This window comes from Mycobacterium szulgai, assembly GCF_002116635.1.
GTDB classification, from domain to species: Bacteria; Actinomycetota; Actinomycetes; order Mycobacteriales; family Mycobacteriaceae; genus Mycobacterium; species Mycobacterium szulgai.
On record NZ_LQPW01000005.1, the window covers coordinates 114094 to 171764 of the forward strand.

Sequence of the window (57671 nt, forward strand, 5' to 3'; positions counted from 1 at the left end):
CCATCGCGGCCCGCAACCGGGCACCGGTCTCCCGGCGCATCCGACTCAGATCCGGAGTTTCCGGAATCGCCTGCGCAAACGTCGTCACAGTCCCAGGAATTCGGTGATGTTGCCGCTGACGATCCGGGCTGCGTTATCCGGCCCGACGGCGTTGACCACCGCGGCCAGGGACTTTTCGGAGTAGCCGTAGGTGCTTTCGTTGTGCGGGTAGTCCGACGACCACATGACCTTGCCGATCCCGATCCGGTCAATCAGCTCCAGACCCAGCGGGTCGACCATGAAGGAGGCGCTCATGTGCTTGTCCCAGTAGTACCGGACGTCGTGCTGCAGCGGCCGGTTGAACATGTGCTGATACGACGCCACCAGGTGCTCGGCATCCTGCAACGCCCAAGGAACCCAGGCGATTCCGCCCTCGAACCAGCCGATGCGCAGGGCTGGGTGCTGATCGAGGATGCCGCCGAAGATGTACTTGGAGAACGTTTCCCGGAATCCGTCGATGTTGATCATCATGCCGACGACCACGCTGTTGAATTCGCACGGGCTCTTGGGCGGGGTCTCGCCGATGTGGTGGGTGACCGGAACACCGGAGGCTTCGATCTCGTCCCACACCGCACTCATGGAAGTGCTGGCGTAGTCGATCGGATTACCCTCGTCATCCTTACCGGGGTTGAGCGGCATCAGGAACGTCCTAAGCTGCAACGCCTTCAGCTCTTCGAGCGTCCGTCGGGTTCCTTCCGGATCCCACCAGTTGATCAGTCCGGCGCCGTAGAAGTGACCGTTGGAGCGTTCCTGGAGTTCGGCGATGTATTCGTTGTAGATGCGGAACGCGAGTTCGCGAAGCTTCTTGTCCGGGTAGTGAAATAGCGCCAGCACTGCGTTGGGGAATGCGAGTTCCTTTTCGACGCCATCGTCGTGCAGCTCCTGGATGCGGGCCTCGATGTTGGTGCTGGCGGCGCCGGGCAAGTCGTCGTATTGCATGAGCACCGCGCTGAAGTCGCCGGGCAAAAACGATTGCCCCTTGCGCCCCACTTGGTAGGCGCCGTCCTCGTACCAGATGCGTGGCGCCTTCTCCTTGAGGTCATCGGGAAAGCGTTCGTAGAAGATATCGGCGGCCAGGGAGATGTGGTTGTCCGCGGAGAAGACGACCGTCCCTTCGGGCAAACCGACGTCGCTGCCGTCGGCGTGACCGCGGCGATCCTTCGGTGCGCCAAAGCCTTCGGGCGGGTAGAGCGAAACGGTCGGCGTCGACATGACGGCCCCTCCATTCGGATCGGCGTTTTCGAAGGTAGTCACCAGGTGACCGGCAGCTCGTACACTCCGTACGCGAGCCGGTCGTGCTTGAACGGGATGTCGGCGACCGGCACGGCCAGGGCCAACGTGGGTACGCGGCGCAAAAGCGTGCGGTAGACGATCTGCAGCTCGGCGCGGGCCAATTGCTGGCCCACACATTGGTGCCTGCCGTAGCCGAATGCGACGTTGCGGTCAGCCCCCGAGCGATGCAGGTAGAGCCGGTCGGGTTCGGTGAAGGCATTCGGATCCCAGTTGGCCGGCGCCAGGTCGATGATGATGCCATCGCCGGCGCAGATGGTTTCGCCGGCGATGTGGATATCTTCGAGCGCCACGCGACGCTGGCCGTTCTGGATGATGCTGAGGTAGCGCAGCAATTCTTCGACGGCGTTGGCGACGATCTTGGGGTCTTCGGCCTCGCGTAGGACAGCGGCCTGGTCCGGATTTTCCAGCAGCGCAAGCACTCCCAGGCCGATCATGTTGGCGGTGGTCTCGTGCCCGGCGATCAGCAGGCCGGTACTGAGTTGCGCGGCCTCCTTGACGCTGAGCTCGCCGGCCTTGACTCGCTCGGCCAGATCGGAGACGGCATCTTCTGATGGCGCCGCCATCTTGGCCTCGACCAGCTGGGCCAGGTATTTGTGCAGGCTTATCGCGCCTTTGACGGTGTCCTCACCGGTGGCGTAGCGCGCCAGCCCCACGTTGGCGTGCTGCTGGAACATCGCGGCGTCCTGGTAGGGCACCCCCAACAGTTCGCTGATCACCAGCGACGGCACCGGCAGCGCCAGTGCGGTGACGATGTCGGCCGGCTGCGGTCCGGCCAGCATCGCGTCGATGTGGTCGTCGGTGATCTCTTGGATGGTCGGGCGCAGGCCCTCAACTCGCTTGAAGGTGAACGGTTTTGACAACATGCGGCGGAATCGGGTGTGCTCTTCACCGTCCGCGGTGAAGACCGAACGTGGGCGCTTGTGCACCGTGGACAACATGCCCGCGTTCCAGTGTGGAAACCCCGGTGTCCGGTCGTCCACGCTGACCCGGGAATCGGAGAACAGTTCGCGGCATTCCTCGTAGCCGGTGATGAGCCACGGCGTGCTGCCGTCCCAAATCCGAACTCGGCTGAGCGGCTTGGCTGCTGCCAGCGCCATGACGTCCGGCGGTGGGGCGAACGGGCAGCCTGCCGCCCGGGCCATCGGGTACTCCGGGATGTCGGTTGTGGTCGTTGCCAATGTGTCGGACACGCCTCACTCCTCGATCTGGATCGCCATCGCCGGACACAGGGCGGCAGCCCTGCGGGCGCCGTCGGCATGTTCGGCGGGCGGGTGGTCGTTGAGCAGTACCACGACGCCGTCCTCGTCGCGCTGGTCGAAGATTTCCGGAGCGTTCATGACGCAGTTGCCCGATGATGCGCAGATATCCTGGTTAACAGTCACTTTCATCTTCGCGAGTCCATTCACTCCTGTGGGGTCACCGGCGCCAGCCACAGGCCCACGATCGCGTCGATGAGGCCGGTCGCCGCGGCCTGCCACGAACGCCGGGGCACCGACGTGCCCGCCGCGAGCGCGCGCTCAAGGTCAGCGCAGGTATGCATTAACAGGTTGCGCGCCATGATGTTTCGCTCGAAACGGACATCGATCGGCAGATCGGGCAGGCAGCTGTTGATGCCGTCGATGACCTGAACCAACGACGGGGAGCTGAGCGCATCTTTGACGATGATGTTCTGGTAGGCGGGATCGGTCATTGCCTGCGCGGCAAAACGCGCATACCAGGTGGGGTTGCCGAGTGCGGCCAAATGGTCGGTGAGCGGCCGCACCAGGCAGGCCACCCAATCCCGCATCTGCGCCGATTCGGGCAGCGCGGCCACCATTTGCTCGCGCAGCTCTTCGACGGGGCCGCGATGCTTCTGCTCGATCGCGCGGACCAGGTCGGCCTTGGTACCGAAGTGATAGCCGACCGCGGCGTTGTTGCCCTGGCCTGCGGCCTCGCTGACCTGTCTGTTGGACACCGCGAACACGCCGTGCTCGGCGAATAGCCGCTCGGCGGCCACCAGGATTGCCTCCTGGGTGGAATTGGCCCGCTCGCTGCGCACCGCCCGACCAAGTGTGGTCATTACGCCAGTCAACCGCGCGCTAGCGTATTAAGTCAAGCGATTGATTTAATAGCGTCGCCGCCGAGCGTCACGCCACAGTCACGCTCGGCGCCGAACGCGACTGCAGCATCACTTTCGGCGGCCCTCCCGCGGCTGGAAGCGTGCCGTCATCGGACCGACGACACGTTGATACCCCGCAGGGAAAGCTCGCACGAGCAACTCGATGGCCCTGGCGTCCGGGCCGACCACCACGCGTGCCTTCTTCTTGCGCACCGCCTTGAGGATGATCCGCGCTGCGCTCTCGGGGCTGGTGATGGCGACCTTGTTGAACGATCGGATCCCGAATTCCATGTCCACGCCTTCGGCGTGCCCGGCATTGCGTGCGATCGCGGTCTTGACGTAGCCCGGATGCACGACCGTGACAGCGACGGGGTGACCGGCAATGGCCATCTCCTGGCGAAGCGCCTCGGTGAATCCGCGGACCGCGAATTTGGCCGAGTTGTAAGCGGCTTGCCCCGGCACGCCTAACAACCCGAACATGCTCGACATATTGACGACGTGCCCGTCGCCCGAAGCGATCAGATGCGGCAGAAACGCCTTCGTCCCGTTCACCACCCCCCAGAAGTCGACGTCCATCACCTTCTCGATGTCCTTGAAGCCGCTGACTTCGATGTCGCCGAGAAAAGCGATGCCGGCGATGTTGTAGATCTGGTTGACCGTCCCGAAGTGCCCGTTGACGGTGTCGGCGTAGGCGAGGAACGCCGCACGCTCGGCGACGTCGAGCCGATCCGACCGGACCTGCGCGCCGATGCTCGCGACAAGTTCCTCCGTCTGGCCTAGCCCGTCGGCGTCGACATCACTGATCGCCAGCCGCGCACCCGAGCGGGCCAGTTCCACCGCGAGAGCCCGGCCGATGCCCGAACCGGCGCCGGTGACCGCGGCCACCTTTCCACTGAATCCCTTCATGGCGTCAGTATCAGCCCTGTTGCTTGCGGGACCGAATCACCTTGCCAGCGACCGTCCCCCCGTCCACCGGCAGCACCGTTCCGGTGACGTAACGCGACCGGTCGTTGGCGAAATACAACGCCGCCTCGGCGATGTCGTCGGGGGTGCCCTCGCGCTTTAGTGGGCGGTCATCGCGCATCGTCTGACGAATCTTGGCCTCGAACCGCTTGAGCTCCTCGGGGTTCATGTTCTCCGCCGACTTCGACACCAGCGGGGTTGGGATGTTGCCCGGCGCGATGGCGTTCACCCGAATCTCGTAGTGCGCCAACTCAATTGCCGCGCATTTGGTGAACTGGATGACGGCGGCTTTCGATGCTCGGTAGGTCATCACGCCGCCGCCGGCCTGGATGCCGCCGATCGAGCTCACATTGATGATCGATCCTCCGCCGTTGGCGGCCATGTGTCGGGCGGCATCCCGCGTGCCCGCCATCACGCCCAGCACGTTGACCGCCATGACGCGGTGGAAGTCGGCCAGATCGTCGTTGAGGAATCGGTTGTGCATGGTTCCCGAGATCCCGGCGTTGTTCACCATGACGTGCAAGCCTCCGAACTGTGCGACGGCAGCTTCGACCAGCGCCCCGACCTGTTCGGGGTCGGAGACATCGGCGCGCCGGAACATCGCGTTGGGCCCCAGCGCAGCGGCCAGGCCCGCACCGTGGTCTTGCTCGACGTCGGCGACCATCACCCGAGCGCCCTCGGCAACGAAGCGCTCCACGATGCCGCGTCCGATCCCGGACGCCCCGCCGGTGACCACGGCAACCTTGCCGGCCATTTCGTTGACCACATGACGAGTTAATCGGCGATGACCTCATTAAGTCAAGCAGTTGATTTAAGACGCTTCAGGATGAAATGGGTAAGGTCAAAACACAATCGTGACCGACACAGATCGAGCATTGCCCTTGCGGGGTCGGCGCGCGGAATGCGCGGCCCTGCAACGGTTGACGTCGTTGGCCCGCTCCGGCCAGAGCCAGGTGCTCGTCCTGCGCGGCGAGGCCGGCATCGGCAAGACCGCGCTCCTTGACTTCGTGTTCGAGAACGCATCGGGTTTCCAAAAAGCGCGGGTCGCGGGTGTCGAGTCCGAGATGGAGCTCGCCTTCGCTGGGTTGCATCAGCTCTGCGCGCCGTTGCTGGACTGCAGTGATGCGCTACCGGCTCCGCAGCGCGACGCGCTGGACGTCGCGTTCGGTCGCAAAGCCGGATTGCCGCCGGATCGATTTCTGGTCGGCCTGGCCGTCCTGACTTTGATCGGCGCCGCGACCGAACGCCGGCCGCTGATTTTCGTAGTCGACGACGCGCAGTGGATCGACCGCGTCTCGGCCGAAACACTCGCTTTCGTAGCGCGACGGCTGATCGCCGAGCCCGTCGCCATCATCTTCGCAGTGCGCGACGGCTTCCAAAACGGGCGGGCCGATGAGCTCGCCGGCCTGTCGGAGCTGACCATCGCCGGCCTGGCCGCCGGCGACGCGCGCGCCTTGCTGGACTCGGTCGTGCTGGGCCGACTCGACAACCAGGTGCGTGACCGCATCGTCGCCGAAACGCGGGGAAATCCGTTGGCCCTGCTGGAATTGCCGAAAGGCCTTACCGTCGAGGAGCTGGCGGGAGGCTTCGGGCCACCGGATGCGCGACCCCTGGCCGGGCAGATCGAGCAGACCTTCCTGCGCCGGATCCAAACGCTGCCCAGCCACACCCAGCAGCTGTTGCTCACCGCCGCCGCGGAGCCGGTCGGTGATGCCGCGCTGCTGATGCGTGCGGCCGAAAATCTGGGAATCTCACCCGATGCCGCGTCGGGTGCCGAAGCCGCGGGACTGATTGACGTCGGAACCCGGGTTCGGTTCCGGCATCCCCTGGTGCGTTCGGCGGCATACCGCGCCGCGGACCTCATGCAACGCCGGCGTGCCCATCGTGCGCTTGCCGAGGCCACCGACTCCGAGTCCGATCCCGACCGGCGTGCCTGGCACCTCGCCATCGCGGCAGCGGCGCCCGACGAGTCGGTAGCCCGCCAACTCGAGCACTCGGCCGAACGCGCGCAAGCCCGAGGCGGTGTGGCCGCGGCGGCCGCCTTCCTGGAGCGCGCGACTCAGCTGACCGCGGACCCGGTTCGCCGCGGCGCCCGGGCACTGGCCGCCGCCCAGGCCAAGCGCGACGCAGCGGCCTTCGACGCCGCCGATGACCTGTTGACTACTGCGGAATCCGCGACGCTCGACGAGTTGCAGCGGGCCACGGTTGCGCAATTGCGTGCGCAGATCGCCTTCGCCCGCAGCCGCAGCGGTGACGCGGACGCACCGACGGTCTCCGACTCTGCCGCCGGATTGCTCGATGCCGCCAAAAAGCTTGAGGCACTTGATGATGAGCAATCGCGTGAAACATATCTGGCTGCCGTCGGGGCGGCGCTGTTCGGCGGCCGGTTGTGCCCGCACGGTGGCATCACCATGACGGCGACGGCCGCCCGTTCGGCACCGCCAGGGCCAAAACCCGCCCGGCCGGTCGATTTGCTGCTCGACGGCATCACGCTGCGGGTTACCGACGGCCACGCGGCCAGTATGTCGGCCCTGCGCCAGGCGCTGAGCCTGATCCAGGCGCAGGCCGAGCACAGCGCCGGCGACATCATGGGCTGGTTCTGGCAGGCCTTTCCCATCGTGCAGGAGTCCGCGGCCCATGAACTGTGGGACGACGACGTCTGGCATCGACTTGCCACCCACGCGGTGCGGCTGGCACGCGATGCGGGCGCGCTTGCCGTGCTCCCGCTTGCTTTGGTCTACCGCGCCGGCGTGCACGCGCAGGCGGGCGAATTTTCCGCGGCGTCGGCTTTGATCGAGGAGGCCAACGCCATCACGGCCGCGACCGGTTACGCACCGCTGAAATACCACTCGGTGCTGTTGGCAGCGTTGCGCGGGGTCGAGACGGAGGCCATGAGCCTGATCCAAACCGCGATTGCCGACGGGGTCGCCAGGGGCGAGGGCCGAATAATCGGATTGACGGGTTACGCCAAGGCCGTGCTGTACAACGGCCTGGGCCGCTACGACGACGCCTTCAACGCTGCCCGGCAGGCATGCGAAGACGAGGACTTGGGCCTGTTCGGCTGGAGCCTTATCGAACTGATCGAAGCCGGCGTTCGAAGCGGTGATCCGCAGGTCGCGCGCGATGCGCTCGGCCAGCTCGAAGAGCGGGCGCGCAGTAGCGGAACCGATTGGGCGGCAGGCGTTTTGGCTCGTTCTCGAGCCTTGTTGGCCGACGACCGGGTAGCCGAACGCGACTACCTCGAGGCCATCGACAAGCTCGGGCGGACCCGGATCGTCGTCCACCTCGCTCGCGCACGCCTGCTCTACGGAGAATGGCTGCGCCGCTGCAATCGCCGCGTCGACGCCCGCGAACAGTTGCACACCGCCCATGAGATGTTCGCGCGCATGGGTGCCGAGGCCTTCGCCGAGCGCGCCCGGCGCGAGCTGCTGGTCACCGGCCAGAAGGTGAGCAAGCGCTCGATGGTGTCGGCAGGCGAGCTGACGGCCCAGGAGGCGCAGATCGCCAAGCTGGCCGGCGAAGGACTGACCAACCCCGAGATCGCTGCGCAGTTGTTCATCAGCACCCACACCGTGGAGTGGCACCTGCGGAAGGTGTTCGCGAAGCTGGGCATAAAGTCACGTCGGCAACTGCGTGGCGTGGCCATCGACTGAGTACACGGCTCCCCCATTGCGGCGGCACGGCACCACCAGCTTTGTTGGAAATGGCGCTAGAATTGGCCGGCTTTGGCGCAACAACCTGCCATTTTCTGCTAGGGGGGTCTAGTGAGTGACGGGAAATTCGACCTCGACGGCCACTGTTTGTCCCAAGAACATCCGTGGAGCATCCTGGATCTCTCCTTACCAAACGCTCAGCTCGCGGGCGTCTTCGCGGGCTTTCTGATCCTCGCGATAACCACTCTGTTGACCATGTCGGCAGCTCCTGGGCTCAAGAAGGGCACCCGCATAACACAATCGATCGTCTTGTTGGGTTTGGGCGTGGTTGTGCTTGGACAGGGTGCGTACTTTTTTGGGTCTATTGCGGCGACCAAACCTCCGGAAACCAGTCAGCCTCCGGCGCCCACAAATGCAGTAGGTAATTCCGTGATAGTCCTCGCACCCGAGAACCCGCAGGTTGCCGGACAAGCCCAACTGGCTACTCAACGGATTTGCGAAAGGGCCTGGGTACAGTTCATGCCGGCGGCGGGAATGCTCGCATTGGGCGCTGTACTACTTGTCGCTGGACTCGCCTGGATGATTGCCTGGCATCGAATGGCAGCCCCGCTTGTATCCGACGATAACGACTTGGTAGGCCACGCGAATGTTGCCATCGCATTTGTTCTCTGGGGAGCGATGGCCTTTCTCATATTCGATGTGTGGTACTTCGTTGAAGAAATGCATCAAGAGCTACACGCTTTGAATCAAGACTCGGCGGCGAATTTTGAGAAGTGGTCAGCTACCGTGGTTGGGTTTATTCTTTGCGCAATTTCCACATGGATACTCGTCCAAAAGCGCAACAGCCTCATTGGGCATAACGACGATCTCCATAAAGAGCCTAATTCCGTGTACGCAGTCGCAGTCTGGACAGCGCCCTATCTCTTCCTGAATCTGCTGTTGACACTATGGGCAACGGCGTCGGGTATGCGCTCACACCCGTTGTTCGAGCTGTGGGCAGGCATAAGTCTCGCCGTCTTCGGCCCCGGGATACTGTTCGTGTTGCTGGCGTTCGCGATGCCCGGCACAAATGGCCCGTGGCCTCGACGCGTGCTCACCCTAGGGGGTTTAGCCCTCGGCATTGCGTTCTTGGTACGCAGCTCCATATTCATTTTCCAGTTGGGCCACCGGCTGGGCGCTGAGGAGGGGCAATGTCGGCTCACTGAGTGATCGGAGCCCGACCCATCCCTAGTGCCGCGACGAGACTACGGACTTTCAAGGGTTCGCAGGACCGGCCCCGTGGCCGATGCTGGAAAGGCCAGTTCATCGCGCAACCATGGGGAAGGCTTGGTCATGAAGGTATTAGTCGTCGGCGGCAGTGGGCTCATCGGATCGCAGGTTGTCGCCATGCTCACCGATTTGGGGCACGAGGCCATCCCGGCGTCGCCACGTTCGGGGGTCAACACCGTGACGGGGGAAGGTGTTGCCGACGCCCTCGGCGGAGTCGACACGGTGGTGGATGTGTCCAACTCGCCCTCCTGGGCCGACGACGACGTGCTGAACTTCTTCACCACCTCGACGCGCAACCTGCTGGAAGCCGAACGAGCCGCGGGGGTGCGCCACCACGTCGCGCTCTCGATCGTGGGCGCCGACCGCGCGGCCGAAAGTGGCTACATGCGGGCCAAGGTGGCGCAGGAAAAGCTGATCGAGGAATCCGGTGCGCCGTATTCGATTGTCCGCGCAACGCAGTTCTTCGAATTTGTCGACGGCATCGCGGATTCACTGACCGAGGGCGACACGGTTCGTGCGCCGCACGGCGCATTCCAGCCCATTGCCGCTGCGGACGTAGCTGCCGGCGTCACCCGGGCTGCAACCGGACAACCGGTCAACGGCGTGATCAATATCGCCGGCCCGGAAAAACTCGGTATGGACGACTTCATCCGGAACCGGTTCAGCACGACCGGCGATTCGCGCCAAGTGGTGACCGACCCGACGGCCCGCTACTACGGCGCGGTGCTCGACGAGCGCAGCATCGTTCCCGTCGACGGTGAAGACGTCACGATTTTCCAGACCCGCTTCAGCGACTGGGCCGCGTCCCACCTATCCGGTGCTGCCCGGTAGGAACCGCCATGGAGTTGCTCGACCACACCGCTGTGGTCACCGGCGGAACGGCGGGCATTGGACTCGAGTCTGCGCGTCTGCTGGCAAGCGAAGGAGCCACGGTCATCATCACGGGCCGAAGCCAATCCCGCGGCCGGGAAGCCGCCGATGCCATCGGAGCCAAGGCTCGGTTCGTCCAGGCCGATATGGCCGATGCGGAATCGGTGAATTCGCTTGTGCAGCAGTGCGGTGAGGTCGATATCATCGTCAACAATGCGGCCAGCTTTCCCTCCGCATTGACCATTGACCAGGACATGGCCGTCTTCGAAGCGATGTTCGACACCAACGTTCGCGGCCCTTACTTTCTGGTCGCCGGCCTGGTCCCGGGGATGGTACGGCGGCGGCGCGGCAGCATCGTCAACATCACCACCATGGCCGCGTTCAAAGGGATTCCAGGTGCATCCGGGTACAGCGCCTCCAAAGCCGCTTTGGAGTCGCTGACCCGTACCTGGGCGGCCGAGTTCGGGTCGAGCAACGTGCGGGTGAACAGTGTCGCGCCGGGTCCGACCCGCACGCCGGGCGTCGCCGCCGAATGGGGCGACACCAACGAGGAACTCGGCAAGGCGCTCCCGCTGGCCCGCACCGCCTATGCGGCCGAGATCGCCGAGGCCGTGCTTTTCCTCAGCTCACCTCGCGCCAGCTTCATCACCGGGTCGACCCTGCATGTCGACGGTGGCGGCGCAGCTATCTGAGAATCACTGTTAGGCAATCGATCTCAGTACACCGAATGCGGCGGCGCCCCAACTGGGCGGCACCACCAACCGCCCGACCACCACACCGCCGCCCCACGCCGCCGAGACTCTTGTCCGCGGATCTCGCGAGCCGGTCATCGCGGCCGACGTCCCCGACGAAGTCATGCTCGCCGGGGAACTTATCGCCGCCGTGAACGGCCCTATCGCCGACACGAAGGGCCGCAATCGAAGCAGGCTTGTCATCGCCGCGGTCGCCGACGCCGGCTGCACGGGGTTGCCGAGACTTCGTAGCGCCTGGGGAATGCCAGACATCGCTTGGGCCAAGGCATCCAGCGTATCCGCGTCCGCGTCCACCCCCGTCGACTCGGGAATGCTTGCGCATGGCATCGGCGGCAGCAACGGGTCCAGCATCGACGCGGACGCCGAGGCGCCCGCGTAGCGATACATCGCGGAAGCATCCTGCGCCCACATCTCGCCGTACTCGGCTTCCATGGCGGTGATGGCCGGCGTATCGTGGCCGACCACATTGCCTTTGATCAAAGACGCCAGCCGAGCACGGTTCTCGTCGATAACCGGCGGCGGTACGGTGGCGGCGAGCGCGTTCTCGAACGCGCTGGCGGCGGCCCTGGCCTGACCGGCGATCGCCTCAGCCTGTTCTGCTGTCCCGGTCAACCAGCCGATAAAGGGAGCGGTGGCGGCGACCATCGCGTCCGAAGCCGGCCCCTGCCACCCGTCATCGGTCAGTGCCGACAACGCCGAATTATAAGATGCAGCAGTCGAATACAGGTCGTCGGCTAATTTGTCCCAAGCTGAGGCAGCGACCACCATCGGCTCAGAGCCGGCGCCCGAGTACATCCTGGCGGAATTGACCTCCGGTGGTAATTCCCCGAAATCCATTTGGTCTCACCTCCGGCTGGCCGCCTCAATTCAATCGCGTTGGCGCTCTTCATAACTATGCGGTGCACGCCGCCGGGCTATTGTGACGAGAGTCGGCCGAAATCGTTATCAAGCCGTTGAGTAACCGATGCAACCCGGCCACGGTGGCCAGACCCACCAAAACCAATCCGCCCCAGACGAGTTCGTCCGCGTTGAGGCGGTGTGCCGCAGACATCAGCGATCCCACCGCCAGATTGCCGACCAGAATTCCGACCCCCACGATGGTGCTGTAAAACCCATAGTGGGTCCCCACCAGCCGGTCACCGGCGAGCGCGACCACCGTGCGCATTTCAAAGGGGAACAGCGCCGCAGAGGCGATGGCGAGCAAGCTCGCCGACAGCAACAACGCCACCACCCCGGCCCACGCGCCCAACCGCTGGCCGTCCGGGAATACCAACAGTGGCACGAACGCTGCCGCCAGAATCATCGCCCCGGCCACCAGGCTGCGCCCGGTTCCCAAGCGCGCGGCCAACCACCGGGTGATGCGCAGCTGCCCGGCGATGGCGACCAGGCCCGATATCGCGAACATCACCGCCACCAACTGGGATTGATGGCCTGGCACCAACGCGGCCGCCTGCATGGGTAGGGCGAGATATACCTGGAACGACAACACATACGCACCGGTCATGACAACCGCGAACCAGAGGAATGGCCGGTTACGTACTACCGTCCGCCAATCCTGAAGTATCGAGGTCTTCTCGCCAGCGAACTCGGCCGTGTGCTGCGGGAGTGCCAGCAGCTGCGCCACCGTCAGCACCGCGAACACCGCCGCCGCACCCAGCACCGTCATCCGAAAATCGAACGCCAACAACACCAGTCCCACCAGCGGCCCGAGCAAGATTCCAGACTGGTAGAAGATGTTGAACATCGCGAACGCCTCGACTTTGCGCTCCCCGGAGTCGGCCGCAACGTAGGCGCGCACGGCGGGATTGAAGAGGGCACCCGCGAAACCCGTTGCCGCCGAGGCGATCAGCAGACTGGGCAACGACTGTGCGACGGCCAGTAAGGCGAATCCGCCGGTACGGATCAGGCAGCCCGCCACGATCAGCGGCTTATAGCCGAACCGATCGGCCAGGGTGCCTCCGGCGAAGAACATGCCCTGCTGGGCGAAATTGCGGACGCCCAGCACCAGACCCACCGCCCATGCCGCCAGGCCCAGTGGGCCGGCCAGATAGTCGGCCAGGTACGGCATCAGCATGTAGAAGCCGATGTTGATGCCGAACTGGTTGATCATGAGCACCCGGCTGGCCCGGTTGAAGCTGCGGAATTCGGCAACCACGCCCATCACGCCACCGCCTTGGCCGGGTTGACCACCGTGGTCGTCCGAGTCCACCGGGTAACCACCGCGGCTGAGGGCGAGGCGATCTCGTCGGGTTCGCCGGGCGGCGGTCCGGCGAGCAATTCGTGCTCATTGCAGTACTCGTCGTTGTAGATGGTGTCGAAGTAGCGCTGCGGTCCGTCGGGGAAGATCGCGGCAATGGTCGTGTCGGACGTGGAGGTGCGCGCGACCCATCCGGCGACCAGAGCGACGGCGCCGACGCTCCATCCGCCGCTGGCATAGTGGGTGGCCGCCATGTTACGGGCCGCCCAGACGGCCTCGGCGGGTGCGACCCAGTGCACCTCGTTGAACGCGCCGTAGTCCACGTTGTCGGGATAAATGCTCGAGCCCAGCCCGCGCATCAGCCTGCTTGTCGCGGGTTGGCCGAAGATGGTCGACCCGATCGTGTCCACGCCGATCAGCCGCAGCCGCGGGTTTGCCTCCCGCAGCACCCGGGCCACGCCGGCCGAATGTCCACCGGTGCCCACCGAGCACACCAGGACATCGATGTGCCCGAGCTGCTCCACCAGCTCCAGCGCCAGGCCCCGGTAGGCGTCGACGTTGTCCGGATTGGCGTATTGGTTGGGGTTCCAGGCGGCGGGGTCGGCGGCCATGAGCGCAGCGACCCGATCCTTGCGGGCCTGTTGCCAGCCGCCTACCGGGTGCGGTTCGGTGACCATATCGACGCGGGCGCCGTATGCGGTCAGCATCCGCGCGATGATGGGTTCCAGGCCCGGGTCGGTGACCAGGGTGACCGGATGCCGGTATACGTTACCGGCCAGAGCAAGACCCAATCCCAAAGTGCCGCTGGTTGATTCGATGATGGCACTGCCGGGGCGCAGGTCCCCGCGGGCGCGGGCCCGTTCCACCATGTGCAGCGCGGGACGGTCTTTCATCCCGCCGGGGTTGAATCCTTCGAGCTTGGCCCAGAATCCGCTGTCGGCCGTGCCGACCGGGCTCGACTCGCCAGAGACCCAGAGCACCGGGGTGTTGCCGACCATGGTGCCCGGTTGCCGGTTGCGTCCAGGGGTGAGGTGATAGCCCTCAGGTGCAAGGCGGATTCGGTCACGGGCCGGCCGCGGCCGCACCGAGGTGACGTGGGAACGGTTGGGGATGAGGATGCGTGGGTTGTTCATGTTTGTCGTCGCTTCTGCATCGGGGCGCGCGAGGATGCGCGGCAGGTTGATGTCGGTCAGCGGTCACCAGCGGTGGTGAATGGCCACCAGGGCTTGGCGCTGACCGGTCAGCGACGTGCCAGGCAGAACCGAGTCAACAACTCTCGGCCGGTAAGAATGGACGACAGCGCCGCGGGCGGGCCCCGCCCGGCCGGCACGATAAGGTGGGCGAACACCGAGCTGGCCGTCGCAGTCACAACGGCGCCGGCCGACTCGGTTTCGGCGGCCGGGCGCGGCAATGCCGCGGTCGCGAACTGCTTGGGGCAAGATGGGTTGTCCGTCAGGTGCGCATGGTTGGTATTGACCGCAAACTCCTTGCCCACCGATGTCACCAGGGGGTGAGCCGAGTGCGTCGCGTGTCGGTGAATCTGCGGAAGCCAGCACTGAGCGGCTACGACGGCGACCACCCAAGCCAGCGCAACCGCGACCATCGCGGCTCGTGTCCACATCCGACGGCTTGCCATGGCGGCTACTTTATACCCCCTAGGGGTACCCTGTAAAGGTGGACTTGCGCTTGCGCGATGCCCGATGTCCTAGCAGGGTACAAAGCGCGGGGCCGAATCAATTACAACGAGGAGCGGTTAATGCCGGTACTGCCAACGAGTGGTAACCCCTTCGGCGGAGTACAGCTCAGCAGGCGCGGCTTTATCGGCGCAGGTATCGCCGGCGGTTTCGCGCTGGCGGCGTGCAGTCGAAACAAAACCCCGTCAGCGGCCGCACGAATGGCCGCTGCCATCGACGCCGCCGAGGAGGCCCGGCCGCACAGTGGCCGGACGGTGACCGCTCATTTGACCCCGCAGCAGGCAGCGGTCGATCTAGGCGGCCTGATCGTCCACACCTTGGCCTACGGCGACGCGATCCCGGGGCCCCTGATCCGCGCGACCGTCGGCGACGAGCTTGTCGTGTCGGTGAGCAATCGGCTCGACCATCCAACGTCGGTACATTGGCACGGCATTGCCCTGCGCAACGACATGGACGGCGCCGAACCAGCCACCCCCAACATCGGGGCCGGTCAAGACTTCACCTACCGATTCTCCGTGCCGGACGCGGGCACTTACTGGGCTCATCCGCACACCGGGCTGGATGCCGACATGGGGCTCTATCTCCCGGTCATCGTTGACGACCCGACGGAGCCAGGCCATTACGACGCCGAATGGATTGTCATCCTTGACGATTGGACCGATGGCGTCGGCAAGAGCCCGCAACAGTGGTACGACGAGCTGACCTCCCCCAACAAGCCGACCGCCGAAAGCATGCCGCCGACGAGCACGACCACCACGACTTCCACTTCGCCTTCGACCTCGCCAACTTCGACCTCGACATCGCCGACTTCGACCTCGCCGACTTCGACTTCGACCTCGCCGACTTCCACGACGGGCATGCCGGGGATGCCGGGGATGCCCGGCGGTGGTGTCGGCAACAGCGACTTGCTCGGCGGCGACGCAGGCGACATCGCGTATCCGTACTACCTGGTCAACGGCCGGATTCCGGCCGCCCCCACCACATTTAACGCCAAGCCGGGACAGCGAATCCGCATCCGCTTCATCAACAGCGGGTCCGACACGGCGTTTCGAGTCGCACTGGCCGGGCACACCATGACGGTCACCCACACCGACGGTTATCCGGTCATCCCCACCCCTGTCGACGCACTACTGATCGGCATGGCCGAGCGCTATGACGTCGTCGTGACCGCCGCCGACGGCGTCTTTCCATTGGTCGCGGCCGCCGAGGGCAAGAACGCCGTTGCCCGAGCACTGCTTTCGACCGGATCCGGCAGCGCGCCCGATCCGCAGTTCCGGCCGAATGAACTCAACAAGCGAGTGGGGACCGTCGAAACCTTCATCGCCGCAACATCGGTCAATCTGGGCCGCCCCGAGCCCAACCTCGACCTGCCGGTAGTGCTGGGCGGCACCATGGCGAAGTACGACTGGACCATCAACGGCGAGCCCTACAGCAGCACCAAACCATTACACATACGGGAGGGCCAGCGCCCCACCCTGACGTTCGACAACACCACGATGATGTACCACCCAATTCACTTGCACGGTCACACCTATCAGGTGATCAAGTCCGACGGGACACTCGGCCCCCGCAAGGACACCGTCATCGTGCTCCCCAAGCAGAAGGTCCAGGTTGTCCTGTTTGCCGACAACCCCGGCACCTGGGTTATGCACTGCCACAACACATATCACCAGGATGCCGGCATGATGACCCGGCTCGACTACACGATGTGACGGCAGAAGAAGTCCAGCAGTAGCTCGTTGACTACGCCGGCCTGCTCGATCTGCGGGCAATGCCCGGCGCCTTCGACCACCACCGAGCGCCCGCCGGGTATTTGGGCGGCGAGTTCCGCGGCCCAGCCACCGGGCAGCAACTTGTCGTTGCCGCCCTCGATGATCAACGCCGGAACACCAATTCGCTCATAGGGCCGTGCATTCGACGCAATGGCCGTCGGCGCCGCATTGGGACGCCGAAAACGCGCGGCCGCCACCGCTTCCCACGCTCCGGGCGCGACGCTCGACTCGTAGCGCCGCCGCACATAGTCCTCGTCGGCCGGATAGCCGGCGTCGTAGAACAGCGCCTCGACGATGCGGCGCATGGCCGGCAAGCTCGCGTCGTACTCCTGCAGCGCCGCAAAGTGCCTATTCTGCAGTATCTCTCCTCCGCCGCAAATAATCGCCATGCTGCGGATCGGCAACAGCGGCGCTTCCGATGTCGCATCGGTGAGCAAGTTGATGGCGCCCATCGAGTTACCGACGAAATGTGCTCGGCCGATGCCAAGAAGCTGACACAAGCGGGCGACATGGCGAATGCGCATCGCTCTGCTATTGACGAAGTCGATAACCTTCGCGCTCTGCCCGAATCCGAGCTGATCCGGCGCCACCACCCGGTATTGCGTTGCAAGCGAGACGATGTTGCGTTCCCAGCCCAATTCGGCGCTGGCTCCGAACTCCCCACCGTGCAGCAAGACCACCGGATCGCCGTCGCCGGCTTCCAGATAACTGGTGTGCAGGCCGTCGACCTCGACGGTGCTGCGCTGCACTCCGATCACTTGATTGCGATCGGATTCACCGGAGAGCCAACGCCGCCGACGACCCGCAAAGGCGGTGCGATGAGCTGGAATTCGTAGACGCCGTCGGCGGCGCAGTCGACCGCCAGCGCGGTGAGGTCCCAGTATTCGCCGAGCATCAGTCCCATGTCCCGCAGGCACAACAAGTGGAAAGGCAAGAAGAGACCCTCTATTCCCGAGACCGGATCTTCGACTTGCAGGTTGTCGGCGGCGATGGCGGCAATCTCGTGATCGTGCAGCCACCGGGCGCATCGCCAGTCCAGACCGGCATAGGGTTCGGTTTTGTTACCGGTCATGAGAAACCTTGCCCACCAACCGGTTCGGATCAACACGATGTCACCGCGCTCCAGCGTCACTCGCTGCGCGCGAACCACGTCGTCGAGTTCTTCGGGAGTGATCGGGTTTCCGTGTTCGAGGAACACCTCCGCGCCGCGATGGCGCACCAGGTCCAGCAGCACCCCACGCGAGGTGATGCCCTTGCTGTCGACCTTGTCGATGCCACAGTGGAAGGCGCCCAGGCTGGTCACCGAACCCGCCGGGAAGCCGTTGTAGAGCTTGTCCTCGTAGTAAACGTGCGAAAACGCGTCCCACTGGGTGGCGGCCTGCAACGGCATGATGATCATGTCGTCGTTGAAGCGGAAGGGATTGTCCACCAGGTAGTTGCCCATCTGGTCCGCGGTCGGGTTCTGCGTCCAACCAGGCCCGTACCGGGCCAGGGTTTCGGCGTCCCCGCCGTCGATGGTCATCACATGGATCGGGTTGTGCCGGAAGCCGAAGGTGCCCTGCGGTCCTGAGGAGCCGAACTCCACACCAAGCGGGAAGACCTTGCCGTGGCGGACCAACGAGGCGGCTTGGCGGACCTTCTCGGCAGTGATGAAGTTGAGGGTGCCCAGCTCGTCGTCCTCGCCCCACCGGCCCCAGTTGCTGACATCGCGTGCGGCCTTGCGAAAGTCGGTCATGCTGGCCACGGACCCACTCCTTACTATTCTGCCGGCAGGTCACGGGCTATCGCCGCGCCCACATTCCCGCCATCGACCCACACGACTTGACCCGAAATATAACTGGCAGCGCGGCTATTCAGAAACAACAGGACGGCGGCCTGCTCGGCGGGATCCGATACCCGGCCCAGCGGCTTGGCGATGTCGTCGAGGAACTCAGGTCCGTACGCGGTGCGCAACTGGTCGAGGATCGGTGTTTGGGTGACGCCAGGTCCGGTGCAGTTGATCCGGATGCCGCGCGCCCCGAGACCGGTGACGCTGCGCATGGTGTAGAGAATGATTGCCTCCTTGGACAATTGGTAGCCGGTACCCAGCGCATCGGGATTGGCGGCACACCACTGAATGCCCTCCTGCATGGTGGCAGTGTTCAGCAGCGGAGCGACCTGCCGCAGGTGTTCGCGATACCCCGATGCCGCAAGCGACGACACGCTCACGATGGCCGAGCCGGCGCGCATCTGTGGAACCAGCGCCTCGGTGAGGTGGCGCAGGCCCAGGAAGTTGATCGTGACGATCAGGGGCGGGTCGCCGATGCCCGACGAGACACCGGCGACATTGAACAGGGCATCGATTGGCCCGCCGATCGACGCGACGGCGTGGTCGATCGACGCGGGGTCGGCCAGGTCGACTTCGCGAAAATCATTGAGCGCGAAAGCGGGTCGGCACTTATCCAGGCCGACGACGTCAGCACCGAGTTCGGTGAGCTGCCGCACCAAGTGCGCGCCGATGCCTGAGGCGCATCCGGTCACCACGGCACGGCGGCCGTCGTAGCGCCACAGCTCGTCCAACGGTTAGCCGCGCTCAGCTGTCATTTGCCTTGCTGCTCCTGCTCCTTGAGACGCTGTGCCGCCTGCACGCGGCCCTCATTGATCTCGGCCATGGCTTCGGGGATCTCGCTGGCGGTGAACTTACCGCCGCGACCGGTCGGCAGGCCACCGAAGGAGTAGTTTTCGTCGAATGGCGCGATGGTCGACTCCGGCCGGCGAGCTTCTACCTTCTCGATGACGGGAGCCAGGCGTGCGGCCTTATCGGCCACCGCCTTCGCGTCGCGCTCAATGAATTCGGGCAGCACCTCTTTGCCCATCAGCTCGATGGATTCCATGGTGCCTTCATGGCTGCGCGGGTTGAGCAGCAGAATGATCTCGTCGACGCCGCTCTCCTCGTAGCCGCGCAGGAATTCGCGCACGGTGGCCGGGGAACCGATCGCGCCGCGGCCCGGACCGTAGGCCAAGGTCGGATCCTTTTCCACCTCTTCCAGATACCGGTCCCACACTCCGGTGCGCCCCGGCGTGTGCACGCCTGTCATGTAGTAGTGCATGATTCCGAACGAGAAGAAGCCGCCGCCCTGCCCGAGCCGCTGCAGCGCCTGCTCGTCGGTCTTGGCGACCATCATCGACAGGTCACCACCAATGGCCAGGATGTTCGGGTTGATCGCCGGTGTGACCGGGACGCCGTTCTCCTCGAACTCCTTGTAGTAGCCATTGACCCGCTCGGTCAGCGGTCCCGGGCCGGTATAGGCGAAACTTAGTGCGCCGATTGCCTTTTGGGCGGCCATCTGCACGCTGGCCGGCCGCGTGCAGGCGACCCACACCGGGGGGTGCGGCTTCTGCAGCGGCTTGGGAATGACATTGCGGGCGGGCATCTGGATGTGCTCGCCTTTGAATCCGGTGAACGGTTCCTCGATCATGCAACGGATCGCGACCTCGAGGGCTTCCTCCCATTGCGCGCGCTTGTCGGCCGGGTCGATATTGAATCCGCCGAGTTCGCCGACGGACGAGGACTCCCCGGTGCCGAATTCGACACGGCCATTGGATATCAGGTCCAGGGTGGCGATCCGTTCGGCCACTCGAGCGGGGTGGTTGACCGCCGGCGGGAGATGCATGATGCCGAAGCCCAGCCGGATGTTCTTGGTGCGCTGGCTGGCCGCGGCCAAGAACATCTCCGGCGCGGTCGAGTGACAGTACTCCTCGAGAAAGTGGTGCTCGGTGAGCCAAACGGTGGAAAAGCCCGCCTTGTCGGCGGCTTCTACCTCGTCGAGGCAATCCTGCAGCAACTGGCGCTCGTCGTCGGGGGCCCAGGGCCGTGGCAACGCGAACTCGTAGAACAGTGAAATCTTCATCCATTTACCTCCTATGAGCATTAAAGGTGCGCGTCGCCGCATGTTTGGCTGCGACAAAGCCGAACGTCATAGCCGGCCCGATGGTGGCGCCGGCACCGGCGTAGCTGCGGCCCATTACGGGTGCGCTGGTGTTCCCCACCGCATAAAGCCCGCGCACCACGGTGTCGTCGGGCCGCAATACCCGGGCGTATTCGTCGGTGCATAGACCCCCGGAGGTGCCCAGGTCGCCGAGCACGATGCGGAACGCGTAGTACGGCGGGTCGCCCAGCGGATACAGGTTGGGGTTGGGCAGGGTCGGGTCGCCGTAATAGTTGTCATAGATGCTGTCGCCGCGGTTGAAGTCGTCGTCGTGGCCCTTGCGCGCCAGCTCATTGAAACGCTTTGCGGTCTTTTGCAATTGGTCTGCCGGTACACCGATCCCGTTGGCGAGCTCGTCCCAGTTCGATGCGGCCTTGACCACGCCGGAGTCCAGCCAGGCCGGCGGTACCTTGTGGCCGGTGGGCACCGGCGCCCCGGGGATCTTCGGGATCGGCAGGTGGCCGCCGACCACGTAGCGGTTGAAGGAGCGGTGATCGGTGATGAGCCAGCACGGGATGTGGGTGACCCCGGACTTCTGGCCTTCGATCATGGCGTGGCCGAAATCCATGTACGGCGCGGCCTCGTTGATGAAACGCTTACCCTCGCCGTTGACGATGAACTGGGCGGGCATCATTCGTTCGTTGAGCATGAATTGCATTCGGCCGTCCGGCCATTGGATGGCCGGAAACCACCACGCCTCGTCCAGCAGCTCGGCGGCGGCGCCTACGCGCTGGCCCGCTCTGATGCCGTCGCCCATCGCCGCGGGATTCCCGAAACTCCAGTCTTGGTCGACGAGAGGTTGGTGCTCCTTGCGCCAAGCCAGGTCATGGTCGAAACCGCCGGAGGCCAGAATCACCCCGCGCCGTGCCCCGATCCGCTGCGTGGTCCCGTTTCGGTACACCAATGCGCCGGTGACCGATCCATCGGCGTCGGTAAGCAGCTCTGTCATGGGCGAATTCAGCCACAGCGGGATTCCCCGGTCCTTCATCGCCAGGCGCAGCCGCGCCACCAGCGACTGCCCGATCGCCGCGACGCGCTCGCCGAAAACGCTGGCACGTACCATCCGGGAAACCAATTTCAGTAGCACACCCTTGCCCGCCCACGACTGGCGGATCCGGTAGAAGGACCGGAGTTCCTTGGGGCCCAACCATATTCCCTTAGGCGCCAGCGCCAGCGGCTTGAGCAGGTTGTGTTCGTCGGCGCCCAGCTTGCGCAGGTCAATGGGCGGTACGTTGATCGTGCTGCCCAGCTCGGAACCGCCCGGCAGTTCCGGATAGTAGTCGGCGTAGCCCGGCTTCCACACGAATTCCAGCCAGGGGCTGACCTTTTCCAGAAACTCCAGCATTTGCGGGGCCGACTCAACGTATTGCCGAATTCGCTGTTCACTGACCAGTCCGTCGGTGATCCGGCTCAGGTAACTCACCACGCCCTCGGGATCGGGGACATAGCCCGCTCGGCGCTGCGCGGGGGCGCCCGGCACCCAGATGCCGCCACCCGATAGGGCGGTCGAACCGCCGAAATGACTGGACTTTTCCACCACCAGCACGTCGAGTCCGGTTGCTGCGGCGGTCAGTGCAGCCGTCATACCGCCACCGCCGGAGCCGACCACCAGCACGTCCACCAGATGATCGAATTCGCCGAGAAGTTCAGCACTCATGCGACCGCCGCCGCCGTTCTGATCGCGAACCCGGCGATCAGTTCCGCGGCCTGCTTGTAGTAGCGCACGATGGTTCGATAGTGGCCAGCCGTGGCCAGGGCCGCGAAAGCGGCGACCCACGTCCTGATTTCATGCGCGGAGGTGCCACCCTCATGGACGACGAACGAGTTGGACCAATTGTCCAGGTCGGCGAGGTGTCCGCCGTCGACGACCTCCAGGAAGTGCTGATCCCAGGGCGGGTTGAGCGGTTGCAGGTCGCTGTCGCCTCCGGCGAAGTTCCGGGCAGCATCGATCACGGCCGTCTGCCGGGCTTGGCGCTGCTCGGTGGTCATCGGTTGACCGTGGACGATCCGGTCCAGTACCGCCGGACCCGCCGTGTCCAGCGTGGGAACGGGAGGGCTGTGCGATAGTCCCCCGGACCCCAGTAGCAGCACCCGCTTGTCCAGGGTTGCCAGGAACTCGCCGACCGCGGTGCCCAGTGCCCGGCACCGATGCAACGGTCCCAGCGGAACGGCGATCGCGTTGATGAAGATCGGGATCACCGGGATTGCCGTGGCCGTACCGAACAACTTTTCCAGCGGCTGCACCGTGCCGTGATCGACATCCATGCTCGCCGACACCGCGATGTCAACACCCGCCGCGAGCACGGCCTTCGCGCACTCCGCGGCAAGCTCCTCGGGTACGACGAGTGGGCCCGCGTGAGTACCGTAGTCGCCAACTCCATTGGCGCACAGTCCGATACAGTACGGTGGCATTACCTTGTAGAAGAACCCGTTGTAGTGATCCGGCGCGAAGACGACGACCAGCTCGGGGTCGTATGCACTGACGAACTCGCGGGCCTGGCCTATCGCGGTGTCCACGTCGTCAAGCAGATCCTGTGGCGGCCCCGGTAGATTCAGCAGTGGGCTGTGCGACATACAGCAAAGAGCCAGTGGCACGGTCAGGTTCACCTCCTCCGGGGGTAAGTGTGAGCGCATCGACCAGCGATGCGCTCAGCTCCGGAGCGAGCTGAGCGATACAAGCGCCGGCGATGCAGCGATCCGGGCGCAGGAACAACACCGATTCCTTGTGGGCGTCGAACCATGCCTTGAGCTGACCCGTGCGATCCCCCACTATCAGGGCATCGGGATCGTCATGCCCGGTCCAGTGCATTCCGACCAGCGGCCGGACGGTTACCAGCTTTGCGCCCAACGACTTCCAGCCCTCGAAAGCGACCTCGCCGAGGATCTTGCGCGGGTTGTTGTTCCAGCACAACACCGCGAACCAATCGCCGAGCACGTCGTCGAGCAGGACGTCCTGCTGTGTGCGGGTATCAATCCGGGGCTGGATGAACAAGGTGCCGACCGGCGATTCCGGGTCACGGGGGTCGGTGTGCACCACCGCTCCGCGCTCGTAACGCGGCATCGGCTTGAACCGCATCTCGAGCACATACCGCTTGAGCGACGGGACAATTGAGGCAGAGCGCACCAGCAGATCCCGGGCCGCGGTCACCCGGCGGTTGGTGGGCGAAATCACCCGGCCCACCATGGTGGACAGATCGATCATCGCCCGGGCATGCTTGCGGCGCTCCACATCGTAGGTGTCCAGCAACGCGTCACCGGCCCGGCCGGTCACCACAGCCGCCAGCTTCCAGCCCAGGTTCGCCGCGTCCCGGATGCCGCTGTTGTAGCCCTGGCCCTGCCACACCGGCATCAGATGTGCGGCGTCGCCGGCCAGCAGCAGCCGCCCGCTGCGGAACGCGCCGGCGATCCGCGAGTGGTGGGTGTAGATCCGACGCCGGATCACGTCGACCCGGTCCGGGTGAGGCACCAGCCGCGCCAGCATGCGCTCCAGGAATGCCGGATCCTGCGCCTGCTCGTCGGTCTCGTCGGCGTGAATCATGAACTCGAACCGGCGAATTCCGTGTGCGATCGAGATCGACGCATAGGGACGTTCCGGGTCTGCACCGACCTCGCTATTGGGATGGCCTAGCGGATCATCGGCGATGTCGACGACGAGCCACCGGGTAGACGACGTCGTCCCATCGAACGACACGCCCATCATCCGGCGCGTCGTGCTGCGGCCACCGTCGCAACCCACGACGTAGCGGGCGCGTACCGTAGCGGCCTCGCCGTCGCCAGCGAGTTCGACGGTCACCGCGTCGGTATCTTGCTCGCACGACGTCATCGGGCGGCTCCACCACACCTGGACATGCTCGAATCTGTCCAGACCAGCCAGCAATTCGGCATCGACCAGCGGCTGCACGAAGCCATTGCGCCTCGGCCAGCCGAAACGTGCGTCAGGCGGGGCCATTTCGGCCAGCACACGGCGTTTGGCGTCGACGAACCGCAGAATCTGGTTGGGCACGGTGTGCGGCAGCACGCGCTCGACCAGCCCGATCGACTGAAAGGTGCGCAATGCCTCGTCGTCCAGCCCCACGCCGCGCGGGTAGTCGATGAGCGTCGCGCGTTCGTCGACAACCAGAGTCCGAACCCCTTGCCGGCCAAGGATATTGGCCAGGGTCAACCCGACCGGACCCGCGCCGACCACCAGCACATCGACGGCGGCCATCAACGCCCCAGCAGGAAGTCGAGGTGCAGGCGGTTGAAGGTCTTGGCGTCCTCATACTGGGGCCAGTGACCGCAGCCCGTCATCACCTCGAAGCGCGCGCCGGGGATCATCGACGCGATGCGGCGGCCCTCGGGCACGTCGGCGGTGGGGTCATGACTGGTCCATAGCACCAGTGTGGGGGCGGTGATGGCGCCGTATTCCGCTGGCCCCAACAGGTTTCGGGCCCGGATCGCCGGGTCCTGCAGTGCCATGATGTCGCGCATCGCCGCGACGAATCCCGGCTGGCGATAGATCCGTTGCCGGCTGGCCACCAGATCGTCGTAGTCCTTCGACTTGTCGGCCATCAGCCACTTGATCCGCGCCTGCACGGTTTCCCAAGTGGGCTCCTCGGCGGCCGCCATCGACAGCGTGATGATCCGCCGCATCACCGCCGGGTCGGCCTGGGATCCGCCGGCGGTGTTCAGGACGAGCCGGTCGATCACGTCCGGGTGGTCCACCGCGGCGCGCGCGGCCACCCAGCCCCCCAGCGACTCGCCGGACAGGCTGATCCGCCCCACCCCGATGGCGCGCACCACCGCCATCAAGTGTTCGACGTAGTGGTGGATTTCCAGCGGATGGCCCGGCTTGTCCGTGTAGCCGTGGCCCAGCATGTCGATCGACCAGGTCCAGAAATGCTCAGCGTGCGCGGCGAGGTTGCGAACATACGCCTCGGCGTGGCCGCCGGACCCGTGCAGCAACACCAACACCGGCTTGCCGGGTTCACCCGAGCGCAGGTAGCGAGTCCGGATTCCGCCCGCATCCAGATAGCCCTGCTGGAACGCAACGCCCTGCAGATCACCCCAGACGCTCTCGAACTCCACCACAGTTCCATTCTGTGCTAATATCGCACGCTAATGTGCGTTATATATAGAGCTTCGCCCGCGCGTCTGGGTCTGTCAAGCCTGTGACAGGGGCTCAGGCGGGATCGCAGACCCTGGCCAGGGGGCTCACCGCGCTGCAATTGGTAGCCGGCTCACCGGCCGGGCTCACCATGCAACAGGTCGCCGACCAGGTCGGCGTGCACCGGACCATCGCCTACCGGCTGCTATCCACACTGGCCCAGTTCCGCCTGGTCGCAAGGGGCGAGGACGGGCGCTACCGGCCGGCGTCCGGACTCGCGGTGCTGGGCGCCTCGTTCGACCACAACGTGCGCCAACTGTGTCTGCCGACGCTGCGCGCCCTGGCCGACGAGCTGGGCACCACGGTGTCCTTGCTGATCGCCGAGGGCGACGAGCAAGTGGCGATCGCCGTCATCGTGCCGACTCAGGTCGCATACCAGCTCGCCTTCCACGAGGGCAGCCGCTATCCGCTGGACCGCGGTGCCGCCGGCATCGCGTTGCTGGCGAGCATGCCGGCGCGCCCGGGCGAACGCGATCTGGTCACCGAAGCCCGGGAGCGCGGCTGGGTCACCACGCACGGCGAGATCGAACCCAACACCTACGGTCTGGCGGTCGCCGTGCACCGCCCCGCTGCGTCCCCGCCTACCTGCATCAACCTCATCTCCCACCGCGAAGACGTGGTGATGCGCGGCAAGGACGCCGTCGTCAAGGCCGCACAGCAGCTGTCCGCACTGCTGAGCTGAAGGGATCCAGGCATGACGTGGGACGAAGAAAGCGACGTGGTCGTGCTCGGTACCGGCGGCGCCGGCCTCACCGCCGCGCTGACCGCGGCGAACTCCGGCGCCTCGGTACAGGTGTACGAAAAGGCCCCGACCGTCGGCGGCACCACCGCGGTGTCGGGCGGAATCGTGTGGATCCCCGCCCATCACCGCTGCCCCGACCGGGAGTTGACGATCGCCGACGCACTGCAATACCTGCGCGCGCAGTCATTGGGTTCGATGGACGACGCCCTGGTGGAGACGTTCGTTCGGACCGGCCCAGCAATGCTCGACTACGTCGAGGCACACAGCGGCCTGCGCTTCGACATCGCCGAAGGATTCCCCGATTACCAGCCCGAGTTGCCCGGCGGACAACCAACCGGAGGCCGCTCCCTGAGCGCTGCACCCTTCGATCTCAACCAGCTGGGCGACTGGGCCGGGCGAATCACCTCGTTCCCCGCCGACTGGTCCAACGTCGGTTTCGACGCCGAGACCAGGGCCCGTCTGCACGCCGACATCGAGCGTTCCGGCGAATTGTGCGTGGCCGGCACCGCACTGATCGCCGGGCTGCTGAAAGGCTTGCTCGACGCCGGCGTGGCGCCGGCGACCAACGCGCGCGCCGAGGAACTCATCGTCGAGTCCGGCGAAGTCACCGGGGTGCGCATCGCGCACGACGGGCGGGATATCACCGTGCGCGCCCGCCGTGGCGTCGTACTGGGGACCGGCGGCTTCGAGTGGAATCCCGTTCTGGTGCAAGCCTTTCTGCGCGGCCCAATGCACGGCGCGGTTTCACCACCGAACAACACCGGTGACGGGCTGCGCATGGCGATGGCACATGGCGCCGACCTGGCCAACATGGGCGAGGCGTGGTGGGTGCCGATCGTGCGCATCCCCGGCGACACCATCGACGGCAAACAGCGCAGCCGCAGCGTCCGGCTGGAGCGAACACGCCCGCGCAGCATCATCGTCAACCGGGCTGGACGGCGATTCGTCAACGAGGCCTGTGATTACAACTCGATGGCCGGCGCTTTCCACTACCTCGATCCCCGCAACGGCTACGTCAACGATCGCGGCTGGATCGTCTTCGACTCGATTCACTTGCAGCGCTATGGATTTCTGGGCGTTGCTCCGGGAGAACCGGTTCCGCAGTGGTTCTGCGAATCGGCCGATCTGACCGAATTGGGCGCAAAGACCGGCATCGACGCCGACGGTCTGGCCGCAACCATCGCACGCTGGAACCGCAATGTCGCCGCGGGCTCCGATCCCGACTTCGGCCGCGGCTCCAGCGCCTACGACGGCTATTGGGGCGACGACAGCGCTAGCACCGTGGCCGGAAAAACCCTGGGCCCCATCGACAGCGCCCCCTACTATGCGGTGCCCGTGTGTGCGGGTGCGATGGGCACCAAGGGCGGACCCCGCACCGACCGCGACGGCCGGGTGCTGCATGTCAAGGGGGGCGAACCCATACCCGGCCTGTTCGCCGCGGGCAACGCGATGGCGGGAGTGACCGGGCGGGCATATGGCGGTGCCGGCGGAACCATTGGCCCGGCAATGGTTTTCGGCTATCGCGCCGGATATGCCGCGGCCACCGGGAAGTCCGTCGACCAGCAGTAGCGCCGGGAATCGAGTGTGAATCCGGGGCTTTCAGTGTGCGCGCATGGCGGCGGCCGACCCGCTAGAGCGCCCAGGATTCACGCTCGGCACGGCAGAGCGCCCGGGATGCACACTCAGGTTTTGAGCGGCAATTCCACGCAGACGTGTGTGCCCGTAGGCGTATCGAGGAAGATGAACGCCCCGCCGGCGGCGTCGACGCGGGCCCGGTGCGAAGCCAGCCCGATGTGCCCCTCCCCGAGGCGGCGGGCCATGGTCTCACCGGTGATTCCCACGCCGTCGTCGGCCACATCCAAAACGCACCTGCCATCGGTCAGCCCGAGGGTGACCGATGCGTTCTTCGCCCGCGAGTGGTGGACGACGTTGGACAGCAATTCGCGAGCGACGCCAAACACGATGGGGTCGATGGCATTGCGTACCGGATAGTCGATGTCGCTGGTGATCTTGATACCTGAGCGCTGGGAGGTGAACGTGACCAGCTGTTGCACAGCAGCACCCAGCCCAACCTGCTCGAGGACGGCCGGGTGCAACTCAAAAGTGGCCTGCCGCAATCGCTCCGACGCGCTCTGCAGCCCGGCCAGCGCCCGTCCCACTCGCTCATCCCCGGGCGAGGCGGTGTCGAGCTCGATGAGTTCCTGGCGTGCGGCGAGCACATCTTGCAGCGGCCCATCGTGGATGGACTCCGAAATGCGGCGCTGCAACACCTCCGATGCCGTCATCGTCTGGGCAAGCAACTCCTCGCGCAGCGCACTCAATCCGGCGATCGAGCGGGCATGCCGCTCTTCGATACGCACCACCACCAAGGCCGTGCCGCATAGGAACGCATACAGCAGGAACCGGAAAATGGCTTCCGGCCACCCAATGGCACGCACCATCACCGGATCCTCGATCACCGCGACCGCGAATCCGACGAGCGTGAACGCCAGCACCACTGCCGCGCGCCGCGTCGAAACGTCAAGGCCCACCAGCACCGGCAGTAGCGTCATGATCAGCAGCGGATAGATGCCGTCGGTGGACAGCAGCTGAAATCCCGTCAGCGCCAACACGTCGATCGCGGTGAACGCAAAGGGCTCATAACGGCTCATGCCGGCCAGTGGGCCCACGTGTATCCATTGCCGCAGCGGGGAAAACACCAGCATCACAGCAACCAGCGCGGCGAGCGAGTACAAAATGATCATCACCGACTGTTGGCCCCATTCGGCCGGGCGGGTGCCGATCAGCATGGCGGCGACCATGAGTAACACCACGCCCAGCCGCAGCACCGAAGCTATTCGGTAGGAACGTAGCTGGTGCGCCCGCCGCACCCGATCCAGTTCTACGTCGCTGGTCAACGCCACAGGGACACCGTACTCATCACGTTCCTCCAAAATCTGTGGTTGCGCCTGGCGAGTCCATCTGCTTGCGGCTCGGTGCGGGAGGCCGTTGAACGTTGTTGCGGGTCGCTTGACCCTGTCGCGTGCGGCCACCAGAGTGGTAACGATGGCGTTCCTTCGGAGCAAACTCTCGACATGCCCATCGCGCGATTGTTAACGGCACTTTGCGGGCAAGCGGCTAAACTCGTCGCCATGGTCGGCGCTGCATGGAAATGACCAAGCCCGAGAAAGTGCGCGTGGTGGTCGGCGACGATCACCCGCTGTTTCGCGAGGGCGTTGTTCGGGCGCTTTCGCTGAGCGGCTCGGTGAACGTTGTCGGGGAGGCTGACGACGGCGCGGCTGCGCTTGAGTTGATCAAGGCGCACCTGCCCGACGTCGCATTGCTGGACTACCGCATGCCCGGAATGGACGGGGCGCAAGTGGCCGCGGCGGTGCGCAGCTACGACTTGCCCACCCGGGTACTGCTGATTTCGGCGCATGACGAATCGGCGATCGTGTACCAGGCGCTGCAACAGGGCGCCGCCGGATTCCTGCTGAAAGATTCCACGCGCACCGAGATCGTCAAGGCGGTGCTCGATTGCGCCAAGGGCCGCGATGTGGTGGCCCCTTCGCTGGTCGGGGGGCTTGCCGGCGAGATTCGGCAACGGGCGGCACCGATGGCCCCGGTGCTCAGCGCACGCGAGCGCGAGGTACTCAACCGCATCGCCCGCGGGCAAAGCATCCCGGCGATCGCGGCCGAGTTGTACGTGGCACCGTCCACGGTCAAGACCCATGTGCAGCGGCTGTACGAGAAGCTCGGCGTCAGCGATCGCGCCGCGGCCGTCGCCGAGGCGATGCGCCAGGGGTTGCTCGACTAGTTCAGGCATCTCAGGGGTAACTCCACCAGGACGCGGGTGCCCGCCGACGTTTCCATGAAGACCAACATTCCGCGGGCGGCATCCACCCGCGCCCGGTGCGAAGCCAGGCCGATATGCCCCTCGCCTAGGCGACGCGCCATCGTGTCACCGCTGACGCCGACACCGTCGTCGGAGACGTCCAGGACGCTTGTCCCATCCGAGACGGCAAGGCTGACCGACGCGTGCTTGGCGTGGGAATGCCGTACCACATTGGACAGCAGCTCCCGGGCCACACCGAAAATGATGGGGTCGTTGGCGCTGCGGACGGGGTAGTCGATATCGGTGGTGATCTCGATTCCCGACCGCGCAGCGGTGAAGGCGGCCAGCTGTTGTACCGCGGCACCCAGTCCGACCTGCGCCAGAACTGCCGGATGCAGCTCGAAGGTCGCCTGCCGCAGTCGCTCTGAGGCGCTTTGCAGCGCGACCAGCGCGTGTCCCACCCGCTCGTCGCCGGGAGCAGCGGTATCCAGCTCGACGAGCTCTTGTCGCGCGACGAGCACGTCTTGCAGCGGTCCGTCGTGGATGGCCTCGGAGATCCGGCGCTGCAGTACTTCGGTGGCGGTCATCGTCTGGGCAAGCAACTCCTCGCGCAGCGCGCTCAGGTTCGCGACCGAACGGACCCGACGCTCCTCGATGCGGACCGCGACCATCGCTATGCAGCACAGGAACGCGTAAAGCGCGAAAAGAAACCCCGTATCCGGCCATTCGAGCGAGCGCACCACCAACCGGTCCTGAAGTCCGGCGATGGTGAACCCGATCAGGGTCACGGTGAGTACCACCGCCGCGCGTCGCGACGACACGTCGAGGCCAACCAGGACCGGCAAGAGGGTCATGATCAAGATCGGAAAGATTCCGTCGGAGGACAGCAGCTGAAATCCCGTCAGCGCCACCACGTCGATGATGATGAAAACCAACGGCTCGAACCGGCCCACGCCGGACAAACGGCCCATCCCCAAGCGGTCGAACGGCACGAACGCCAACACCAGTGCGGACAGCGCGGCGAACGAGTAGAAGGCGATCAACGTGGTCTGACTGCCCCACTCCGATCGCGGGGAGCTGACGAACATCGCGACCACCATGAACGCCAGCAGACCGACGCGCAACACCGCAACGATGCGGTAGGAGCGCAATTGGTGAACTCTGCGCACCCGTTTCAGTTCGATATCGCTGGCGTTCACTACCGCAACACCGTACTCACGGAATCCGTGGACCGGGTCACTCGCCACGACGCGGGGAGCCCACCAGCGACGACGGGCAGCCGGCGTTAGAAGCGGGTCTCGGCCTGTCCGTCCGCCTCGCCCGCCGTTTGGCTGAGTTCGCCGTTGTCCAGCCGGGGTGGTCTGGCCTTGGCGTAAGCCACGGCCTCGGACACCTCGCGGCGCGCCGCCTCTTCCACCTGGTCCAGCCGCACCTGGCTGGCACCGCCGGCGATCAGCCGCCTTCTGGCGAATACCAACGGGTCCAAGAACCGCGCGGACCCGACCGGATCGTGGTAGCCGCCACGCTGGGACTCATCGAAATCGATCGTCCGGTAGGTGATGGCCTGGACCAGGGTGGGACCTCCGCCGGCGCGGGCGCGTTCTACTGCCAGCGCCACGCAGTCCCGAACCGCTTCGACGTCGTTACCGTCGACCGATACGCCCGGCATCCCGTAGTAGGCCGCCTTGCGGTACAGCTGGGTGTCCGGCACGTAACCGTCCGGTCGGGCGCTCAATGCCGGACGGATGTTCTCGACGAGAATCACCACCGGAAGTTGCCACACCACAGCGACGTTCGCGGCGTCGTTGAAGGAAGCCGAATCCACGTCGCCGTCCTCGGTGACGCACAGGGTGATCCGGCCGTTGTCATCCAGCCACTGGGTGTAGCCGTGTCCGATCGCCAACAACGGCGATTGCTCCAAGACGCGCGGAGTGTCGACGGCGTCGCGCCCGCCGGAGCGCCCCATCATTTCAGCGATCAGCGGACCGAGCTGGCTACCTAGCCCGACATGTGGGGCCTGTGGGCGATGGGTGGTGATTGCGACATCTCCATCGACCAACGCCGCCGTGGCACCGACACCCACCGCTTCCTGGCCGAAGGCAACCGGCACCGGTCGGGTGATAAGTCCTTCGATGTGCAGCTCTTCGAGCGCCATGTCAAGCAGCCGCAGCATCCACATGCGGCGATAGAGCTGCAGATGACTGGGCAGGGTCGCGGTCAGCCCTTCACGCGTGCATGTCATATGCCGGCTCCCTCCTGTAGGCCGGGAACTCCTTGGCACCGGCCAGAACACGTGCCATCGGCAGGCACAACGCCGCACCGAGCAAACCAACGGTCACCGCCGCGGCGGCGACCAGCAGACGGCCGCCATGCCCGAGGCTCCACGACGCCAGGAGCGGGGCGATGACAGCGGAGATCGCTGTCGTCATCGACCACGTGCCGTGATAGCGACCGGCGTTGGCGGCCGGCGCAATTCGATGCACCAATCCGGCGCCGACCACAAACCAGGCGATCTCCGCGGGTGCGCCCGCGGCCGTGGCCAACGCGAAACCGGCCGTGGTGTGGGCCAATGCGGCCGCTGCCATGCACGCGGTCATCCACACTCCGGCGCCGGCCAGGACGTCCAGCCTGGTACGAGTCGCCAGCTGTTTGCTCAGCCACGGCGTCAGCAGCGGGGTGAGCGCAGTGACCGCCAGCGCATTGACCAGCTGCACGAAGCCGTAGGCGCCGGCGCCCAATCCAGATGCGCGCATCAGCATCGGCACTGCCGTGATGAAACCCATCATCGCGGTGAGCGTCGCCACGCTCGATACGCACAACAGAACCAGCCGCATATCCGAAAAGGCTTGGCGGTAACCAGCTTTCGCAGTCATGCTCGGCACGGAGCCACTCGGGATGAAACGGGCCGCGACTATCGCGAAGCCGGCACACGCGATGCCGTTGATCCAGTAGAGCACCGGGGTACCCCACCAGCCCGCCAACAGACCTCCGACGCCGCCGGCGACCCCGGCCCCGACGTTCAGGATCCAGCCGAACCGCAAGCTGTCCAGCTTCGCCCGCTGACGGGGATCGGAAACCAGCGCGGTGATCGCGGCACCCAGCACCGGACGTGGCGCATCGCAAACCAGGCCGGCGATCATCGCTCCGGCCAGCAATGCCGGGACGGTGTGCGCGCCGGCCAGCAGAACCAGGGTGGTGGCCGCCACCGTCATGGTCGCCACCAGCGTCGGGCGGGCGCCGAGGCGGTCAACCAGCCACCCGCAGAGCAGTTGTCCAGCTGCCCAGCCCAGACCGAAGCCGGCTAACACCAGGCCGACCGCGCCGGCGGCATTGCCGCGTTCTGCCACGTGAAAGGCCAGGAAGGGATAAGCGAATCCGGCCGCGCGCACCAGCAGGCTGCCGCCCAGCAACACCCAGATCACCGCGGGATAGCGAACCCGGTGGGGCCTGGCGGGCGTCAGCACCGGATCGGTCATCGGTACCCGATCCAGAACTGTGACGGCTGCCACGTTGGACACAAAACCCAAGGTAGAGGCGTTGGGCTCCGGCCAGTACCTCCGATCGGTCCGACAATGAGACGAACGCGCGTTCCCCCGATCGGGGGACAGCGCGGGCTTACGCGGCCCCATAGGCCGTCAAGGGCAATCGTTCACCGTTTGCTGCGAGCCCGGTCGTGACGGCACCGCGGTGTGCTGTCTTCTCCCATAGGAAGGGCGCGGTGATGAGTTGGTAGAGGGCCCGCCACGCCGCGGCCCAGTGCGCCACCCAGTAGACGGGCAATGCGGCGATCGCACGCAGATGGCTGCCCCGTTGCTCGCCGTAGGCCAGATAGGTCGCCACCAGCCAGGTCACCGTGCTGACAGCCTGGACCGTGCCGATGGCGGCGGGATCGACTTCCACTCCCAGCACGCCGCCATAGCCGAAGGTGTCGGCGATGCTGAGCCCGAAAATCATTGTCTGTGCCAGGAATTGGACCGGCATACCGAGAACGAAGACCACCAGGGTCAGCAGGCCGTGCGGGCCGAACCGGCGGATCGTCTCGCGCGGTGTCCGGGTGTGCACGAGCGCGGTGAGCATGAATCCCTTGTGCCAACGGGTGCGCTGGGAGATCCAGTCCCGCAACCTATCCGGCGCGTCGCCGTAGGTGACGGAGTCGACGACGTCTGATCGATAACCCAAGGCGTGCAGGCGCATACCCAGATCGGCGTCCTCCGAGACGTTCCAGGCGTCCCAGCCGCCGACCTCGCGCAGCACCTGGGTGCGGAAGTGGTTGCTGGTCCCGCCCAGCGGGAAGGGCGCGCCGAGCGCGGCCAGCCCAGGAACCGTCAGGCGGAAGCGACGCGCGTATTCCACGCCGAAGCAGTGTGCGAGCAGGTTGGTCCGCACGTTGCTGGTCTGCAATACCGCTTGGACGCAGGCCAGCCTGCCGGAATTGGCGGCGAACAGCGCGGCGGTCTTGCGCAGCTGATCGGGCTCCGGCCGGTCCTCGGCGTCGAAGATCACCAGCAATTCACCCTTGGCGACGAGCAACCCGGCGTTGCACGAACGCGGCTTGGTGCGCGGCGGTCCCGGCGGCACCGGCACCACTCGCATGTACGACGGCGGCTTGGCGGCGGTGATGGCATTCAGCGTCTCGAAGTCGGTGGTCTCCACCAGGAAGAGCACCTCGAGCCGGTCGGCCGGATAGTTCAGCTTGGCCAGGCATCGGACCAGGTCACCGATTACCTCTTCCTCGCGGTAGGCCGGGACGAGCACGGTGTAGGTGGGTAGCTGTTCATCGGCCAACGGGGGGACCGGCGTGCGTCCCCGGCCGTTGCCGAACGAATACTGCAGACCGGCCATCGCGACGACGAACGACACCAGCACGATGACGGTGGTGACGGCGAGCAGAGCGACCAGGAGCACCGAGGGCGCCAGCACCGCGCCGACGACGCAGGCCACCGCCACGACCTGGGCGACCCGCTTCTGCCACGTCCGAATCCCGTGGCGGGCAGACATGTCCGGGTTGTTCTCGGCGAAGTCGTGCATGATCGCGTGCGCGATCTCGTCGGGTGACTCGGCAAAGACACGGTCTTGGGATCGAACCGGCAACGCATGCAGGTCAGCTAACTCGGCCGGCGTCCGTCGAAGGTGGTCAGCGCTCAAGATGAATAACTCCGCTTCGGTCGTAGTAACTGAAATGAACGGGTGTTATGTCCTAGGGCGCGCGCCAACGGCAGGCACAGCGCAGCTCCGATCAGGCCGATCGTGACGGTGACGAACGCGACCATCCGGTGGCCGCCGTGCATCAGGCAGCTCGACGCCATGATCGGGGCGATGACCGACGCGATGGCCAGGGCCATCGACCAGGCTCCGTGGTAGCGGCCGCCGCTGCCCTGCGGCGAAATCTGGTGCACGACGCCGGCCGCGATCACCAGACAGGCGATCTCGCCCGGCGTACACAACGCCGTCGCGACGATGAATGCCAACGGGGTCCGCGCCAGCGCGACCGCCCCCATGCACAGTGCCGTCCAGATACTGGCGACGGCCAAGATGTCGAGTCGCGGGTTGGCGCGGCTGACGATCTTGCTGAGCCAGGGCGTCAACACCGGGGTAAGGAGGAGACCCAGCAGGGCGTTGGCCAACTGCGCCTCGCCGAACTGGCCGGCGTCCAGCCCACGGTCGGCCATCAGCATCGGCACGGTGGCGTACAACCCCCGGACCGCCGTCAGCGTCGCCAGGCCGGACAGGAAAAGCAGCACCAGCCGACGGTCGGCGAACGCCTCCCGGTAGCTGACGTGCCCCGATTTCCGCGCCCGGGCGGCCGGGCGGCGCGCCGTCTTGCAACCGGCGGGGATACAGCAAGCCGCGACCACCGCGAACAGCGCGCAGGCGACACCGTTGATCCAGTACAGCAGCGGCACCCCGGACCAGCCGACCAGCACACCGCCGAGTCCGCCGGTGACGGCACGGCCTGCGCTGACGATCCAGCCGAAGCGCCAGCCGTCGAGTTTCGCGCGCTCCCCGGGGTCCGGAACGTGCTGCACGATCGACGCGCCCAGTGCCGGACGCACCGCGTCGTACACCACGCCGGTGATGAAGGCACCGAGCAGTAACGCCGGAACCGTGCGCGCATCGGCCATCAGGATGAGCACTGCGGCGGCGATCAGCATGGTGGACACCAGCGTCAGCCGCGGCCCGAAGCGGTCGACCAGCCAGCCGCACAACAACTGCCCCACCGACCAGCCCACTCCGAACGCGGCCAAGACCACGCCCACCGCACCTGCGGCATGGCCCTGGTGGGCCACGTGGTAGGCCATGAACGGATAGGCGAACGCTGACGCGCGCACCAACATGTTTCCGCCGACCAGCAGCCAGATCTCCCGCGGATAGCCAGCGCGGGCCGGCTTGTCGCGAGGGGCTAGTTGTGCAATCGGACCGTCGCCGACCGGCGCGGCCGGGTCCAGGGCCGCGACCGTCTGAAGCCGCAGATAAGCCGCGGAGACGTCGACATCACAGTCGAGAAGTGCGGCCGGCGTCGTCACATCCCGAACGCTATTGATGATCACGATTGCATAACTCCACCGATCGGCTCGATTTGGTGGCGGACTCCGGTCGGCTGATCGGGGGACATATGCAAAACCGCGATTGGTTCGTTTGCACCGGGTTGTCCCCTCTGACGGACCCCGCTCAGATGAATTGCGGCAGCACCCGAAGGGGCGTAATGCCGTCTTGGGCGCCGTTGGCCGCCCCTTCGGCGCGGCTGCCCGCGCCCGACGTCGGCAGGCCGCCCAGCAGTCCGGGTGCACTGGATCCGGCCACCGGAGCGGCGCCGGTTAGCGCGCCGGGCAGCGCGCCGACCGCGGCATGGGTCAGCGTCGGGGCCGATGCCGCCCAGGCCGGGGGCACCGACAGCGGCCCGATCGTCGCCGCCTCACCTGCAGCGGCCGACACGGCACCGGTCAAGCCCGCTGAACTGAGCGCTCCGGTGGCCGCGGAGCCCAGCGACGACGCGATCTCACTGCCCACCGCTGCCGCCGCCGCTGCCGGGAACAAGCCTTTGATGGTCGACAGCATCGACATCATCAGGCCCGCCGAAGACGTGCATACGAAGAACGGCGTGCCGAAGATGCTCATCACCGTGTCCAGATCGGTAATCCAGCCGGGCAGCTCGCCCGCCCCGCTTCCGCCCAACGCCGAGAGGACCTCGGACAGCACGTTAGCGACGTTCGTGGCGACTGAATTACCGCTGGCCTGCACGACTGCGGCGGCCTGGTTGGCCAGCCCGGCCGGGTTGGCCGCCGGTGGCGGCGGGGTCAATGGGGTCAACCGGGTGGCGGCGGTAGATCCGGCGACATAGCCGTACATGGCGGCCGCGTCCTGGGCCCACATCTCGCCGTATTCGATTTCGGCGGCCGCGATCGCCGCAGCGTTCTGCCCGAGCAGGTTGGTGCTGATCAGGCTCGTCAGCCTGGCGCGGTTGGCCGCGATCAGTGCGGGGTGCACTGTCATCGAGTACGCCGTCTCGTAAGCCGCGATCGCGGCCTTGGCCTGGCCCGCGACCTGCTCGGCCTGCATCGCAGTCGTGTTCAGCCACGCTACGTAGGGTGCTGCGGCTGCGGCCATCGTCGTCGCGGTGGCACCCAGCCAAGGCCCGCTGATCAGGCCGGTAAGCGCGGTGTCGAGTTCAATGGCTGTCGAGTTAAGGTCGACGGCCAGTCCATCCCACGCCGCGGCAGCGGCCAGCATCGAACCGGCTCCAGCTCCGGCGTACATGCGCCCAGAGTTGATCTCGGGCGGCAGCGCCCCATAAACCATTGCGGCGGCCCCGGTTAGCGGGCTGCGATCGCGTTTGCCGCCTCGGTCGCTGCGTAGGAACCACCACTGGTCTCGAGGGTCGTCACGAACATTTCGTGAATTGCTGCGGCCTGCTCGCTGATCGCTTGGTAGAGGGCGCCGTGAGCGGCGAACTGCGCAGCGGTAAGCGCAGACACCTCATCTGCGGCAGCTGGCACCACGCCGGTGATCGGCGCAATCGCGGCGGCATTGCTGGCGTTCATCGCCCCACCGATCGACTGGAGGTTGCCTGCCGCCGAGATCAGCATTTCTGGTTGGCTGGTCACGAATGACATAGCCATAACAGTGCCGTCTCGACACCGAAATGTATGTCGGCTGAGCGGTCACCATCCGGGTTGAATCACCCTGTCCCCCGATTGACGGAGGATGTGTCCCCCACCTGGGGTTATGGCACGACCTTTGACCGTACGAGGTTACGGTGCCGTAACCTCGATGACCGTCGCCGAGCCCATCCCACCGCCCGCGCACATCGCCGCGACGCCCACTCCGCCGCCACGCCGGCGCAGCTCGTGCACCAGCGTCACGAGCATCCTGGCTCCGGTCGCGGCCACCGGATGCCCCAGTGAGCAGCCGCTGCCGCTGACGTTCACCCGGTCGGGGTCCAAATCGAGCATCTTGATGGTGGCCACGCACATCGCCGCGAAGGCCTCATTGATTTCGAACAGGTCCACGTCGCTGATCGACAGATTGGCCCGGGCGAGTGCCTTCGGGATCGCATCCACCGGCGCCAAGCCGGTCAGCGCCGGGTCCACACCCACCGAAGCCCAGGCCCGCACGGTTGCCAGCGCCGGTAGGCCCAGCCGGTCGCTGGCGATGGTCAACACTGCGGCGCCGTCGTTCGCACCGCAGGCATTGCCGGCGGTAATCGAGAAGCCCTCGATCTCTGGATGCAGCGGCTTGAGCGCGGCCAGCTTTTCCATGCTGGTGTCCCGGCGCGGATGCTCGTCGACCTCGAACAGGCCATGCGGTGTCTGAATCGGCACGATCTCTTCTTTGAAGCGGCCCTCGTCAATTGCGGCGATCGCATTGCGATGCGAGCGCAGCGCCCAGGCGTCCATCTCCTCGCGACTCACGCCGGCCTTGACCGCGGCGTTCCAGCCCACCGTGATGGACATGTCCAGGTTCGGCGCGTCGGGCCGGTCTGGATGGGTGGGCGGGAACCAGTCGACCCACTCGCCGTCCACCTGCAGTCGCGACCGCGGCGAGGTGGAGGCCGAGTTAACCCCGCCGGCGATGATCAGTTGGTCCATCCCGGCGCGCACGCTGGCCGCCGCGGTCTGCACCGCGGCCTGTCCGGCCGCGCAGTGCCGGTTGTTGGCCAAACCGGGCACCTGGGACAGCCCTGCGGTGACGGCAGCGTGGCGAGCGATCACCCCGCCTCCGTAAAGGCCCTCGCCGAGGATCACGTCGTCGATCTGCGCGGGGTCAAGATCCGCCGCGGCTTCGCTGACCACGTGATGCGCCAGATCGAAAGCGCTGGTGTCGCGCAGGGTTCCTTTCCGGGCGGTCCCGATCGGAGTACGCACGGCAGACACGATGACGGCTTCAGGCACAGGTCTTCTCCACTTCGGCAAAGCGCGGCCCGAGAGCCGGCCGCACATTCATGAGAACCCTATTCTCTCAGTTTGAGAGTACGAGTTGCAAGGAGGCCGTCGCGGCGGCTCTCTAGACTGCGGCGTGTGACGCAGGCCGAGGGAACCATCGCGGTCCCGGGCGGAAAAGTCTGGTTCAAGCGTGTTCCCGGCGGCCCGGGGATGCCCCTGCTGGTCGTACACGGCGGGCCAGGCCTGCCCCATCAATACCTGGACTCGCTGCAGCGATTGGCCGGCGAGCGGGAGGTCATCTACTGGGACCAACTCGGTTGCGGTAACTCCGAGCGCCCTAACGACCCGGCGCTGTGGACCATCGAACGTTCGGTGGCCGAGATGACGGCCGTGGTGGGCGCTTTACGCCTGGACCGCTTCCACGTTTTCGGAAACTCGTGGGGCGCGATGCTGGCCCTGCAGTACGTACTCGATGCGCCCGCGGGCGTCGCCAGCCTCACCATCTCCAATAGCGCCGCGTCCATACCCGAATTCTCGCAGTACGTGGCGCGGCTGAAGTCCGGTTTGGACCCGGCCACCCAAGCCGCCATTGACCGCCACGAGGATGCGGGCACGATTGCCGCCGCGGACTACCAGGCCGCGATCCGGACCTGGAACAACACGCACTTGTGTCGGCTTCGCCCCTGGCCCGACGAACTCGACGCGGCATTTCAGAATATGGGCACCGACATCTTCGCAACCATGTTCGGGCCCAGCGTGTTTCGCATCATCGGCACGATCCGGGATTGGGACGTGGTGGATCGTTTGGCCGAGATCGCGATTCCGACGCTGCTCCTTGCCGCCAAATTCGACGAGTTCTCTCCCGACCACATGCGGGAAATGCATTCACGCATCGCGGGCTCGCGGTTCGAGTTCTTCGAGTCCACCGCGCACCTGCCCTTCCTTGAAGAGCCGGAGCGCTTCGATCAGGTAATGCGGGACTTCCTTCGGGCACAAGATAATTGACTAAGAGTGGCTCAGTTCTTCCCGGAGGTCAGCTTGGTGACGATGGTGCGGAAGTCCTCGGTGGTGAACGACTGATGCTCGGCCGAAAGCGCATAGTCCAGGCTGGCCAGCACCGCACGCTCCAGCTGAATGTTGAGCAGTCGCTTGGTGCTTTCGACCGCTTGCTGCGGCAGCTGCATGATGCGCTTGGCGCAGTCGACCGCATCGCATAACGGGTCGTCGGCGACGTGGTTGGCCAGGCCGAGTTCGACGGCCCGCTCGGCACGAATCTTGGTGCCGGTCAACGCATATTCCTTGGCCAGCATCAGGCTGATGTGCAGCGGCCAGGTCAGCGGCCCGCCGTCAGCGGCCACCAAGCCGACTTGCACATGCGGGTCGGCGAGGAAGGCGTCCTTGGCGATGTAGACGATGTCGCTCAGCGCGACCAGACTGCAGCCCAGCCCCACTGCTGGGCCATTGACGGCCGCTATCACCGGGATTCGGCAGCGTGCCATGCCCAGCACGATCTCCCGTCCGTCGCGAATGGTCTTGGCACGCAGATCGGCGTCCTCGGCCAGCTCGGCGAGGTAAGCGAAATCCCCGCCGGCCGAAAATGCTCGGCCGGCGCCGGTGAGCACCGCCGCGCGGGCGCCGGCATCGTCGGTCAGTCGCTGCCACAGCCGGGCGAGTCCGACATGCAGGTTGTCGTTGACCGCGTTGAGATCATCCGGGCGGTTCAGGGTGATGATGCGCAGCGCCCCGTCGGCGCGAACGTCGATTTCACTTGGCATGCCGTACATGTCAGACTCCCAATCCCAGAATTCGTGCGGCGATGATGTTCTTCTGTATCTGCGAGGTCCCGCCCATCACACTTTGCGCGCGGCTGTACAGGTAGGCGCTGAGCAGGTCCGGGTCCCGGGTGCCGCCAACACCCAGCGCGGCATGCCCGACGGACTGTTCCACCCAGGTCATCAGCAGCTTGTCCAGCGATCCTTCGGGGCCGTGCGAAACCCCGTCCAGCTGTTCGGACAGCCGGCGCCGAACGTGGTGGGTGAGCATTTCGGCCTGGACCGCCGCCCAGGCAACGTCTTCGGAAATATCACCTTCGTTGCGCGCCAAAAGATTTCGCACCAGTTTGTTATATCGGGCGGCGTAGCCCAGCGTGGCGGGCTCGCGCTCATGCCCGACGACGGTCATGGCAACCGCCCAACCGTCACCGGGTGCACCCACCATCCGGTCGGCCGGAACGGTCGCGCCGTCGAAGAACACCTGCCCGAATTCGTTGGTGACGCCATTCATCATCCGCAGCGGGCGTTGTTGCACCCCAGGTTGTTTCATCGCGAGCACGAATGCCGACAGTCCGCGGTGCCTTTTGGCCGCCGGGTCGGTGCGAGCCAGCAGCAGACACCAGTCGGCCACGTCGGAGTAGCTGGTCCAGATCTTGTGGCCGTTGATCACATAATCGTCGCCGTCGCGGGTGGCGGTGGTGGTCAACGACGCCAGATCCGAGCCCGCGCCCGGCTCGCTGAAACCCTGACACCAGCGCTCACTGCCATTGATGATGCCGGGCAGAAAGCGTTGCCGCAGTTCGTCACTGGCGTGCCTGCCGATACCGAACACCAGGTACCCCACACTGGGACGCGGTGGCGCGCCGGCCCGGGCCAGTTCTTCGTCGACGATGACGTCATACACGGGAGCCAACTCCTGACCGCCGTACTCGCGGGGCCAGGACAGCCCGAAGAATCCCTCTTGATACAGAGCGCGATGCCACTGCGCCTGGCGAGCCCAGTACTCATCCCCTGAGCCCGAATACTTCCCGGCATTGCTGGACAGCCAGGATCGCAGCCGGTCCCGGAACGCGGCTTCTTGCGGAGAGTCACGAAAGTCCAAAGTCGATCTCCTTCAGGTGCACCGGCCACAGCTCGGTGGAGGTCAGCGCCCGGCGCAGATAGACATGCACCAGACAGTCCCAGGTATTGCCGATGCCGCCGTGCACCTGCACCGCGCTTTCGCACACGGTTCGGGTGGCCCGCGCGCAGTAGACCTTCGCGATCTGGGCGGCCCGAATTGCGCGCGCGGTCTCGAGTTCGTCTACCGCCCACGCCGCATGCCGCAGCACGCTCACCGAGCCTTCGATCAAGGCAAGGCTTTCGGCCAGCAGGTGTGCGATGGCCTGATACGATCCGATCGGTTTGCCATACTGCTCACGGATTTTCGCGTAGTCGCATGCGACGGCGTGCGCGCCACGCGCATCCCCGACCAGATCGGCCGCCGTGGCCACCAGCGCCAGCGCCTGCCAGCGTCCGGCAACCTCGGCGGACACCTCGCCGACTGCGAGCGGCGCCGACGCCAGGCGTTTGCCGACTCGGGTGAGATCCGCGCCCACCGGATCGCCGTCGAGCTCGGCGGTCAGCACGGTGGTGCCCGCCATCAGCAGGGCCCGCCGATATCCGCGGGCATCGATTGCAATGTCACCGACGGCTATTGTCGCCGGGCCGGCGCCGACGTCGAGATGGCGGGCCAAGTCGTCGGCCAGCACCGGGCCGAGAAACGGCGCGTCCACCAGTCGGCGTCCCAATTCCTCTGCGACAACGGCGACTTCGACGCCGGATGCTCCATCCGAACGCAGCGATCGCCAGCCGGTCATCTCGATCTGCTTGTCCAGGCGTGTGATGCGCTTCTCGTCAGCCAGGTCTTGCACCGCTGCGGGGCCAAGATCGTCGGCCAGCTTGGCCGCGGCGTCACGCAGTTGCTGCTGCTCAGCTGTCAGACGTACATCCATAGCGCTCCTTCAGCTCGCGGCGCAGGACCTTGCCCGACGGCAGGCGAGGAATGTCAGGCACGAACACAACCCGGCTCAGACGTTTGTAGGACGCCAGCTTCGCTTCCACCCGGCCGGTCAGCTCGGCAGGATCCACCGGTGCGTGAGTTGCGATGGCAGCAACGACCGCTTCGCCGTTGGCGCCGTCGGGAACCCCGAACACCGCGCAGTCCCTGACCGCCGGATGACCGTGCAGCACGGTCTCGATCTCGGCGGGTGCGACCTGGAAACCGCGCACCTTGATCATTTCCTTGAGGCGGTCGGTGATCCGTAACCAGCCGTCGGCGTCGAGCGAGCCGACATCGCCGGTCCGGTACCAGCCGTCAGAGAACGCCTCCGCGGTCGCCGCGGGCGGCAGATATCCGGCCATCAGCGAATCCGACTGCGCCAGAATCTCACCCACCTCCCCCGGACCGACCGGTTCACCGGTATCCAGCGATACCACGCGCAGCGCTACGCCCGGCACTGGGCGTCCGACCGCATCAAGGCGCGCGCCGTCCAGCGGATTGCAGGCGATGACGGGCAACTCCGTGGTGCCGTAGGCGGGAACCCAGCCGACGCCGGTGCGCCGGGTCACCGCCTCGGCGATGCCGGCGGTGACCGGCGTGGCGCCCCACATGATGAACCGCAACGACGAAAGGTCGTATGACTCGAGTTTCGGGTGCGAGGCGATGGCCAGCGCGATGGGCGCAACGGCCATTTCCATTGTGATGCGGTCGGTTTCGATGTGATGCAGCATGGCGTCGACGTCGAATCGGCGATGCAGCCGCATCCAGGCTCCAGTGCGCAGCGCGGTGAGGATGTTGAGCAAGCCGAGGATGTGCGACGGCGGGGTCGCGACCTGAATGCGGTCGCGTGCGGTAAGCCCCAGCGCGTCGCGCCAGTGCCGAATGGCTGCATCCAGGGACGCATGGGTGTGCCGGACGGCTTTGGGCAGCCCGGTAGTACCGGAACTGAACACCAGCAAGGCGTCGGCGTCGGGGCGCGGCTCTGGTGCCGGTGCGGCGGGGGTGATCGGTTCGTCCAGGTGCAGCATCGGCATCAGGGCGCCCAGTACGGGATGGTCTCCCACCGCATGCGCCGGATTGGTCAGCGCCAGGGCGTGCTCGACCTCGTCGCGTTTCCAGGCCGGGCTGAGCAGTACGGCCGATGCACCCAGCTGCCAGATCGCGCTCACCGCGGCGACGAACTCGGGCCGGTTGGACGCCATGACCGCGATCCGCTCGCCGGTCTCAGCGCCCATCTTGGCCAGCGTCGCGCCGAGCCCTGCGCCCAGCACACGGAGTTCGGACAAGCTGAATCGCCGCTCCTCGAACACGAGCGCGGCCGGCTCGGTCAAGTCTGGTCCCTCCGGCTTGCGAGAAGATCCTATCGTCTGATGAGAATAGTATTCTCTATAGTGAAGAACGCAAGTATGGGAGCCGCGCGTGGAAGGGCGGTCATGACGGAGGCCGGCATGGTGACGATCTACCTCGATCGCAAGAAGGTATCGGTTCCGCTGGTGCCCGGCGAGACGCTGCTGGAAAGCGCGCGACGGGCCGGGCTGGACCCGCCTTTCAACTGCGAGGCCGGCAACTGCGGAACGTGCATGGCCCGGCTCACCGAGGGCAGCGCGAGCATGCGGGTCAACGACGCGCTCGAGGACGACGAAGTGGCCGAGGGTTACGTTCTGACCTGCCAGGGGGTGCCCGACGCGGCGCCGATCACCGTGCGTTACGAGTAGTGAGCAGAAAGGCACACAGGATGGCCAAAGGGATCATTTACGTCGAGACTCGGCCGAGTTCGCCCGATCGCGACCAGGAGTACAACACCTGGTACGACGAGATCCACCTCCCCGAACTCGTGGCGCTGGAGGGAATCGTCTCGGCCCGCCGGCTGCGGCCGGTCGATGGCGACGGCCCCTACGTTGCCCTCTACGAGGTCGAGGCCGACGACCTGCGATCGGTGCTGCAGAACATGCACCACAATGCGCGCAACCTGCACATGTCGGACGCCTTGCAAATGGATCCGCCGCCGGTGATGCGGCTACTCGAGGTGACGACCGCCTATCACCCCTAACCCCTCGGGGTCAGCGCAGCTGCGTCGCGAGCGCGGCGATCATTTCGCGGGTTCGGCGCTTGGAGGCGACGAGTTCGTCGCGATTGTCGCCGATGGGCAGTAACCGCACCGAAAGGTCGGTGACACCCGCGTCGGCGAACCGCCGGAACCTGGCCGCGATGGCGTCCTCGTCACCGGCCGCACAGATATCGCCGACATCCTTGGCGTCGCCGTAGGAGAGCAGTCGCTGATAGTTCGGCGATACCTCGGCCTCGCCGAGGATGCGATTGGCACGCTCCCGGGCAGCTTCGATTTCCGTTGCGCCACAAAGACATACCGGAATGCCGGCGACGATCCGCGGAGCCGGACGCCCGGCATTGTCGGCGGCCTTGGTGATGCGCGGGACGACATGCTCGGCGACAGCGCGCTCGTCGGCCATCCACAGCACGGTGCCGTCGGCTCGTTCACCGGCCAGTGTCAGCATCACCGGGCCCAAAGCGGCCACCAGCACCGGCAGCGGTGCCACCGGATTCAAATCGAGGGGGTTGTGCACGCGAAACGAGTCGTTCTGCACGTCCACCGGCCCAGGGTTGGCGAACGCGGCATCCAGCACCTGAAGGTAGTCGCGGGTGAATGCGGCCGGGCGCTCGTAGGGAATCCCGAGCATGTCGTCCACGATCCAGTGATGTGAGGGCCCAACGCCCAGGACCAGACGCCCGCCTGTAGCGGCATGTACCGACAAAGCCTGGCGCGCCAAGGCAATTGGGTGCTGCGCCTGCAACGGGACAACCGCGGTGCCCAATTCGATCCGGTTGGTGCGGGCGCCCATCAGCGCCACTGCCACCAGCGCATCGAAGTCGTTGGGGATCTGCGGAATCCAGGCGGTGTCGAGGCCGGCGGTTTCGGCCCAGTCGATGTCGGCCAGCATCCGGGTGACCTTGCGCGCGGAATCGCCACGCTCGGGACCGACCATCACTCCGATGCGCACGTTTCCTCCACCGCCCGCGGGATCAGCTCTACTGCATTATCCACTGATGGATAACGTACTTGCAAAAAAAGAGAATGCCAATACCATGCGTTGACCTGCCCTAAGCTAGGTCGACATGGCGATTTCCAGGCCCTCGGCGGCGGACATCGACGCCGCGGCCAAACACTTCGGTTTCCACCTCGACGCAGCCGCTCGACAAGAGTTCCTGGCAATCGTGACCGCATCCATGAGGTCTTACGACGCGGTCGATGACCTGTACAACCGACTCGCCCACCCACAGCCGCCCAACCGCGCCTATCGATTTCTCGAGCCGGAGCAAAACCCGTTGGGTGCTTGGTACGTCAGGACCGACATCTGCTCGGGCGCCGAGGGGACGTTGGCCGACAGGGCGGTGGCGATCAAGGACAACATCGCTGTGGCCGGTGTTCCGATGATGAACGGATCCCGCGCGGTAGAGGGCTTCATTCCGAGCCGCGACGCGACCGTGGTCGAACGGCTACTCGGGGCCGGGGCCACCATCGCCGGCAAGAGCGTCTGCGAAGACCTGTGCTGCTCGTCGTCCAGCTTCACCTCGGCCTCCGGGCCGGTGCGCAATCCCTGGGACACCAGCCGCGAAACCGGCGGTTCGTCCAGTGGCAGCGCCGCGCTCGTCGCCGCCGGCGCCGTCGAATTGGCCGTCGGTGGCGACCAGGCCGGGTCGATCCGGATTCCGGCGTCGCTGTGCGGCATCGTCGGACTCAAGCCCACTTACGGCCTGGTGCCCTACACCGGGTCAATGCCGTTGGAGCGCACCATCGATCACCTGGGACCCATGACGCGCACCGTCGCCGACGCGGCGCTGCTGCTGTCGGTGCTGGCGGGATTCGACGGCCAGGATCCGCGCCAGGCTCGGGACTTGCCGGTTGTCGACTACGTTGCCGCGCTCACCGGCGATGTCGCCGGCCTGCGGGTGGGAATTCTGTCCGAGGGCTTCGCACAGCCGAATTCGCAACCCGAGGTCGATGAGCTGGTCCGCTCCGCGGCGCAGCGCTTTACCGAGATCGGCTGCAGCGTTGGCGAAGTCAGCGTTCCGCAACATCGCGATGCGTTCCACGTCTTCACCGTCATCTGCACCGAGGGCGGCACCTATCAGATGCTGGACGGCAACGGCGGCCTCGGCGCCGACGGGCTCTACGACCCAGAACTCATGGCGCACTTTGCGACTCAGCGAATCGCCCATGCCGATCAGCTCTCCGCCCTGGTCAAGGCGACCTCGTTGAGCGGGCACTATGGCCTTCGCGCGCTGGGCGGCAGCGGCTATGCCAAGGCTCGCAACCTGGTTCCCTTCATGCGCGCCGCCTACGACGATGCGCTGGAACAGTATGACGTGCTGGTGCTACCGACGACTCCGGTCACCGCCCAACTCCTTCCGGCCGACCTTTCGGCGATCGGCCCTGCGCTCGGTAAGGTCATCAACACCGCCCCCTTCGATATCACCGGCCATCCAGCGATCTCGGTGCCCGCCGGTCTGGTCGACGGCCTGCCTGCGGGAATGATGATCGTGGGCAGGCGGTTTGACGATGCCACAGTGCTCCGGGCGGCCGGCGCATTCGAAGCGCTATGCGGGGGCTTTGCCCGTCCGGCGGCTAACACTATGCGCGACAGATGATTTCGCCGTGAGGTACCGCCAGCCAACCGTCGTGCGCCGCGGCCCAGTAACGCCATGCCGCCGAAATGTCTTCGAGCTCGGCGGTAGTGGCCATCTCCGACCCGACCAATTGCCGAGCCAAATCTGAGTGCAGGATTCGGTCGGCCCACATCTCGCCCCACCATTGACGTGTCTCGGTGGTCGCAAAGCACCAGATGCTGCCGCTCGCGGTGACGTCGTCGAAGCCGGCCCGCTGAGCCCAGGACAACAACCGGCGGCCCGCATCGGGCTCGCCGCCATTGGCGCGCGCCGCCCGGTCGTAGAGGTCCAGCCATCGGTCGAGCGCGGGCAGCCGCGGATGCCAGATGAAGCCGCCGTAGTCGGCGTCCCGCGCGGCGACGATGCCACCCGGGGCACACACCCGTCTCATCTCGCAGAGTGCCTGAACCGGATCGCCGACGTGCTGTAGCACCTGATGAGCGTGCACGACATCGAACGTGTCGTCGGGAAAAGCAAGCCGGTGCACATCGGACGTGGCAAACGAGACGTTGGTCAGCCCGTGCGTTCGGATCTCCGCGCGGGCGAGGCTCAGGGCATCGTCGGTGAGCTCGACGGCCGTCACCGACCCCGGCGCGACCCGGGTGGCCAGGTCTGCGGTGATCGTCCCGGGTCCGCAACCGACGTCCAGCAGCGACACTCCCGGCCTCAGATGCGGCACCAAGTAAGCCGCGGAGTTCTCCACCGTGCGTCTGCGATGGCCGCGCAGGACTGACTCGTGATGTCCATGCGTGTAGGTGGCCCGAGGCTCTTGCATGTCCCGCACCATATCGCTTCAAACCACTATTTGAGATAGCAATCTCAAATAGTGAGACTCAGTCAACCGGCACGTTGAGAATGGGGTGATTCTCTCCCGCACCCGGGCCGTCGAAATGCCACCACTCCCCGGAGTACACCGTCAACCCGCCGTACTTCATCGCCTCCCGCAGCCGGGCCCGGTTGGCCTGCGCCGCGACACTCACGTCCTGGGTTGCGAACGCCTTTGCGCGAGCGCTGAAGTCGTCGAAATCGGTGCCCATATCGGCCAAACAAAATCCCACCGCCTGCTGTCCCGACAGGCAGGGCTGCTGCGCGCTGGTGAAGGTCACGTCAACCGACAGACCAGCCTCATGGCTACGCGCATACTGACCCGGACGTGCCACCCAGGCCGGGTTGGGGACCGCGTTGTACATCTTGACCTGAACGTCGTGTGGGCGATAGCAGTCCCAGAAGACCAGCAACTGGCCCTGCGGACGCAGCGCCGCCGCAGCCGCCGCCAGTGCCGGACCCATCGAGTGGTGCACCAGGCAGCGGGCGTCCGAGGGATACAACTGCTTGTGGGTGAAGTTGTTGGTCGTCGCATAGCGCAGATCGATCACTGCGTCGGAAACGACACTGCGGACGTCGATGAACCCGGCCGCACGCGCCGCATCGCTGACCGGCGGAACGCCGGTAGCGGGCACAGCGCTGGTACCGACCGGACGGACCGTGACGGTCCGGGCCACCTCGCAACCAGCACCGGCAATGGCGACGAACCCGGCAGCGACGGCGAGCAGCGCGACGCGCGCCTTCCTAAACACGTGAATATTCTCCCGGCTCGGCGGCCGCGGGGCCGACAACGCCACGGTGTCACCCGATCGGGGGACCACAGACTGGCCAACGGCCCGACAGACAACAGGCCGCCGAACGCGCGACAGTAATGGTGTGGAGGAGTACCGCACGCTCGTGGACGCCATCCTCGGTCAAGTACACAAGGCGCCGAATGCACCGGCTGTAGTCGAAGGCGACCGAGTGGTGACCTACCACGGGCTCGAACAGCTCAGCGGCGCCGTCGCGCGGGGCCTGCTCGCCAAGGGCATTCGCCCGGGCCAGGCCGTTGCGGTCTGCCTGCCGCGGTCCTGGCAGCTGGTCTGTGTCATGCTCGGCGTCCGACGGGCCGGTGCCACGGTGGTGGCGCTCGATGCGCAGAGTCCACTGCAACGTCGCCAGCACATCATTGAAGACTCCGCCAGCGTCGCGGTAGTGGTTGCCGGACCGGACGCGCCGCAGACCCCGGCGGGAGTTCCGGCACTACGGGCAGCCGAGTTACTCGCTACCGCAACTGGACCGCTTGATGAGATAACACCCGACCAGACAACGTCTTTCGTGTTCTACACCTCCGGCACCACCGGTCGGCCCAAGGGTGTGGAAGTCGGCGACGCCGGCATCCTGCGGATGGCGCTGCCCGGATGGCTTGCCCTCGAGCCGGGCGCGCGTTTCGCCAGCCTGTCCAACCCCGCCTTCGATGCCTTGACGTTCGAAGTGTGGGTGCCGTTGTTGACCGGTGGGACGTGCGTAGTGCTCGGTGACGAACAGCTGCAAACGCCGCGACGGTTGGTCGAGGCCATTCGCCAGGGCGGTATCGACACCATGTTCGTGACGACGGCGCTGTTCAACACCGTCGTCGACGCCATCCCGAACGCGTTCTCCTCGGCGCGGCAAGTCCTGGTCGGGGGCGAACAACTCAACGGCGCCCGCATCCAGCGCTGGTACCGCGACAATGCCGCCGGCGGCACCCGGCTGATCAACGTCTACGGCCCCACCGAATGCACGACCTTCGCGCTATATCACCCCATTCCAGCCGACTTCGCCGGCGACATCGTGCCGATCGGCATGCCACTGCCGCTGACCGGCGCGGTGCTGGTCGCCGACGGATGCCGTGTCGCCCGCGATGGCGAGCTGGCCGAGCTGTACCTGTCCGGCGCCGGGCTGGCGGCGCGTTACCGCAATCTGCCCGAGGAGACGGCGCACCGCTTCGTGCTGCTGCCCTGGTACGACGACGGCGCTCAGCGTTGGTATCGGACCGGCGACCTGGTTCGCCGCGACGCCGCCGGACACATCAGTTATGCGGGACGGGCGGACCGGCAGGTCAAGGTGCGCGGCTTCCGCATCGAACCGGCCGAGGTGGAACGGCAACTGGCCGCCCACCCCGCCGTGCAGCAAGTCCGCGTATGCACCCGCCGCAACCCGGACAACCGTCACGAACTGCTGGCCTACCTGGTGCTGGGTGATGAGCTGGCCTTCGAGGCCTACCACCAGCATCTGGCGGCCACCCTGCCGCCGTACATGCGTCCCCACCACACCCACCTCGTCGACGCCCTGCCGCGCAACGCGAACGGCAAGATCGACGAATCAGCGTTGCTCAAGTGTGGGGTAGCGCCCTGGCGCCGGCGGCGAATCCGCTGAGTCCTGTTGGGTGATGTCGCCGTCGATGTAGCGCTGCAGATTGGGCGCGACCGCGGCCACCACCTCGTCCTCGGGCATCGATGCGATCGGTTCGATCTTCCAGACGTAGCGCAGTAGCGCGAAGCCGATCAGCTGGCTCGAGATCAAGCCGCTGCGCTTCAGGCGTTCCTCCTCATCACCGCCCAGCGTGGATTCACCGATCAAGGCGCGTTCGACGATCAGCCGGAGCTTCTCGCGGGTCCTGGTCTCGTGGGCGGCGGTCAGCACGACCGCTCGCAGGACGGGACCGACCTCCTCGTCGGTCCAAATGGCGAGCACGTTGCGGATCAGTTGCTTGCCCAGGTCGGCCTTTGGCGTCGCCCAGGTTCTGGCCACCGAATCGAGAAACTTCGGCGGCGGCGCGGTAGCCGCGTCGAGCAGGCCTTCCTTGGAGCCGAAGTAGTGGTAGATGAGCGCCGGATCGACGTCGGCGGCGCGGGCGACGGCGCGGATTGCCGTGCCAGCCCAGCCGTGTTCGGCGAATTCGTCGCGGGCCGCGGCCACAATGCGTGCCGCCAGCACACCGCGCTCGTCGCGTGGGCCAGGGGTGATCAAGCGCTTCGCCATCAGACCTCACCATACCGTGAATTTCATCTTGCGTTGAGACTAGTTTCAACGTAGCGTGAAATTATGCGCAACACCACCACGAAAACGCTCAACGGCCCACAGACCACCGGCCGGCAATACCGCAACCTCAGCGAGGCCAGCCACACCAAGCGAACCGACGCCAACGCCGAGATCACCGTCCGCGACGGCACCACCCTGCTGGCCGACGTGCACCGGCCCAATGCATCCGGGCGTTTTCCCGCGCTGATCGCCGCCTCGCCCTACCCCAGGCAAATGCAGGATTTCGGCGCTCCCGCCGGATTCATCGAGGCCGGTGTGACGGATTTCTGGGTGTCGCGCGGGTATGTCCACGTCATCGCCAACGTGCGCGGCACCTGCGGGTCCGGCGGCACCTTCGGCTTCTTCGACGCCCAGGAGCGCCTAGACATGTATGACCTGGTCGAGTGGGTGGCCGCACAACCGTGGTGCGACGGGAACGTTGGCATGCTCGGCATCAGCTACTTCGCGATGACCCAACTCGAGGCGGCCGTCGAGCGCCCGCCCCACCTCAAGGCGATCTTCCCCGTCGCTGTGACGGCAGACGCGTACGACGGCAGCAGTCACCACGGTCTGTTCAGTTCGTCGTTCGTCACACCGTTTCTCGCGATGGTCGGACTGACCTCCGAGCGCGGCGACAAATTTTGGCGCAGCGCGCCCATCGGGCTGGTGCGCCGGATGTTGAACACCCCACGGTTGCATAAGAAGTTCGCGACCATGAACGGCGAATCCGCGGTCACGCTGCTGCGCCAATTGATCAAGCTGCCGCACAACCCGCAACCCTGGGACGAGCTGTGGCTGGACTGCGCGGTCAAGCATCCCACCCGCGATGAATGGTGGGAGGAGCGAAACCTGTTGCCGTTGTTAAAGGAAATCGACATCCCGGTGTACTTGGGATGCGACTGGGAGAACGTGCCATTGCACCTTCCTTCGACATTTGCCGCCTGGAATGGATTGTCGGACAACGCTTGTGTGCGGATGAGCCTGCTCGGCCGGTTCGGGTTGACCTGGCCATGGGAAAGTCTGCACGTCGAAGCGCTGGCGTGGTACGACCATTGGCTGAAGGGCCGCGACACCGGGATCCTCGAGGGACCACCGATCCGGTACATCCTGCCGGGCGCCGAGGAGTGGCGCACCGCCGAATCATGGCCTCCCGCAGACACTGCGCACCGCGAGCTCGCGTTGCGTGCCGACGGCACCTTGAGTGACGACGAGGGCGAGTCGGGAAGTCGCGAATTCATGGTGCTGGGAGCAGGTTTGGGCCGCGCCAAGCCCAGCGCGATCGATCCGCCGTCACTGCTCACCTGGACGAGTGCCCCGCTGAGCGAGGACCTCGATGTGGTGGGCGACATTGAGCTGCGCCTGGTCGCATCGGCGACTGCTGTCGATACCGCGTGGATGGCCACATTGCGCGACGTCGCGCCCGACGGCCAATTCTGCGACGTGACGGCGGGCTGGCTGCGGGCCAGCATGCGTGAGGTCGACGAAGCGGCCAGCCGGCCCGGCGCGCCGGTGCTGCCGTGCCGGAATGCGGTGGGGATACCGGTGGGTGAGGACGTCGAATACCGAATCCCGTTGGTTCCCAACGCGCGCCGGTTCAAAAGCGGTCACCGCATTCAGTTGGTGCTCACCAGCGACGACCAGGACCCGTCGGCACCCGCGATCATGAATTTCCGCCACGCCAGCGTCGGCACCAGCAGCCTCAATACCGTTCGCTCGTCGTCTCGGTTACTGATCCCGGTGCTCGCGTAATCCCAAGGTTTCACCACGGTTTCGGTTGAGCATAGTTATCGCAGCTTTGGCCGCGACGGAGAGCCAACATCGCCTGTTCGGCTATAGTGTTGGGTCCTATGAGCGGACTGCGCCGTTACGAGAAGCTTTGGCGCCCAGGACTTAACGTCGCGTTGTCGGCATTCATCGTTGCCATGCTCGCCCTGGGCAGCACGCCGGTGGCCAATGCGGCTGCGATATCAGCGACGTTGTCGGTGCAATCACAGTGGCAGACGGGCTTCATCGCCCGCGGCGCCGTCACCAATTTGACCATGGCGCCGCTAAGCGGTTGGAAGCTCGAATTCGACTTGCCGGCAGGAGAATCCGTCTTGCACGCGTGGAACAGCCAGGTTACCCAATCCGGCACCCACTATGTACTCGGCCCGGCGAATTTCAACTACACCCTGGCACCCGGTGCCACCGCCTCATTCGGTTTCCGGGGCGCGCTGTCCGGTACCTACTCGCCACCGGTGAATTGTCGGATCAACGGGCTACCCTGCAGCTAAACGCGATCAGTAGTCGTCTGCAGAATGGTGGTGGCGATCCGCCCTGCCGGCTCGAGACCGACCACGCCCACCGACATCAGCACCGACGATTTCTCGCGATAGACATGGCTCCACGCGTCGGCGGTAAGCCGTAGCGTTGAGTCGTCGGGCTTGTCCAGGGTGAAGTTGTAGTTGGCGTCGCCCAGGGCGATGCAGTCCTGCAACGCCGATTCCAGCTGACGCAGCGCACTGCGCGCGGTCTTCGAATCGGGGTAGACCGCAACGGCCTGACTCACCGACTGGATCATGGCGGGTCCGCCGGGTTTGAGGTCGTCGGTAATGCCGTGGTAGCCGGCACTGCGGAACTCCGACCAGCCGCTGCCGAAGGTGAGATCACTGGTTCCGGCCGCCCGGCAGGGGCCCGGAGCGTTGATGTCACCCTGTGGCGGCTGCCGCACGTCGGCGTGGGCGTGTGCGGTGAGTTCCTCGGAGTTGGCGATGCGCCGTACATCTTCGACGCTGACGATCAGTGCATCGGCTCCCGATCCCGGTTTGGCCGTGGGATTGGCGGCGACGGAGTTGCGGTGCGAGCACGCCGGGATCGTCAGTAGGGCACAGCAGGCGACGATGAACAATCCTGCGGCCTGCGGCCTCGTCGTCGACGCCATGGTCAATATTCTAGGGGGTGGAAGGCACTTACCTCCGCGGCCAATGCCACGACGGCTGGTCGAGCAGGTTCTGGCCCTCGATCCGGGTCTCCCCCAGTTCCTTGGTCAGGCGCAAAGTATGCACGTCAGCGGTCTCTTGCAGCGCCGCGACCAGGGGCTCGGAGTGGGTGACGACAATGATCTGGCTGCGTTGGGCAGCGGTGGCGATCAGCGAGGCCAACGCGGGCAGCAGGTCGGGGTGCAGGCTGGTCTCGGGTTCATTGAGCACCAGCAACTGCGGCGGGCGTGGTGTCAGCAGGGCCGCGGTCCACAGCAGATATCGCAGCGTGCCGTCGGAAAGTTCGGCGGCGCTCAGCGGGCGCAGCATTCCGGGTTGGTGCAACGCCAGTTCGAAGCGGCTGTTGGTGTTGAGGATCTCGACTCGGCTGCCGTCGAAAGCCCGCTCGACCGCTTCGCTGAGCGCGGCGTCGTCGCCGATTTCACGAATGGTTTGCAGGGCCGCGGCCAAATCCGCGCCATCGTGACCCAGCACCGGAGTGCGCGTCCCGATCCGGCTCTGCCGCGCCGGGGCGTCCGCGTCGGTGCGCAAATGGTCGTAGAAGCGCCAATAGCGGGTTCGCTCCCGCATCTGGATCAGCTCTGGTGCACGCACCGGATCGGCAAGCTCGCTGAGCATCGAATCGAAAGGCCGTAGCACGTCGGTAATCACATGCCAGTTACCGTCTCCGTCACACACCCGCGCGGTGGGGCCGCCTCGCTCGGCGATCACCCTGGCCGGACGCCATACCGGCCCTACCCACAGCGCCTCCACCTTGACCTCGGGATCGAGCGCAAACGCGGTCTCCGTCGTACTAGGCAGACCAAGGTCCATCGCATAGCCGAAATCGTCGCCGGCGAAGCCGAGTTTCAAGCTGACCGGCCCAGTGCTCACCGTGCCCTGCACCCGATGGCGGCCCTGACGCACCGATTTGCCGATTACCGCCGGCCCCGCCCACATTGTCGAGGTCAACCCGCCTTCGCGGGCCAGCGCCGTCACCGCGCCGTTGCGGGCCGAGTCGGCCAGCAAACGCAATGCCCGGTAGAGGTTGGATTTGCCGCTGCCGTTGGGGCCGGTGACGACGTTGAGCTGTTGCAGCGGTACGACCAGCTGGCGCAGGGAGCGGTAATTCTCCACCGCAAGGGTCACCAGCATCCGGCCACGCTACTACCGTTGCGCGGCGCCTTCGGTGAGCTGCACGTCCGTGGCCGTCGGAGGCGCGCCCCGGCGCTGGGCATCGGCGCGGTCGATCTCAGCCAAATCCACGCCCTTGGTCTCGCGGGCGAGCAGGGCGGCCACGGCACTCACCGACGCAGCGGCCGCCAGGTACCACGCAATGGGCACCGAGGACTTGTAGGTGTCGAGCAATCGAACGGCGATGATCGGCGCCAGCGAACCGGCCACGATCGCGGTGACCTGATAACCCAGGGACACACCCGAATAGCGCATCCGCGTCGGGAACATCTCGGCTATGGCCGCCGGCTGAACGGCGTACATCAGACCGTGGAATACCAGTCCGATGACGACGGCCGCCAGGATGAGCGCGTTCTGGCCGCTGTCCATCATCGGGAACGCGAAGAACCCCCATGTGCCGCCGGTGACCGCACCGACGAAATAGATTGGGCGCCTGCCGAATCGATCGCTGAGGTGGCCGGCCACCGGAATAACCAGGAAATGCGCGGCGTGCGCGGCCAGCAGCCACCAGAGGATGGCCACGGTGTTCGCGTGCACGTGCACCTTGAGATAGGTGATGGAGAAGGTGACCACCAGGTAGTACATGGCGTTCTCGCCGAAACGCAATCCCATGGCGGTGAAAACGCCACGCGGGTAACGCTTCAACACTTCGACGACGCCGATCGATGTCGCCTTGAGCTGCTCGGCTTGTTTGGCCGCTGCTACGAAGATCGGTGCATCGGCGACCTTGGTGCGGATGTAGTAGCCGATCAGAACGACGACCGCCGACAACCAGAACGCCACGCGCCAGCCCCAGCTCAAAAACGCCGCTTCGGGCAGCGCCGCGGTAAGCACCAGCAGCACCACCGTTGCCAGCATGTTGCCGACGGGCACGCCGGCCTGCGGCCAGCTCGCCCAGAAGCCGCGGCTGGAGCTGGGGCTGTGCTCGGCGACCAGCAGCACCGCGCCGCCCCACTCACCACCGACGGCAAAACCCTGAATGAATCGCAGCACTACCAGTAGTCCCGGCGCCCAGTAGCCGATCTGAGCGAACGTCGGCAAACAACCCATCAGAAATGTCGAGGTACCCACCAGCAACAGGCTGAACTGCAGCAGCTTCTTACGCCCGTACCGATCCCCGAGCTGGCCGAATACCACGCCGCCGAGTGGTCGGGCGACAAAGCCGACGGCGTAGGTCACGAAGGCGGCAAGAATTGCGTCCAGATCGTCGCCGCCTTTGGCGAAGAACACCTTGCTGAACACCAGCGTCGCCGCGGTGCCGTAGAGGAAGAACTCATACCACTCGACAACCGTGCCGGCCATGGACGCGGCGACGACCCGGCGAAGATATTGGCGCTCGCCCACCTGGCTGCCCTCCTCGTCGTCGGCCTGCGGCAGCGTACCTGGTCGAAGTTGCTGGTACAGGCTGCCGCCCGTCATATGGTTTTCCAAGCTTCGTCAGTTCGAGGTCATAGGTTGCCGTGGTAGGGATGAGGCCCATGGGGTACGTGCTCGCACAGCCGCAGGC

The 57671-nt window shown here is 65.8% G+C and carries 55 protein-coding genes (2 of these 55 only partly in view); 16 read left to right on the forward strand and 39 right to left on the reverse strand.

Annotated elements, in window-relative coordinates:
• The 7 genes from AWC27_RS00740 to AWC27_RS00770 form a co-directional block, all read right to left on the reverse strand.
• Positions 1 to 40 carry the beginning of a M24 family metallopeptidase gene (locus AWC27_RS00740; protein ID WP_085668811.1) on the reverse strand. The gene continues 1130 nt to the left of window position 1, outside the view, so the window shows 40 of its 1170 coding nt (coding positions 1–40); it begins with the start codon at positions 38 to 40; its stop codon lies off the left edge, out of view.
• A 44-nt stretch (positions 41 to 84) separates the two neighbouring features.
• A complete protein-coding gene (locus tag AWC27_RS00745; protein ID WP_085668809.1) occupies positions 85 to 1251 on the reverse strand; it encodes an amidohydrolase family protein in 1167 nt (388 codons plus the stop codon).
• Positions 1252 to 1289: 38 nt separating this feature from the next.
• Positions 1290 to 2474, reverse strand: a complete 1185-nt coding sequence (locus tag AWC27_RS00750; RefSeq protein WP_276075884.1) for a cytochrome P450 — start codon at positions 2472 to 2474, stop codon at positions 1290 to 1292.
• 51 nt (positions 2475 to 2525) lie between these two features.
• A complete protein-coding gene (locus AWC27_RS00755) occupies positions 2526 to 2720 on the reverse strand; it encodes a ferredoxin (RefSeq protein WP_085668813.1) in 195 nt (64 codons plus the stop codon).
• Positions 2721 to 2734: 14 nt separating this feature from the next.
• Entirely contained in the window at positions 2735 to 3391 is a 657-nt protein-coding gene (locus AWC27_RS00760; protein WP_085668552.1) for a TetR/AcrR family transcriptional regulator, read from the reverse strand.
• 108 nt (positions 3392 to 3499) lie between these two features.
• Positions 3500 to 4336, reverse strand: coding sequence for an SDR family NAD(P)-dependent oxidoreductase (locus AWC27_RS00765; RefSeq protein WP_085668554.1), 837 nt, complete (start codon positions 4334 to 4336; stop codon positions 3500 to 3502).
• Positions 4337 to 4346: 10 nt separating this feature from the next.
• Positions 4347 to 5159 carry an SDR family NAD(P)-dependent oxidoreductase gene (locus tag AWC27_RS00770; protein ID WP_085668555.1) on the reverse strand — a complete coding sequence of 271 codons (813 nt, stop codon included), beginning with the start codon at positions 5157 to 5159 and terminating at the stop codon, positions 4347 to 4349.
• Between the two features lie 88 nt (positions 5160 to 5247).
• Between AWC27_RS00770 and AWC27_RS00775 the strand changes: the two genes are divergently transcribed.
• From AWC27_RS00775 to AWC27_RS00790, 4 genes are all read left to right on the forward strand, one after another.
• A complete protein-coding gene (locus tag AWC27_RS00775) occupies positions 5248 to 8046 on the forward strand; it encodes a helix-turn-helix transcriptional regulator (protein WP_245846743.1) in 2799 nt (932 codons plus the stop codon).
• A 111-nt stretch (positions 8047 to 8157) separates the two neighbouring features.
• A complete protein-coding gene (locus AWC27_RS00780; protein ID WP_085668561.1) occupies positions 8158 to 9255 on the forward strand; it encodes a hypothetical protein in 1098 nt (365 codons plus the stop codon).
• Positions 9256 to 9378: 123 nt separating this feature from the next.
• Complete coding sequence (locus AWC27_RS00785) at positions 9379 to 10146, forward strand: SDR family oxidoreductase (protein ID WP_085668563.1); 768 nt, start codon at positions 9379 to 9381, stop codon at positions 10144 to 10146.
• 8 nt (positions 10147 to 10154) lie between these two features.
• Positions 10155 to 10877 carry an SDR family NAD(P)-dependent oxidoreductase gene (locus tag AWC27_RS00790; protein ID WP_085668565.1) on the forward strand — a complete coding sequence of 241 codons (723 nt, stop codon included), beginning with the start codon at positions 10155 to 10157 and terminating at the stop codon, positions 10875 to 10877.
• Positions 10878 to 10886: 9 nt separating this feature from the next.
• Here the strand turns inward: AWC27_RS00790 and AWC27_RS00795 are convergent, their stop codons facing one another.
• From AWC27_RS00795 to lpqS, 4 genes are all read right to left on the reverse strand, one after another.
• The gene (locus AWC27_RS00795; protein ID WP_085668567.1) at positions 10887 to 11774 is read right to left on the reverse strand and encodes a PPE family protein; all 888 of its coding nucleotides are present in this window, start codon (positions 11772 to 11774) and stop codon (positions 10887 to 10889) included.
• A gap of 55 nt (positions 11775 to 11829) precedes the next feature.
• Complete coding sequence (locus AWC27_RS00800; RefSeq protein ID WP_085668815.1) at positions 11830 to 13098, reverse strand: MFS transporter; 1269 nt, start codon at positions 13096 to 13098, stop codon at positions 11830 to 11832.
• Positions 13098 to 14219: a PLP-dependent cysteine synthase family protein gene (locus tag AWC27_RS00805; protein WP_139836695.1), complete on the reverse strand. Its 1122-nt coding sequence runs from the start codon at positions 14217 to 14219 to the stop codon at positions 13098 to 13100. Before AWC27_RS00805 ends, AWC27_RS00800 begins: the two co-directional genes overlap by 1 nt.
• A gap of 155 nt (positions 14220 to 14374) precedes the next feature.
• Positions 14375 to 14770: a putative copper homeostasis (lipo)protein LpqS gene (gene lpqS / locus AWC27_RS00810; protein WP_245846745.1), complete on the reverse strand. Its 396-nt coding sequence runs from the start codon at positions 14768 to 14770 to the stop codon at positions 14375 to 14377.
• Positions 14771 to 14890: 120 nt separating this feature from the next.
• On the opposite strand from lpqS, the gene AWC27_RS00815 reads away from it, so the two are divergent.
• Positions 14891 to 16540 (forward strand): multicopper oxidase family protein, encoded by a 1650-nt coding sequence (locus AWC27_RS00815; RefSeq protein ID WP_085668572.1) that lies wholly within the window; start codon positions 14891 to 14893, stop codon positions 16538 to 16540.
• Here AWC27_RS00815 and AWC27_RS00820 read toward each other — a convergent pair.
• The 8 genes from AWC27_RS00820 to AWC27_RS00855 are packed head-to-tail and all read right to left on the reverse strand — an operon-like array spanning position 16528 to position 25638.
• Positions 16528 to 17355, reverse strand: coding sequence for an alpha/beta fold hydrolase (locus AWC27_RS00820; RefSeq protein WP_085668817.1), 828 nt, complete (start codon positions 17353 to 17355; stop codon positions 16528 to 16530). The genes AWC27_RS00815 and AWC27_RS00820 overlap by 13 nt on opposite strands.
• Complete coding sequence (locus AWC27_RS00825) at positions 17355 to 18344, reverse strand: cyclase family protein (protein ID WP_085668574.1); 990 nt, start codon at positions 18342 to 18344, stop codon at positions 17355 to 17357. The genes AWC27_RS00820 and AWC27_RS00825 overlap by 1 nt, the downstream gene beginning before the upstream one ends.
• Positions 18345 to 18358: 14 nt before the next feature.
• Positions 18359 to 19159, reverse strand: a complete 801-nt coding sequence (locus tag AWC27_RS00830; RefSeq protein ID WP_085668576.1) for a coniferyl-alcohol dehydrogenase — start codon at positions 19157 to 19159, stop codon at positions 18359 to 18361.
• A gap of 20 nt (positions 19160 to 19179) precedes the next feature.
• The gene (locus tag AWC27_RS00835) at positions 19180 to 20490 is read right to left on the reverse strand and encodes an LLM class flavin-dependent oxidoreductase (RefSeq protein ID WP_085668578.1); all 1311 of its coding nucleotides are present in this window, start codon (positions 20488 to 20490) and stop codon (positions 19180 to 19182) included.
• Between the two features lie 4 nt (positions 20491 to 20494).
• Positions 20495 to 22225, reverse strand: coding sequence for an FAD-binding protein (locus AWC27_RS00840; protein ID WP_085668580.1), 1731 nt, complete (start codon positions 22223 to 22225; stop codon positions 20495 to 20497).
• Entirely contained in the window at positions 22222 to 23142 is a 921-nt protein-coding gene (locus tag AWC27_RS00845; RefSeq protein ID WP_245846747.1) for a 3-carboxyethylcatechol 2,3-dioxygenase, read from the reverse strand. Before AWC27_RS00845 ends, AWC27_RS00840 begins: the two co-directional genes overlap by 4 nt.
• Entirely contained in the window at positions 23090 to 24775 is a 1686-nt protein-coding gene (locus AWC27_RS00850; protein WP_085668583.1) for a bifunctional 3-(3-hydroxy-phenyl)propionate/3-hydroxycinnamic acid hydroxylase, read from the reverse strand. Before AWC27_RS00850 ends, AWC27_RS00845 begins: the two co-directional genes overlap by 53 nt.
• Positions 24775 to 25638, reverse strand: a complete 864-nt coding sequence (locus AWC27_RS00855; protein ID WP_085668584.1) for an alpha/beta fold hydrolase — start codon at positions 25636 to 25638, stop codon at positions 24775 to 24777. The genes AWC27_RS00850 and AWC27_RS00855 overlap by 1 nt, the downstream gene beginning before the upstream one ends.
• A gap of 80 nt (positions 25639 to 25718) precedes the next feature.
• On the opposite strand from AWC27_RS00855, the gene AWC27_RS00860 reads away from it, so the two are divergent.
• Together AWC27_RS00860 and AWC27_RS00865 are read left to right on the forward strand one after the other, a co-directional pair.
• Positions 25719 to 26396 (forward strand): IclR family transcriptional regulator, encoded by a 678-nt coding sequence (locus AWC27_RS00860; protein WP_085668586.1) that lies wholly within the window; start codon positions 25719 to 25721, stop codon positions 26394 to 26396.
• A gap of 12 nt (positions 26397 to 26408) precedes the next feature.
• A complete protein-coding gene (locus AWC27_RS00865) occupies positions 26409 to 28025 on the forward strand; it encodes an FAD-dependent oxidoreductase (RefSeq protein WP_085668588.1) in 1617 nt (538 codons plus the stop codon).
• Positions 28026 to 28138: 113 nt separating this feature from the next.
• Here the strand turns inward: AWC27_RS00865 and AWC27_RS00870 are convergent, their stop codons facing one another.
• Positions 28139 to 29359, reverse strand: coding sequence for a sensor histidine kinase (locus AWC27_RS00870; protein ID WP_085668589.1), 1221 nt, complete (start codon positions 29357 to 29359; stop codon positions 28139 to 28141).
• Positions 29360 to 29601: 242 nt separating this feature from the next.
• On the opposite strand from AWC27_RS00870, the gene narL reads away from it, so the two are divergent.
• On the forward strand, positions 29602 to 30252 hold the full coding sequence (narL, locus tag AWC27_RS00875) for a two-component system response regulator NarL (RefSeq protein WP_083111795.1): 651 nt from the start codon (positions 29602 to 29604) through the stop codon (positions 30250 to 30252).
• Here narL and AWC27_RS00880 read toward each other — a convergent pair.
• The 8 genes from AWC27_RS00880 to AWC27_RS00915 all read right to left on the reverse strand — a co-directional run bounded on the left by AWC27_RS00880 (position 30249) and on the right by AWC27_RS00915 (position 39659).
• Complete coding sequence (locus tag AWC27_RS00880) at positions 30249 to 31469, reverse strand: sensor histidine kinase (protein ID WP_211281528.1); 1221 nt, start codon at positions 31467 to 31469, stop codon at positions 30249 to 30251. The two genes, narL and AWC27_RS00880, sit on opposite strands and share 4 nt — an antisense overlap.
• Positions 31470 to 31555: 86 nt before the next feature.
• Entirely contained in the window at positions 31556 to 32512 is a 957-nt protein-coding gene (locus AWC27_RS00885; RefSeq protein ID WP_085668593.1) for a thiamine pyrophosphate-dependent dehydrogenase E1 component subunit alpha, read from the reverse strand.
• Positions 32496 to 33788, reverse strand: coding sequence for an MFS transporter (locus AWC27_RS00890; protein WP_085668594.1), 1293 nt, complete (start codon positions 33786 to 33788; stop codon positions 32496 to 32498). Before AWC27_RS00890 ends, AWC27_RS00885 begins: the two co-directional genes overlap by 17 nt.
• A gap of 97 nt (positions 33789 to 33885) precedes the next feature.
• Positions 33886 to 35415, reverse strand: coding sequence for a glycosyltransferase family 2 protein (locus AWC27_RS00895; RefSeq protein ID WP_139836677.1), 1530 nt, complete (start codon positions 35413 to 35415; stop codon positions 33886 to 33888).
• Positions 35412 to 36716 (reverse strand): MFS transporter, encoded by a 1305-nt coding sequence (locus AWC27_RS00900; RefSeq protein WP_372516896.1) that lies wholly within the window; start codon positions 36714 to 36716, stop codon positions 35412 to 35414. The genes AWC27_RS00895 and AWC27_RS00900 overlap by 4 nt, the downstream gene beginning before the upstream one ends.
• 223 nt (positions 36717 to 36939) lie before the next feature.
• The gene (locus AWC27_RS00905; RefSeq protein ID WP_085668598.1) at positions 36940 to 38067 is read right to left on the reverse strand and encodes a PPE family protein; all 1128 of its coding nucleotides are present in this window, start codon (positions 38065 to 38067) and stop codon (positions 36940 to 36942) included.
• 14 nt (positions 38068 to 38081) lie between these two features.
• The gene (locus tag AWC27_RS00910) at positions 38082 to 38381 is read right to left on the reverse strand and encodes a PE family protein (RefSeq protein ID WP_083111789.1); all 300 of its coding nucleotides are present in this window, start codon (positions 38379 to 38381) and stop codon (positions 38082 to 38084) included.
• 138 nt (positions 38382 to 38519) lie between these two features.
• A complete protein-coding gene (locus AWC27_RS00915) occupies positions 38520 to 39659 on the reverse strand; it encodes a thiolase family protein (protein ID WP_085668600.1) in 1140 nt (379 codons plus the stop codon).
• Between the two features lie 126 nt (positions 39660 to 39785).
• On the opposite strand from AWC27_RS00915, the gene AWC27_RS00920 reads away from it, so the two are divergent.
• Positions 39786 to 40655, forward strand: a complete 870-nt coding sequence (locus AWC27_RS00920; protein WP_085668602.1) for a proline iminopeptidase-family hydrolase — start codon at positions 39786 to 39788, stop codon at positions 40653 to 40655.
• Positions 40656 to 40666: 11 nt separating this feature from the next.
• On the opposite strand, the gene AWC27_RS00925 is transcribed toward AWC27_RS00920, so the two are convergent.
• Genes AWC27_RS00925 through AWC27_RS00940 form a run of 4 tightly spaced genes read right to left on the reverse strand, consistent with a single transcriptional unit; the run spans position 40667 to position 44794 of the window.
• The gene (locus AWC27_RS00925) at positions 40667 to 41434 is read right to left on the reverse strand and encodes an enoyl-CoA hydratase/isomerase family protein (protein ID WP_085668604.1); all 768 of its coding nucleotides are present in this window, start codon (positions 41432 to 41434) and stop codon (positions 40667 to 40669) included.
• A gap of 1 nt (position 41435) precedes the next feature.
• Complete coding sequence (locus tag AWC27_RS00930) at positions 41436 to 42524, reverse strand: acyl-CoA dehydrogenase family protein (protein WP_085668605.1); 1089 nt, start codon at positions 42522 to 42524, stop codon at positions 41436 to 41438.
• A complete protein-coding gene (locus AWC27_RS00935) occupies positions 42511 to 43416 on the reverse strand; it encodes an acyl-CoA dehydrogenase family protein (protein WP_085668607.1) in 906 nt (301 codons plus the stop codon). The genes AWC27_RS00930 and AWC27_RS00935 overlap by 14 nt, the downstream gene beginning before the upstream one ends.
• Positions 43394 to 44794: a class I adenylate-forming enzyme family protein gene (locus AWC27_RS00940; RefSeq protein WP_085668608.1), complete on the reverse strand. Its 1401-nt coding sequence runs from the start codon at positions 44792 to 44794 to the stop codon at positions 43394 to 43396. Before AWC27_RS00940 ends, AWC27_RS00935 begins: the two co-directional genes overlap by 23 nt.
• A gap of 102 nt (positions 44795 to 44896) precedes the next feature.
• Here AWC27_RS00940 and AWC27_RS00945 point away from each other — a divergent pair, with 102 nt between their 5' ends.
• Positions 44897 to 45178 carry a 2Fe-2S iron-sulfur cluster-binding protein gene (locus AWC27_RS00945; protein ID WP_085668820.1) on the forward strand — a complete coding sequence of 94 codons (282 nt, stop codon included), beginning with the start codon at positions 44897 to 44899 and terminating at the stop codon, positions 45176 to 45178.
• Between the two features lie 20 nt (positions 45179 to 45198).
• Positions 45199 to 45513, forward strand: a complete 315-nt coding sequence (locus AWC27_RS00950; protein WP_085668610.1) for a DUF4286 family protein — start codon at positions 45199 to 45201, stop codon at positions 45511 to 45513.
• A 10-nt stretch (positions 45514 to 45523) separates the two neighbouring features.
• Here AWC27_RS00950 and AWC27_RS00955 read toward each other — a convergent pair whose 3' ends face one another.
• A complete protein-coding gene (locus AWC27_RS00955) occupies positions 45524 to 46480 on the reverse strand; it encodes an LLM class F420-dependent oxidoreductase (protein WP_085668612.1) in 957 nt (318 codons plus the stop codon).
• 115 nt (positions 46481 to 46595) lie between these two features.
• Between AWC27_RS00955 and AWC27_RS00960 the strand changes: the two genes are divergently transcribed.
• Positions 46596 to 48128: an amidase gene (locus AWC27_RS00960; RefSeq protein ID WP_085668614.1), complete on the forward strand. Its 1533-nt coding sequence runs from the start codon at positions 46596 to 46598 to the stop codon at positions 48126 to 48128.
• Here AWC27_RS00960 and AWC27_RS00965 read toward each other — a convergent pair.
• Both AWC27_RS00965 and AWC27_RS00970 read right to left on the reverse strand, forming a co-directional pair.
• Positions 48112 to 48921, reverse strand: a complete 810-nt coding sequence (locus AWC27_RS00965) for a methyltransferase domain-containing protein (protein WP_085668822.1) — start codon at positions 48919 to 48921, stop codon at positions 48112 to 48114. The genes AWC27_RS00960 and AWC27_RS00965 overlap by 17 nt on opposite strands.
• Before the next feature lie 58 nt (positions 48922 to 48979).
• Positions 48980 to 49669 carry a M15 family metallopeptidase gene (locus AWC27_RS00970; RefSeq protein WP_139836698.1) on the reverse strand — a complete coding sequence of 230 codons (690 nt, stop codon included), beginning with the start codon at positions 49667 to 49669 and terminating at the stop codon, positions 48980 to 48982.
• Between the two features lie 178 nt (positions 49670 to 49847).
• On the opposite strand from AWC27_RS00970, the gene AWC27_RS00975 reads away from it, so the two are divergent.
• Positions 49848 to 51368 carry an amino acid adenylation domain-containing protein gene (locus tag AWC27_RS00975; RefSeq protein WP_211281529.1) on the forward strand — a complete coding sequence of 507 codons (1521 nt, stop codon included), beginning with the start codon at positions 49848 to 49850 and terminating at the stop codon, positions 51366 to 51368.
• On the opposite strand, the gene AWC27_RS00980 is transcribed toward AWC27_RS00975, so the two are convergent.
• A complete protein-coding gene (locus tag AWC27_RS00980) occupies positions 51315 to 51974 on the reverse strand; it encodes a TetR/AcrR family transcriptional regulator (protein WP_085668618.1) in 660 nt (219 codons plus the stop codon). The two genes, AWC27_RS00975 and AWC27_RS00980, sit on opposite strands and share 54 nt — an antisense overlap.
• A 63-nt stretch (positions 51975 to 52037) precedes the next feature.
• Between AWC27_RS00980 and AWC27_RS00985 the strand changes: the two genes are divergently transcribed.
• Both AWC27_RS00985 and AWC27_RS00990 read left to right on the forward strand, forming a co-directional pair.
• Complete coding sequence (locus AWC27_RS00985) at positions 52038 to 53762, forward strand: CocE/NonD family hydrolase (RefSeq protein ID WP_085668620.1); 1725 nt, start codon at positions 52038 to 52040, stop codon at positions 53760 to 53762.
• Between the two features lie 98 nt (positions 53763 to 53860).
• On the forward strand, positions 53861 to 54286 hold the full coding sequence (locus tag AWC27_RS00990; RefSeq protein ID WP_085668622.1) for a cellulose-binding domain-containing protein: 426 nt from the start codon (positions 53861 to 53863) through the stop codon (positions 54284 to 54286).
• Here the strand turns inward: AWC27_RS00990 and AWC27_RS00995 are convergent.
• From AWC27_RS00995 to AWC27_RS01005, 3 genes are read right to left on the reverse strand one after another with little or no spacing between them, the layout of a single operon-like run.
• Complete coding sequence (locus AWC27_RS00995) at positions 54283 to 54933, reverse strand: sensor domain-containing protein (RefSeq protein WP_085668624.1); 651 nt, start codon at positions 54931 to 54933, stop codon at positions 54283 to 54285. The genes AWC27_RS00990 and AWC27_RS00995 overlap by 4 nt on opposite strands.
• A 28-nt stretch (positions 54934 to 54961) precedes the next feature.
• A complete protein-coding gene (locus AWC27_RS01000; RefSeq protein ID WP_085668626.1) occupies positions 54962 to 56125 on the reverse strand; it encodes an AAA family ATPase in 1164 nt (387 codons plus the stop codon).
• Positions 56126 to 56137: 12 nt separating this feature from the next.
• On the reverse strand, positions 56138 to 57583 hold the full coding sequence (locus tag AWC27_RS01005) for an MFS transporter (RefSeq protein ID WP_085668629.1): 1446 nt from the start codon (positions 57581 to 57583) through the stop codon (positions 56138 to 56140).
• A 59-nt stretch (positions 57584 to 57642) separates the two neighbouring features.
• On the opposite strand from AWC27_RS01005, the gene AWC27_RS01010 reads away from it, so the two are divergent.
• Positions 57643 to 57671, forward strand: the beginning of a protein-coding gene (locus tag AWC27_RS01010; protein ID WP_085668631.1) for a PE family protein. 1696 nt of this gene lie beyond the right edge of the window; the window shows 29 of its 1725 coding nt (coding positions 1–29); it begins with the start codon at positions 57643 to 57645; its stop codon lies beyond the right edge, outside the window.

Coding starts and splice junctions, on each gene's coding strand:
- AWC27_RS00745 (WP_085668809.1), bottom strand. CDS start 1,251: ATGTCGACGCCGACCGTTTCGCTCTACCCGCCCGAAGGCTTTGGCGCA.
- AWC27_RS00785 (WP_085668563.1), top strand. CDS start 9,379: ATGAAGGTATTAGTCGTCGGCGGCAGTGGGCTCATCGGATCGCAGGTT.
- AWC27_RS00960 (WP_085668614.1), top strand. CDS start 46,596: ATGGCGATTTCCAGGCCCTCGGCGGCGGACATCGACGCCGCGGCCAAA.
- AWC27_RS00815 (WP_085668572.1), top strand. CDS start 14,891: ATGCCGGTACTGCCAACGAGTGGTAACCCCTTCGGCGGAGTACAGCTC.
- AWC27_RS00800 (WP_085668815.1), bottom strand. CDS start 13,098: ATGGGCGTGGTTGCCGAATTCCGCAGCTTCAACCGGGCCAGCCGGGTG.
- AWC27_RS00885 (WP_085668593.1), bottom strand. CDS start 32,512: ATGACATGCACGCGTGAAGGGCTGACCGCGACCCTGCCCAGTCATCTG.
- narL (WP_083111795.1), top strand. CDS start 29,602: ATGGAAATGACCAAGCCCGAGAAAGTGCGCGTGGTGGTCGGCGACGAT.
- AWC27_RS00845 (WP_245846747.1), bottom strand. CDS start 23,142: ATGTCGCACAGCCCACTGCTGAATCTACCGGGGCCGCCACAGGATCTG.
- AWC27_RS00965 (WP_085668822.1), bottom strand. CDS start 48,921: ATGCAAGAGCCTCGGGCCACCTACACGCATGGACATCACGAGTCAGTC.
- AWC27_RS00995 (WP_085668624.1), bottom strand. CDS start 54,933: ATGGCGTCGACGACGAGGCCGCAGGCCGCAGGATTGTTCATCGTCGCC.
- AWC27_RS01005 (WP_085668629.1), bottom strand. CDS start 57,583: ATGACGGGCGGCAGCCTGTACCAGCAACTTCGACCAGGTACGCTGCCG.
- AWC27_RS00765 (WP_085668554.1), bottom strand. CDS start 4,336: ATGAAGGGATTCAGTGGAAAGGTGGCCGCGGTCACCGGCGCCGGTTCG.
- AWC27_RS00795 (WP_085668567.1), bottom strand. CDS start 11,774: ATGGATTTCGGGGAATTACCACCGGAGGTCAATTCCGCCAGGATGTAC.
- AWC27_RS00990 (WP_085668622.1), top strand. CDS start 53,861: ATGAGCGGACTGCGCCGTTACGAGAAGCTTTGGCGCCCAGGACTTAAC.
- AWC27_RS00910 (WP_083111789.1), bottom strand. CDS start 38,381: ATGTCATTCGTGACCAGCCAACCAGAAATGCTGATCTCGGCGGCAGGC.
- AWC27_RS00980 (WP_085668618.1), bottom strand. CDS start 51,974: ATGGCGAAGCGCTTGATCACCCCTGGCCCACGCGACGAGCGCGGTGTG.
- AWC27_RS01000 (WP_085668626.1), bottom strand. CDS start 56,125: ATGCTGGTGACCCTTGCGGTGGAGAATTACCGCTCCCTGCGCCAGCTG.
- AWC27_RS00905 (WP_085668598.1), bottom strand. CDS start 38,067: ATGGTTTATGGGGCGCTGCCGCCCGAGATCAACTCTGGGCGCATGTAC.
- AWC27_RS00925 (WP_085668604.1), bottom strand. CDS start 41,434: ATGTACGGCATGCCAAGTGAAATCGACGTTCGCGCCGACGGGGCGCTG.
- AWC27_RS00945 (WP_085668820.1), top strand. CDS start 44,897: ATGACGGAGGCCGGCATGGTGACGATCTACCTCGATCGCAAGAAGGTA.
- AWC27_RS00850 (WP_085668583.1), bottom strand. CDS start 24,775: ATGGCCGCCGTCGATGTGCTGGTGGTCGGCGCGGGTCCGGTCGGGTTG.
- AWC27_RS00865 (WP_085668588.1), top strand. CDS start 26,409: ATGACGTGGGACGAAGAAAGCGACGTGGTCGTGCTCGGTACCGGCGGC.
- AWC27_RS00935 (WP_085668607.1), bottom strand. CDS start 43,416: ATGGATGTACGTCTGACAGCTGAGCAGCAGCAACTGCGTGACGCCGCG.
- AWC27_RS00985 (WP_085668620.1), top strand. CDS start 52,038: ATGCGCAACACCACCACGAAAACGCTCAACGGCCCACAGACCACCGGC.
- AWC27_RS00760 (WP_085668552.1), bottom strand. CDS start 3,391: ATGACCACACTTGGTCGGGCGGTGCGCAGCGAGCGGGCCAATTCCACC.
- AWC27_RS00950 (WP_085668610.1), top strand. CDS start 45,199: ATGGCCAAAGGGATCATTTACGTCGAGACTCGGCCGAGTTCGCCCGAT.
- AWC27_RS00835 (WP_085668578.1), bottom strand. CDS start 20,490: ATGAAGATTTCACTGTTCTACGAGTTCGCGTTGCCACGGCCCTGGGCC.
- AWC27_RS00755 (WP_085668813.1), bottom strand. CDS start 2,720: ATGAAAGTGACTGTTAACCAGGATATCTGCGCATCATCGGGCAACTGC.
- AWC27_RS00840 (WP_085668580.1), bottom strand. CDS start 22,225: ATGAGTGCTGAACTTCTCGGCGAATTCGATCATCTGGTGGACGTGCTG.
- AWC27_RS00750 (WP_276075884.1), bottom strand. CDS start 2,474: ATGGCCCGGGCGGCAGGCTGCCCGTTCGCCCCACCGCCGGACGTCATG.
- AWC27_RS00790 (WP_085668565.1), top strand. CDS start 10,155: ATGGAGTTGCTCGACCACACCGCTGTGGTCACCGGCGGAACGGCGGGC.
- lpqS (WP_245846745.1), bottom strand. CDS start 14,770: ATGGCAAGCCGTCGGATGTGGACACGAGCCGCGATGGTCGCGGTTGCG.